The organism is Cellulophaga baltica (assembly GCF_018861125.1).
Taxonomy (GTDB): domain Bacteria; phylum Bacteroidota; class Bacteroidia; order Flavobacteriales; family Flavobacteriaceae; genus Cellulophaga; species Cellulophaga baltica_A.
The window spans coordinates 1-57671 of the sequence record NZ_JAHKQN010000004.1; the positions used below are offsets into that span (position 1 = coordinate 1).

Annotated in this window: 46 protein-coding genes, 2 tRNA genes, 1 other RNA gene and 1 pseudogene; 27 read left to right on the top strand and 23 right to left on the bottom strand. The window is 31.5% G+C overall.

Annotated elements, in window-relative coordinates; translation table 11 throughout:
- The first annotated feature begins 943 nt into the window (after positions 1-943).
- From KO500_RS00095 to KO500_RS00120, 6 genes are all read left to right on the top strand, one after another.
- A complete protein-coding gene (locus KO500_RS00095) occupies positions 944-1846 on the top strand; it encodes a hypothetical protein (RefSeq protein WP_215954460.1) in 903 nt (300 codons plus the stop codon).
- A gap of 234 nt (positions 1847-2080) precedes the next feature.
- Positions 2081-2764: a hypothetical protein gene (locus KO500_RS00100; protein ID WP_215954461.1), complete on the top strand. Its 684-nt coding sequence runs from the start codon at positions 2081-2083 to the stop codon at positions 2762-2764.
- Positions 2765-2863: 99 nt separating this feature from the next.
- Positions 2864-4222, top strand: a complete 1359-nt coding sequence (locus KO500_RS00105) for an AAA family ATPase (protein ID WP_215954462.1) — start codon at positions 2864-2866, stop codon at positions 4220-4222.
- A 4-nt stretch (positions 4223-4226) separates the two neighbouring features.
- Positions 4227-5105: a DUF4435 domain-containing protein gene (locus KO500_RS00110; RefSeq protein ID WP_215954463.1), complete on the top strand. Its 879-nt coding sequence runs from the start codon at positions 4227-4229 to the stop codon at positions 5103-5105.
- A gap of 327 nt (positions 5106-5432) precedes the next feature.
- A complete protein-coding gene (locus KO500_RS00115; protein WP_215954464.1) occupies positions 5433-6350 on the top strand; it encodes a HamA C-terminal domain-containing protein in 918 nt (305 codons plus the stop codon).
- A 3-nt stretch (positions 6351-6353) separates the two neighbouring features.
- Positions 6354-8480 carry a DEAD/DEAH box helicase gene (locus KO500_RS00120; protein WP_252732390.1) on the top strand — a complete coding sequence of 709 codons (2127 nt, stop codon included), beginning with the start codon at positions 6354-6356 and terminating at the stop codon, positions 8478-8480.
- Between the two features lie 886 nt (positions 8481-9366).
- Here the strand turns inward: KO500_RS00120 and KO500_RS00125 are convergent.
- The 5 genes from KO500_RS00125 to KO500_RS00145 form a co-directional block, all read right to left on the bottom strand.
- Positions 9367-10173, bottom strand: a complete 807-nt coding sequence (locus KO500_RS00125; RefSeq protein WP_215954465.1) for a diguanylate cyclase — start codon at positions 10171-10173, stop codon at positions 9367-9369.
- Positions 10174-10356: 183 nt separating this feature from the next.
- A complete protein-coding gene (locus tag KO500_RS00130) occupies positions 10357-11556 on the bottom strand; it encodes a site-specific integrase (RefSeq protein ID WP_215954466.1) in 1200 nt (399 codons plus the stop codon).
- A gap of 204 nt (positions 11557-11760) precedes the next feature.
- Positions 11761-11835, bottom strand: a tRNA-Pro gene (locus tag KO500_RS00135).
- Between the two features lie 23 nt (positions 11836-11858).
- Positions 11859-11947: transfer RNA gene (locus KO500_RS00140), tRNA-Ser, on the bottom strand.
- A gap of 101 nt (positions 11948-12048) precedes the next feature.
- A complete protein-coding gene (locus tag KO500_RS00145) occupies positions 12049-14100 on the bottom strand; it encodes an HD family phosphohydrolase (RefSeq protein WP_215954467.1) in 2052 nt (683 codons plus the stop codon).
- Between the two features lie 203 nt (positions 14101-14303).
- Between KO500_RS00145 and KO500_RS00150 the strand changes: the two genes are divergently transcribed.
- On the top strand, positions 14304-15479 hold the full coding sequence (locus tag KO500_RS00150; protein WP_215954468.1) for an acetyl-CoA C-acyltransferase: 1176 nt from the start codon (positions 14304-14306) through the stop codon (positions 15477-15479).
- A gap of 73 nt (positions 15480-15552) precedes the next feature.
- Here the strand turns inward: KO500_RS00150 and KO500_RS00155 are convergent, their stop codons facing one another.
- Positions 15553-16815: a tetratricopeptide repeat protein gene (locus KO500_RS00155; protein ID WP_215954469.1), complete on the bottom strand. Its 1263-nt coding sequence runs from the start codon at positions 16813-16815 to the stop codon at positions 15553-15555.
- Positions 16816-16841: 26 nt separating this feature from the next.
- A complete protein-coding gene (gyrA, locus tag KO500_RS00160; RefSeq protein WP_215954470.1) occupies positions 16842-19400 on the bottom strand; it encodes a DNA gyrase subunit A in 2559 nt (852 codons plus the stop codon).
- 256 nt (positions 19401-19656) lie between these two features.
- On the opposite strand from gyrA, the gene KO500_RS00165 reads away from it, so the two are divergent.
- Both KO500_RS00165 and KO500_RS00170 read left to right on the top strand, forming a co-directional pair.
- Positions 19657-22209, top strand: a complete 2553-nt coding sequence (locus tag KO500_RS00165) for an ATP-dependent Clp protease ATP-binding subunit (protein ID WP_215954471.1) — start codon at positions 19657-19659, stop codon at positions 22207-22209.
- Positions 22210-22519: 310 nt separating this feature from the next.
- The gene (locus KO500_RS00170) at positions 22520-22921 is read left to right on the top strand and encodes an STAS/SEC14 domain-containing protein (RefSeq protein WP_215954472.1); all 402 of its coding nucleotides are present in this window, start codon (positions 22520-22522) and stop codon (positions 22919-22921) included.
- Between the two features lie 28 nt (positions 22922-22949).
- Here the strand turns inward: KO500_RS00170 and KO500_RS00175 are convergent, their stop codons facing one another.
- Complete coding sequence (locus KO500_RS00175; protein WP_215954473.1) at positions 22950-24506, bottom strand: NAD(P)H-hydrate dehydratase; 1557 nt, start codon at positions 24504-24506, stop codon at positions 22950-22952.
- A gap of 274 nt (positions 24507-24780) precedes the next feature.
- Here KO500_RS00175 and thrA point away from each other — a divergent pair, with 274 nt between their 5' ends.
- From thrA to thrC, 3 genes are read left to right on the top strand one after another with little or no spacing between them, the layout of a single operon-like run.
- The gene (thrA, locus tag KO500_RS00180; protein WP_215954474.1) at positions 24781-27225 is read left to right on the top strand and encodes a bifunctional aspartate kinase/homoserine dehydrogenase I; all 2445 of its coding nucleotides are present in this window, start codon (positions 24781-24783) and stop codon (positions 27223-27225) included.
- 12 nt (positions 27226-27237) lie between these two features.
- Positions 27238-28164 (top strand): homoserine kinase, encoded by a 927-nt coding sequence (locus KO500_RS00185; RefSeq protein WP_215954475.1) that lies wholly within the window; start codon positions 27238-27240, stop codon positions 28162-28164.
- 13 nt (positions 28165-28177) lie between these two features.
- On the top strand, positions 28178-29479 hold the full coding sequence (gene thrC, locus KO500_RS00190) for a threonine synthase (RefSeq protein WP_215954476.1): 1302 nt from the start codon (positions 28178-28180) through the stop codon (positions 29477-29479).
- 71 nt (positions 29480-29550) lie between these two features.
- Here the strand turns inward: thrC and KO500_RS00195 are convergent, their stop codons facing one another.
- The 3 genes from KO500_RS00195 to KO500_RS00205 form a co-directional block, all read right to left on the bottom strand.
- A complete protein-coding gene (locus KO500_RS00195) occupies positions 29551-30501 on the bottom strand; it encodes a polysaccharide lyase family 7 protein (RefSeq protein ID WP_215954477.1) in 951 nt (316 codons plus the stop codon).
- 190 nt (positions 30502-30691) lie between these two features.
- A complete protein-coding gene (locus tag KO500_RS00200; RefSeq protein ID WP_215954478.1) occupies positions 30692-32578 on the bottom strand; it encodes a polysaccharide lyase family 7 protein in 1887 nt (628 codons plus the stop codon).
- Positions 32579-32948: 370 nt separating this feature from the next.
- Positions 32949-34673: a carbohydrate-binding protein gene (locus KO500_RS00205; RefSeq protein ID WP_215954479.1), complete on the bottom strand. Its 1725-nt coding sequence runs from the start codon at positions 34671-34673 to the stop codon at positions 32949-32951.
- Positions 34674-34923: 250 nt separating this feature from the next.
- Here KO500_RS00205 and gcvT point away from each other — a divergent pair, with 250 nt between their 5' ends.
- The 5 genes from gcvT (at position 34924) to KO500_RS00230 (ending at position 38836) form a co-directional block, all read left to right on the top strand.
- Positions 34924-36009 carry a glycine cleavage system aminomethyltransferase GcvT gene (gcvT, locus tag KO500_RS00210; RefSeq protein WP_215954480.1) on the top strand — a complete coding sequence of 362 codons (1086 nt, stop codon included), beginning with the start codon at positions 34924-34926 and terminating at the stop codon, positions 36007-36009.
- Positions 36009-36923, top strand: a complete 915-nt coding sequence (locus KO500_RS00215) for a glutaminase (RefSeq protein ID WP_215954481.1) — start codon at positions 36009-36011, stop codon at positions 36921-36923. Before gcvT ends, KO500_RS00215 begins: the two co-directional genes overlap by 1 nt.
- A gap of 3 nt (positions 36924-36926) precedes the next feature.
- Entirely contained in the window at positions 36927-37748 is an 822-nt protein-coding gene (locus KO500_RS00220) for a sugar nucleotide-binding protein (protein WP_215954482.1), read from the top strand.
- An 11-nt stretch (positions 37749-37759) separates the two neighbouring features.
- Positions 37760-38047: a 4a-hydroxytetrahydrobiopterin dehydratase gene (locus KO500_RS00225; protein ID WP_215954483.1), complete on the top strand. Its 288-nt coding sequence runs from the start codon at positions 37760-37762 to the stop codon at positions 38045-38047.
- A gap of 78 nt (positions 38048-38125) precedes the next feature.
- Positions 38126-38836, top strand: coding sequence for a YebC/PmpR family DNA-binding transcriptional regulator (locus tag KO500_RS00230; protein ID WP_215954484.1), 711 nt, complete (start codon positions 38126-38128; stop codon positions 38834-38836).
- Positions 38837-38929: 93 nt separating this feature from the next.
- Here KO500_RS00230 and KO500_RS00235 read toward each other — a convergent pair whose 3' ends face one another.
- The 8 genes from KO500_RS00235 to KO500_RS00270 all read right to left on the bottom strand — a co-directional run bounded on the left by KO500_RS00235 (position 38930) and on the right by KO500_RS00270 (position 45775).
- Complete coding sequence (locus tag KO500_RS00235) at positions 38930-39955, bottom strand: hypothetical protein (RefSeq protein WP_215954485.1); 1026 nt, start codon at positions 39953-39955, stop codon at positions 38930-38932.
- A 71-nt stretch (positions 39956-40026) separates the two neighbouring features.
- Positions 40027-40575: a 1-acyl-sn-glycerol-3-phosphate acyltransferase gene (locus KO500_RS00240; protein ID WP_215954486.1), complete on the bottom strand. Its 549-nt coding sequence runs from the start codon at positions 40573-40575 to the stop codon at positions 40027-40029.
- A 5-nt stretch (positions 40576-40580) separates the two neighbouring features.
- Positions 40581-41657, bottom strand: a complete 1077-nt coding sequence (locus tag KO500_RS00245; RefSeq protein WP_215954487.1) for an iron-containing alcohol dehydrogenase family protein — start codon at positions 41655-41657, stop codon at positions 40581-40583.
- 11 nt (positions 41658-41668) lie between these two features.
- Positions 41669-42292 (bottom strand): chloramphenicol acetyltransferase, encoded by a 624-nt coding sequence (locus KO500_RS00250; protein ID WP_215954488.1) that lies wholly within the window; start codon positions 42290-42292, stop codon positions 41669-41671.
- A gap of 3 nt (positions 42293-42295) precedes the next feature.
- Positions 42296-42997, bottom strand: coding sequence for an HAD family hydrolase (locus tag KO500_RS00255; RefSeq protein ID WP_215954489.1), 702 nt, complete (start codon positions 42995-42997; stop codon positions 42296-42298).
- The gene (kdsB, locus tag KO500_RS00260) at positions 42988-43716 is read right to left on the bottom strand and encodes a 3-deoxy-manno-octulosonate cytidylyltransferase (RefSeq protein ID WP_252732391.1); all 729 of its coding nucleotides are present in this window, start codon (positions 43714-43716) and stop codon (positions 42988-42990) included. Before kdsB ends, KO500_RS00255 begins: the two co-directional genes overlap by 10 nt.
- A 15-nt stretch (positions 43717-43731) precedes the next feature.
- On the bottom strand, positions 43732-44304 hold the full coding sequence (locus tag KO500_RS00265) for a DUF4126 domain-containing protein (RefSeq protein ID WP_215954490.1): 573 nt from the start codon (positions 44302-44304) through the stop codon (positions 43732-43734).
- A gap of 28 nt (positions 44305-44332) precedes the next feature.
- Entirely contained in the window at positions 44333-45775 is a 1443-nt protein-coding gene (locus tag KO500_RS00270; RefSeq protein ID WP_215954491.1) for an ATP-dependent DNA helicase, read from the bottom strand.
- 102 nt (positions 45776-45877) lie between these two features.
- Between KO500_RS00270 and KO500_RS00275 the strand changes: the two genes are divergently transcribed.
- From KO500_RS00275 to KO500_RS00290, 4 genes are all read left to right on the top strand, one after another.
- Positions 45878-46531, top strand: coding sequence for a hypothetical protein (locus KO500_RS00275; protein WP_215954492.1), 654 nt, complete (start codon positions 45878-45880; stop codon positions 46529-46531).
- A gap of 16 nt (positions 46532-46547) precedes the next feature.
- A complete protein-coding gene (locus KO500_RS00280) occupies positions 46548-47339 on the top strand; it encodes a DUF3822 family protein (RefSeq protein ID WP_252732392.1) in 792 nt (263 codons plus the stop codon).
- A complete protein-coding gene (locus tag KO500_RS00285; protein ID WP_215954494.1) occupies positions 47339-47878 on the top strand; it encodes an RsmD family RNA methyltransferase in 540 nt (179 codons plus the stop codon). Before KO500_RS00280 ends, KO500_RS00285 begins: the two co-directional genes overlap by 1 nt.
- Before the next feature lie 64 nt (positions 47879-47942).
- Positions 47943-48539 (top strand): hypothetical protein, encoded by a 597-nt coding sequence (locus KO500_RS00290; protein ID WP_215954495.1) that lies wholly within the window; start codon positions 47943-47945, stop codon positions 48537-48539.
- A gap of 18 nt (positions 48540-48557) precedes the next feature.
- Here the strand turns inward: KO500_RS00290 and KO500_RS00295 are convergent, their stop codons facing one another.
- Together KO500_RS00295 and rnpB are read right to left on the bottom strand one after the other, a co-directional pair.
- Positions 48558-49853, bottom strand: coding sequence for an aryl-sulfate sulfotransferase (locus tag KO500_RS00295; RefSeq protein WP_215954496.1), 1296 nt, complete (start codon positions 49851-49853; stop codon positions 48558-48560).
- A 33-nt stretch (positions 49854-49886) separates the two neighbouring features.
- Positions 49887-50205: RNase P RNA component class A (gene rnpB, locus KO500_RS00300), an RNA gene on the bottom strand.
- 128 nt (positions 50206-50333) lie between these two features.
- Here rnpB and KO500_RS00305 point away from each other — a divergent pair.
- From KO500_RS00305 to KO500_RS00325, 5 genes and pseudogenes are all read left to right on the top strand, one after another.
- Positions 50334-52162: pseudogene (locus tag KO500_RS00305) on the top strand (DNA polymerase III subunit gamma/tau).
- 89 nt (positions 52163-52251) lie between these two features.
- Positions 52252-52929, top strand: a complete 678-nt coding sequence (locus KO500_RS00310; RefSeq protein WP_215954497.1) for a response regulator transcription factor — start codon at positions 52252-52254, stop codon at positions 52927-52929.
- Positions 52926-54209 carry a sensor histidine kinase gene (locus KO500_RS00315; RefSeq protein ID WP_215954498.1) on the top strand — a complete coding sequence of 428 codons (1284 nt, stop codon included), beginning with the start codon at positions 52926-52928 and terminating at the stop codon, positions 54207-54209. The genes KO500_RS00310 and KO500_RS00315 overlap by 4 nt, the downstream gene beginning before the upstream one ends.
- A gap of 83 nt (positions 54210-54292) precedes the next feature.
- Complete coding sequence (locus tag KO500_RS00320; protein ID WP_215954499.1) at positions 54293-54739, top strand: PepSY-like domain-containing protein; 447 nt, start codon at positions 54293-54295, stop codon at positions 54737-54739.
- A 13-nt stretch (positions 54740-54752) separates the two neighbouring features.
- Positions 54753-55520 carry a DUF2490 domain-containing protein gene (locus KO500_RS00325; RefSeq protein WP_215954500.1) on the top strand — a complete coding sequence of 256 codons (768 nt, stop codon included), beginning with the start codon at positions 54753-54755 and terminating at the stop codon, positions 55518-55520.
- Between the two features lie 95 nt (positions 55521-55615).
- Here the strand turns inward: KO500_RS00325 and KO500_RS00330 are convergent, their stop codons facing one another.
- On the bottom strand, positions 55616-56353 hold the full coding sequence (locus KO500_RS00330; protein WP_215954501.1) for an energy transducer TonB: 738 nt from the start codon (positions 56351-56353) through the stop codon (positions 55616-55618).
- Between the two features lie 120 nt (positions 56354-56473).
- Entirely contained in the window at positions 56474-56749 is a 276-nt protein-coding gene (locus KO500_RS00335; RefSeq protein WP_215954502.1) for a winged helix-turn-helix transcriptional regulator, read from the bottom strand.
- Positions 56750-56908: 159 nt separating this feature from the next.
- On the opposite strand from KO500_RS00335, the gene KO500_RS00340 reads away from it, so the two are divergent.
- Positions 56909-57421 carry a VOC family protein gene (locus tag KO500_RS00340; protein ID WP_215954503.1) on the top strand — a complete coding sequence of 171 codons (513 nt, stop codon included), beginning with the start codon at positions 56909-56911 and terminating at the stop codon, positions 57419-57421.
- Positions 57422-57671 lie beyond the last annotated feature (250 nt).

A 57671-nucleotide genomic window follows, 5' to 3' on the forward strand; every position in this document is an offset into this window, starting at 1 on the left:
ATTTTAAATGTTTTACAACTTGTTTATATGCGGAACTTTCTTCCTTTTATACTGCCTTTTTGGTTGGCTATGCGGAAGTTTTGTTCCGTTTTGTGTTTTTTAGTCTCCACAATTTTAAGGTTGAAAATTCTTACTAATTGCAATTTAATTATGTTTTATAAATTAACAACTATTTTTTATTAGAATGTATATGATAAAAGAAAACTAATAATTTAAAAAAGGGTATAAACAAAAAAAACCTCCTGATTTCTCAGAAGGTTTTTGTCGGGGTGGCAGAATATTCTTAAACCATCCCATATTTTTAAAAATCAGTCAGTTACATTTTTTAAGTTGTTCTTAGTAACCGAATAAGTAACCTATTTGATAATGTCTATTGTTTTATTTTGATACTAAGATAATGAATTTTAAGCTTAGTGCTATCTTTTTGATCCGTGTATTAATTCTATCAATTATACACAATTGGTTAATGCTACCTGACTTTTGAAAAAGTCGTCTTTAGTAAATTCCGTGAGAATCTTATATTTAAAGCTCACACGAAATAACACTTTACACATCTAGTATTTTTATTCATAAAAGTTGTTTTTGAAAATACACTATAGGACGAGTTGCATTATAGTGCAACGCATAAATACTATTTGATAGTATAATAGTTAAGTATTTCAGCGGGATATTTTAACACTTCATAGAAATATCAACACATTACTATAAATCTTACAGAAAAGCGTAGGAAATAACCATATTTAATATTTAATTTAGGAACCGTAAAGAAAAGTACTTCCCCCCACCTTTTCATATATATTCATTATAGAATTCGATATGAAATATCTTAAATAAAACTATAAAAATAGGTGTAACAGTAATCATACGGTTATCCTGAAATAATAATGAATAACCATATACATACGTATATCCGTACGTTACCTGCAAGCTGAAAAAACCAACTATGATAAAACAACTTATTAATGACATAGCTCTAGATAAAATCAAATTATCTCAAGCTTTGACCAGAACGAAACTCATTCAAAACAAAGTAAAGAATGATACTTTAAAAAATTGGTTAAAAAAGGAATTAGAAGGTTACGAATTTGAAGATAAATTCTTGCCAAATTACCGAAGAGTTTATAGCGAAATAAATTTAATTGCACAATTTCCTGGCGGACAAGAAACAAAACTACCGATTACTCTTCCTGAAGAGGCAGAAGAACAAGATATTGAGTTTTTAAAATTTCATAAAATTCACGAATCAATTACTATAATAGAAATTCAATTAAGCGAAAATGATACTAATAAGAGCTATATAAATCTTCCTTCAAGATTAATTGATTCATTATCATTGCTTTTACCAAAAGCTTTAATAATTCAAGTTAAAATGGGTGGTGGGACTCTACAAGGTTTTCGAGAAATGAATAATATTCTTTACAATAATGTTATTGAACAGACCAAGCAAAAACTATTAGATACCTTAATAGAGCTTGACAATGAATTTCCTGATTTAGAAGATGAATATAAAATTTCTGAAGAAAATACTAATAAGCTTCAAAATATTGTCACAAATAATATTTATGGTGGTACTAATCCTATGAATATTGCTTTAGGAGAAAATGTAACTCAAAGCGGAAATACAATCAATTTAATTGAACAAAAAACGGAGGAACTAAAATCTTACGGAGTTGAAGAAGAAGAAATAATAGAATTAAAGGAAATTATAAAAAAGGATTCTAATGATAAATCAAAGCTATCCAAAAATGTTTTAGGTTGGTTAGGTAAAGTTTCTGCATCTATTTCTGCTAAAGGTTTATATGAACACATACCGCAAATTACGGAATTTGTTCAGAATCTGATATAATAAAAAAAGAAAAGCCAGCAGGTAACACCGTATAAAAAAAATAGGGCAATGAGTGCTTAACCCAAAGGACAAGACACTTTTGCGAAGTCGCCAAATTTTTAAATTTGGCTTATTGAAAAAAAAGATAATAAGAAAAATTTAAAAATTCGGCTTGTGTTTAATCGAATGGTTCGTGCATTTTTTCCGCCCTACTATTCTTATACAATTCCGTTGACAAACATTAAAAACAACCATATGAAACATTTTACATTAACAATTATCGGAATTCTATTTGCGACATTTAACTCTTACGCACAGGAAGATGTTAAAGTAGACAAAAATGAAATTGAACAAGCAAAAGAAGATGGAGAAGAAATTATCTACGAAAGACCATTTAATGCGTTTATTTCTGCGGGGATTAATGTCAGAATTGGAGAGAATTACAATGTTGCAATCTCACCGATTGACAATACTGTACAATTCGAAAAAATATCTCCCTTGAATTCAGGAGTTTCAACGGGACTTGTATGGAATCCTTTTACATTTCCATACAAGGTTTTTGACTACAAAGGTCAGGACAAAGATTGGCATTATGAATATAGAAGAAACCCTTTCGCAATAGCATTATTAATAAACGTTTTCAAGCTATCGTTTAGCGATGAGCAAGCGAATACTACTTCTCCAATTGATGTTGGGTTCGGAATAGGATATCGAAACGATAATCTTCTGATTCTATTAACAACTGAATATACTCCAATCAGACAGCCGCGACAATACTTTATAGATGGATATAAAGACAAAAACCTTCCTTTGGTATTAGCAAATTCAAGTGAGCCCGTAAGGACAATTAGTTCTGACGACAACTCCTTGTTTGTAACGAAATTATTCCCTTCAATAGGATTAAAAATTGCATACTCATTTGGAAAGAAAAAGGAATAACAATTTGCCAACAATGTGTAAAAATCATAGCCACCCTGCGGGATGGCAACGCTTCTTACACTCACCGTTAGGCACAATTAGAAAAAACAACCAACATATATGAAAATATTAAACTTTGAAGCTAAAAATGTACATAAGTTGTTGAATTATGACATTAAGCTAAATGAGAGACTTACATTTCTCATAGGAATAAATGGCTCTGGAAAAACATCAGTTTTAAAACTTATTCTGGGCTTAATATCACCTTCCTATAATTATTTAAGTAGTATAGACCACGATTTCGCAAAATTAACTTGTGCTGACGAAAATGGTAAATTAATAGAAATTTCATCCACAAAGATTAATGAACTTAAATACGAAATTGTACTGGCTAAAGAAGGAGAAGAGCCTGTTATTGGCAAATTAAACTCAAATGTTAGAAATGAAGATGAAGAATTTGATTATGAAGAATATCAGAAAAAAAGTAATAGAATACTTCAAATGTTCGACAGCCAAGATGTAGTTAAAGAGATTAAGCAATTATCAACACCACTTTTTCTCGGGCTTGATAGACGTGTTTATGAAGGACAACAAATAGACAAAATTCATAGATACTCAATCACAAGGAGAAGATATAGGAATTATCCCAAAAATGACCCATTAAATATAAGTCTTATCGATATCCAAGAGGTTATATATGATTATTTTAGACTGATTGCATCAAAGCAACCTCAAATAAACGAAGAGTTTAAAAATAAAATTTTACATCAATCTTTTGAGTTCATCCAAACAAGAGAATTTAATGTTTGGAAAGATGGTAGAGAATTAAGCGAGAAAAAAGAAAAAGCACTAGAGGCTTTTACCAATTTAAATGTTGATGGTATTACTGAAAGTGTGAATAATTTTTTTGAATTATTAAGTAAAACGCTAGACCAATTTACTGAAGTTCAAAAAAAGAGAGACGGAAAAAAAGAACTTGACCCAGACGATATTGATACTATTCAAAAATGGTTTAATAATCAACCGCAATTAAGAAAAATTGATGAATTAATTGAGTACAATCAATCTTATCAAAATGAAATAGAAAATCTTTTTGAGCCAATCGAAAAAGCAAAAAATATAATTAATAAATTTTTTAGTGAAAGTAAAAAAGAATTAATTATAGACGCTCAAGGAGAATTAAAAATAAAATTTAAGAATGACAATATTGTTAATATCTACGAACTTTCATCTGGAGAAAAACAAATTGTTACTATGCTTGGTCATTTAATATTTTTCGTTGAAAAATATAAAAAGGAATCTGGAATTTTCATTATTGATGAACCTGAAGTTTCTCTGCATTTAGCTTGGCAAGAAATATTTGTTGAAGCTATTTTAAATGCAAGTCCTAACACGCAATTTATACTAGCAACTCATTCACCTGCAATAATTGGAGATACATCGGAAGATTTGTGTAATGATTTAGCAAAATTGAACTAGACATATGTTGAAATACGGTAGTAACGCCTTAAAGGCTATGTCTAAATTATTTTCCTATAGAAATGATGTAGATATTTATACAGAAGACAAAGTCGCTGATAAGGAATTTTATAAAACACTATTTAAAAATTTATTTGGAGATACATTAATAATAAATGATGTAACACCTTTAGGCTGTAAAGCAAATGTTTTAAACCAATATGACAATCAAGACCCAAAAAGTAAAAGAAAAAAATACTTTATAGTTGACGGAGACCTTGATTTGATATTAGGAATAAATAGAAAAAATGAAAAAAATCTCATTATTCTAGATTCTTATTGCATTGAAAACTATCTATTAGAAGAAGAAGGTATAATTAACTTAATTTATTTTTCTAATGGAGAAAAGAGTAAAGAACAGCATAAGAGTAAATTAAACTTCGATAAATGGTTAGGTTATAATTCTCAAAGTTTAGTTGATTTGTTTTTGAATTTTGCAATTTTAAGAAAGTATGGAGGTGGTCCAAAACTTAAAAACGCAAATCAATTTCTAACAAAAAATGGTAAAGAAACAATTCTTGATAAAACTAAAGTTGCAGATTATTCGAAAGAAATAAAAGATGAAATAATCACTTTATTAGAAGCTAATGGCTACTCAAATATTGAGGCAAATGAATTATACGATAATGATTATAGAAATCTGAATAAAAAATGGCGATTTAATAATGATACTTTATTAAAAACAGTGTCAGGAAAAAACTATTTATTACCGCTTTTACAATTTAGAATTAATCATTGCATTGATGGGAATAAATCTCTTTTTCCGAGAAACTCATTGAAATTATATCTAGCCGACAATTCGAATTTGAATAGGCTTGAATTTTTAAAACAAAGAATTAAATAACTGTGCCTAACAATGGTAACCGTTGCATAAGTCATTATCATGAATAAATTAATTGTTTTGAATTATTATAAAAATTAAAACTCAATATAACAATTAGTTATGTTTTGTAAAAATAACCGAATAAGCATTTGTTAGAGAAATTCATAGTTGTACAACAAGCATAATGGCTATAAGTAATTGCTTGTTCTCGCCTACTTCTGAAAATCCTCGCGGATTTTCAGCTTGGTGTGTACTTGCAAAGTTAATTGCTAAACCACGCAACTACTCATAGCCGAGACCGTTATGTCTCACCTAAAAACAAACCATGTAGCCACATAAATAAAGAAAATGGATTTTAAAATACTTATAAATAATACTTTCACAGATATTAATACTGACGCTACTTTAAATCCAGTTGCAAATAAGAGCGTGATAAGTATGATAAATAATTTTGAAGCAACAGAATGGAGGTACAATCATTTTCAAAATTTCATATGGGACAATATTGCTGAAACCTCATTATCACACAGAGAAAGAGAAAGTCTTGTTAATAATCATCATTCATTATTGACCTATGCTGCAAAAAACTTAAGACTTTCTGACAAATCAGGTGACATTAGTAAAGGAAGTGAAATTGCGGAAATTGTTCTATATGCTATAATGAAACATCATTTCAATGCGTTACCCGTTGTTCCAAAAATATTTTATAAGCAAAATGCACAAGACAATGCTAAAGGTGCTGATAGCGTTCATATAATTGTCGAAAACGACACCGATTTTTCTATATGGTTTGGAGAAGCAAAATTTTATAATAGTATTGAGGATGCAAGAATTCCTGAAATAATTACATCTGTAGCAAATTCATTATTAACTGGGAAACTCAAAAAGGAAAACAGTATTGTTACGAATCTACCAGATATCGATTCCTTAATTGGTGATGAGACTTTACGAAATTCGATTAAATCAGCACTATCCCCAAGAGAATCTATCGATTTGATAAAACCCAAATTGCATATCCCAATACTACTATTACACGAATGTGAAATAACACAAAAACAAAGTGAAATTTCTGATGAATATAAAAATGAATTGATTGATTACCATAAAAACAGAGCTGAATCATTTTTCAAAAAGCAATTGAATAAAATTGGAGATATACCACACTATTCGCAAATCAAGTTTCATTTAATTTTATTTCCTGTACCACTTAAAAAAAACATTGTAGATAAGTTTGTTTCAATGGCTAACTTTTATAAAAATTATTAACCAATGGAAATATTTGATACTTGCCATATAATTAATGAATACTTAATTGGAAATAAAGAGGTTCAAGCAAGAAATGAATTGATTAAACTTTTGGATTACCACGAAAGAAACGAAATTGAATATTCTCCACTAGTTAACCATTTAATTCGTGAAACAGGTTTATATCCATATCTCAAAGCAGACACTGCTAATTGGGAGGATAGATTTGTATATGAAATATTCAAAGTTGATGTCGGCGGTAAACAAGCTACGTTACATAGAGAACAGTCATCATTATTAAAACGATTAGTTAATGGAGAAAACATTGCCGTAAGTGCTCCGACAAGCTTTGGAAAAAGCTTCGTTATAGACGCTTTTATTTCCATAAAAAATCCAGATAATGTAGTAATAATAGTACCTACAATAGCATTAACAGACGAAACACGTAGACGTTTGTACAAGAAATTTGCTCATAGTTATAAAATTATTACAACCACTGAAGTTGAGCTTGCTGATAGAAACATTTTCATTTTTCCGCAAGAAAGGGCAATGAACTACGTGAATAAAATCAACAGTATTGATATATTAATAATTGATGAATTTTATAAAGCAAGTTCTTTTTACGATAAATCAAGGTCTCCATCTCTGTTAAAAGCAATTATTAAATTAGGACTTAAATCAAAACAAAAATATTTTCTAGCTCCTAACATAACATCAATTGATGATAATGTATTCACTCAAGATATGATTTTTGAGGATAAATTAGGATTTAGTACAGTTTATCTTGAACGATTTGAGCCATACAAAGAAATTGAAGGAGACAAAATTGAAAAAGAACTTCAAAAAAGTGAAGTACTTCTAAAAATTATTGACGAAACAAAAACCAAATCACTTATTTATGCAGCATCATATCCACAAATCGACAAAGTTTCAATTCTCTTAAATGAAAACCTCTCAATTTCCGATAAACCCTTATTGATAGAATTTGCTAATTGGCTCACTAATAATTATGGAGCTAATTGGAAACTAACCAATTTAGTTAAAAGGGGTGTTGGTATTCATAACGGGCAATTACATCGTTCTATAAGTCAAATTCAAGTAAAACTATTTGAGGAACAAGAAGGATTAAGTAATATTATTTCTACTTCATCAATAATAGAAGGTGTAAATACATCTGCTGAAAACGTTATAATTTGGCGAAATCGTAAAAGTGGTGGCAACACTCTTTTAGACAGTTTTACGTATAAAAATATTATTGGCAGAGGTGGTAGAATGTTTAAGTATTTCATTGGTAAAATTTACTTGCTCGAACCACCACCACCAGAAGGAACAACACAACTTGATATTCCTTTTCCAGACACAATTTTAGGAGACTTGGACGAAAACATTTACAGTTCAAGTTTAGATAGTGAGCAAATCGCCAAAATCGTAACTTTTAAAAATGAAATGTACGATATACTTGGAAAGGAGACGTACGATAGACTTTTAAAAGAAAATATATTCCAATCTAATAATTCAGAGTTTATAAAGGAGACAGCTAGACAAATGAAATCTAATTTAGAAGATTGGAATGGACTTTCGTATCTAAATTCTAATGAACCTGAATCTTGGGGCAGACTACTATGGAAAATAATTAGTTTGCAACCAGGCGAATGGGGAGATGGACCTCATGGTATTCAACACAAAAAATTTGTAGAGTTTGTTAAAGTATTAGTTGGGAATTGGGGAAGTACAATTCCTGAACTTTTAGATGAATTGGACGAGTTTGATATTAACATTGAGCAATTTTTCAAGTTGGAAAGAACAGCTGCATTTAATCTATCTTCGTTGATTAGTGATATAAACATACTTCAAAAAGAAATAATTGATAACGGTACTGATGTTACACCTTTTGTTTCTAGGGTTTCTCACGCTTTCTTGCCATCAGTTGTTTATCAACTTGAAGAATATGGTATGCCACGAATGATTTCAAGAAAACTCCATCAGAAAGGTGTAATAAATTTTTTAGACGATAATTTGAATATTCATAACACCATTGGAGTCTTTCATAAAATTGGTAAGGAAAAAATTAAGTCTTTTGAATATTTTGACAGTTTTGATAAATATATAATAGACTATTTTTATGATGGAATTACTATTAACAACGAGTAAAAAACATAAAAGGCGAAGGCATGACATAGAACTGAGCTGAATTTGATCTTCTAAATTAAGTTTAGTTCGTTTGTATTCCTCTGTAATAACCAATGCGAAATCCATCGAAAAGTAAACGTTACAAATACCTTTATAAATTAGAAAAATAAAGTAAAGAGGAATAGCAAGAGGATAACACGCTACGCGATGTTATAATTTATTAATTACTTGATTTTAAGTAATTTAAATAAACTATTCACCTCTTTATTTTATAGTTTTGCGACAAATACCCTGTAAAGCCCCGTAAAATGGCTGTTTTTTGCGACAAATCACCGATTAAACTTCTGAAATATTTACTTATTGATTCTTTGTTTATCGGTTATACTATAGTGTCCTTACCCTATTTCCTTCCACTACGTTTCAGAAAAAAAGGTGCGTTTAAATGTCTTGAACAAAAGTCAAAAAGAATTTAAATTTCATACTGTTATTATGGGAAAAATTCATTTTTAACTTACGTTCGCTGGGTCAACTTTTTAGTTGAATTTGACCCCTCTCATTTCATTACCTAAACTCAACATCATTTTGAATCGCCTTAGCTTTTTGATTTGAAAAGAACAGAATTTGAACATAGCGGGCGCATAAAACGGATTGCCATGCACTCCTATTTATAGCCCTTTCCTATCTTCAAATCCAGAAAGAAAGCCAACTCAAAAAGGTAATGCGAAGGGCTCTGAAAGAAGTAAATCAAGTACCGAATAAAGCTTATTTCATTCGAGGTAATATCCTGCTGTTATCAAGGTTTTAAAATAAAAAAAAGGAAAATGCTCTTAGATAAAAAAAGTAAACGTATACAGTTTATTAAAAATAAATCCAACTAATATTAGTTCTAATAAATCAACCTGTTAAACTAACCTTCATTACTGCGCAAGTTATCCATAAATACAGTTAATTCTTTTGTAAATTCATCCAGGTCTAGTGCCGAGGATTGTAAATAACTCATAATCTTTTTCAATTCTTCGAAACGATACTTTTCTGGCTCATCAAGAAGATTCGATAAACCCAAAATTTTTGTAATTGGTTGTCTTACCTTATGAGAGATCATGAATATCATTTCTTCTAAACCTTCAATATGGTTTGTTAAAGATTCCTCATTTTGCGTAAGTTCAGTATAGGCTACAGTTAACTCCGATGACAATTCTTTTTTAATATTATATTGCAATCTAAGTTCATTATGAATAGCTATTAATTCTTCATCCTGCTTTTGTTTTTCATAATATTTTGTTACAAGTTTTTTGTTTGCTTGCAACAATTCATAAGCCCATTTTTGCTTTTCGTCTTTTTGAAAATCAAGTTCATTATTTACATTTAACAGCTCATTAATTCTTTTCTGTTTCTGATGATATTGAGAAGCAAGTCTTTTGTTTGCAATCAATAACTCATCAGCTCGTTTTTGTTTTTCATCTTTTTGAAAATCAATTTTTTTGTTTGCAATGATTAGCTCTTCTGTACGTTTTCTTTTTTCTTTTTTTTGTTCGGTCAGTTCTTTATTTACTATTATTAATTCCTGAACTCGTTTTTGCTTCTGATTATTTTGAATTGCATTATCATTTTTAGATAGCATTAGTTCTGCTGTCAATGATTCAATTTCTAATTTTTGCAATAATATCTCACTTTTTAACTGAAGAAAATTTTCCTTTTCTATTTCTTTATTCATAACTCAGAGGCTTGTAAAGCCAGTTTTAAATTTATAATGTGAAACAATATTAAAATTAGACTATAAAACTATATGTCCCAAATATAAACGAAAAGAAGATATTTTTATAAATACTAAAATTGTAATTGCAACTTACTTCAAATCATTAGTGTAGATTATTATAATACAAACTTTTTCTAAAGCTTAAAACAATCCTTCTAATTTCTGCATATCTTCACTTACTTTTCTTTCTATCACTTTAGCATAAATCTGTGTTGTAGAGATTTTTGAATGCCCTAATAATTTAGATACGGTTTCTATCGGTACACCATTACTTAAGGTAACTGTAGTCGCAAAAGTATGGCGTGCGATATGAAAAGTAAGGTGTTTTTTTATTCCTGTGACATCCGCTATTTCTTTTAAATAGGAATTCAGCTTTTGATTAGAGATCGTCGGAAATAATCTGTCGTTTGTATTTGGGCGACGTGGTGTTTCATATTTCTCAATAATTTGTAATGCTTTTGAAAGTAAAGGAATTTTAATGGGAATACGTGTCTTTTCCCTTTGCGAATAAATCCATTGTTTTCTATCTATTCCCAAACACAAATTATCTTTGGTTAAATTCATCACATCTCCATAGGAGAGTCCTGTATAACAGCTAAAGACAAATAAGTCCTTAATAAGTTGCAATCTGGGAACACTAAACTGTTTGTTTTCTATCGCTTCTAGTTCTTCTATGCTTAGAAATGTTCGTTCTTTTCGCTCATACTTTGCTTCAAACTTAAGGAAGGGGTCTTTGTCTATCCATTCCATCTTAAAAGCAAGACTAACCATTTTTCGTAGTCGTTCTAGATGTTTCATAACAGTATTGTTACCCATAGCTTTTTGCTGTCTTAAAAAGCGTTCAAAATCGATAATGAACTTATAGTTCAGTTCACTTAAGAACATATCGCTGGTACTATGCTTTTGCTTTAGAAAAAGAAAAATATACTTATGGGTGGTAAAATAATTCTTCTGAGTTCCCCAACGTAGTGTAGATTTCATATGCTCGTTATGGTATGTAATAATATCCGTTAGCCTATAACGGTCTTCGTTTTCTCCTAAAAAATGAGTTTTAACAAGACTCGAGGTAACGAATTTATTTTCCCTATTTAATTTTTGATAGCATTCAAAAAGTTGTGCATGGACCTGTTCTAGGTAATTATTCATCTTTTTGGTCTGGTCACTCAACCCTTTTAATCGATTCTTTTTTGAATCCCAATCCGAAATTAGAAGTTTTTGCTTTAGGGAAAGCTCTGCTCGTTTGCCATTTACAGTAATTCGGGCATACAGAGGTGCTTTTCCGTTTTGTGCATTTGCTTGCTTTAGCCAAAACAGGATACTGAAGGTGTGTAATGTTTTCATACGCTTTTGTTTTAAAATTGAACATTGAAAACAAAAGTCAAATCAAATCATTCGGTTACCTTTTTTATTCATTTTAGGACATGGTAACCGAATTGGTCACATTTTTATTCAAATCAATTCATATCATATGAATGCCCTAAAACGACAAAAACTTGATAATCATACGATTACCAAGTTTTTATTACTATCTAATACTCTAAAAAGTCGGGGTGGCAGGATTCGAACCTGCGACCTCCGCGTCCCAAACGCGGCGCGATAACCGGGCTACGCTACACCCCGAAGGTTATCTAAAAAGTAAAAAGCGGAGAGACAGGGATTCGAACCCTGGGTAAGTGTTTCCACCTACGACGATTTAGCAAACCGCTCCTTTCGGCCACTCAGGCACCTCTCCAATAATCTTTTAAGAACTTGCAATAAAATTGCGGTTGCAAATGTAATTTTTACTTAGCATTAACACAACTATTTTTTAAACTTTTTTTTACCAATTTTTTATTACTCTGGGTACTCGACTCTTAGGTGGTAAATATTAGTGAGTTTCTGCTTTAAAATCTTCTTAATTGCTTCAATTTCTTTAAATGTAATGTTCGCATTTAAAAACTGATTGGCTCTCATTTGCCCTCCAATGATTTTTTCTACAAACTCATCAATAATTTTGAAAGTTGGGTTTTTTAAACTTTTTGATGCCGCTTCAATGGAGTCGGCCATCATTAATATTGCTGTTTCTTTTGAAAATGGTGTTGGACCAGGGTATCTAAAATCTTGTTCGTCTACGTCATCATCAATTTCTTGCTGTTTTTTATAAAAATAATAAACTAACGAAGTACCGTGGTGTACTCGTATAAAATCAATCACTCTATCAGGCAAATTGTTTTTACGCGCCAATTCTATACCTCCAATTACATGATCAATTATTATTTTCGCACTATCAATTGGCGATAGTTCATCATGAGGATTTACATTGGTGATTTGATTTTCAGTAAAATACGTTGGATTGTTCATTTTACCAATATCATGATACAATGCCCCTACCCTAACCAACATTGCATTTGCACCTATTTCATTAGCCGCCGCTTCTGCCAAATTAGCAACTTGTAGTGAATGATGAAAGGTTCCGGGTGCCTTGTTTGACATTTCTTTTAAAAGCTTTGAATTGGTGTCTGAAAGCTCTAAAAGTGATACATCTGAAACTAAACCAAAAATCTTTTCATAAATATAAATTAAGGGTTGTACAAATAGCGTTATCATACCATTTAATAAGAACAAGCCAAAAGTCAACCATTGAATATTATCTAAATTGCCTTCATGAATAATATGGAATGCAAAATAAGCTACGATATAAATTAATGTTATTTGCCCTACAGATATAAATAGGTTTGCTCTTTTGTACAACTCTGACACAGTAAGTATAGTAACTATACCTGTTATTATTTGAAGAAAAATATATTCAAAACTATTAGGCACTACAAAACCTAAAATTAATACCGCTAAAACATGCACAAACAAGCCTAACCTAGCATCAAAAAAAGTTTTAAGTATTAATGGCAATATGCAAAGCGGCACTACAAATACAAAAGCTTCATTATATTTAACGACTAGTGTTGTCACAAATACCATGAACAATATATTAAAATAGATAAAGGTTACTTTGGTGTTGTTCTCATAAATATCTCTTCTATATCGTTTTAAGAAAAACAACAACATCATCAATACCAATGCTACTAAAACTGAATAGCCAAACAAGATAAAATAATAGTTGTTTGCGGTCCACAATTCCGACTCATACTCTGAGCGTAGTGAATTCAAAATTTTTAAATTTTCAGCCTCTACAACCTCACCCTTAGCAATAATAAGTTTTCCGTGATCTACAGTGCCACGTGTATATGATAATTTAGAATATTCTTCTTCTAATGCTTTTTCTGACAACTCATCATTATAAAAAACATTTGGCTCTATAATGTTTGAAAAAATACGCTGGTATTGCCCTTTATAATCTTCTAAATTTTTCTTTTTTAAATAAGCATTTAAAACTGCATTAACATTAGCAAGAGTATTCAACTTTGTTGCGTTTATTTTATACTCCTCATTGCCTTTAATTAAACTAATTGACGTCTCAGAAAATTTGTGATCATCCTCAGAAATTACACCATTTGCATACACCTTATCAAGTACCTCCTTACCAGTTCTTACTAATAATTTATACTTACTCTCATCAGTATTATCTTCTTGCTTAAAAGCATTTGAAACTTCTAACTGGTAATCTTCGTAAACTTGATCTACAATTTTACCATCAAAACTGTAATATAGTACTTGGTTTTGCTTAATAACACGTTTTTCTTCGGTTATTTCATCTGCAGATTTTTTAATTGAAAAATCAAACGGAGCATAATAATTTTCATACTGCCAAGGCTTCCCTTTTTGAAACTCATACTTAAACTTACCTCCTTTAGGAAAGAAGAAAACAATAAGTACCGTAGTAACTATATAAATGAAGTATTTATATATTGATGATTGATTTTTATAAAACTTATCTAAAAATACACTCATGTAATTTTATTTCTTAATTCAAAAATAGAAAATATAAGTTTAACAAATCATTTTACAGTACATAACCATTACCCTACTCTAAATATAGTTTTCCCTTTTACGAAAAATATAAATTATTAATGCAGATTATGTGAATTACAAAATATATAACATAGAAACGCACAATTATTTGTTATTTTAGTAGCAACTAATAATTATTAAAAATGAAAAAAGTAGTCATCGTTGCAGCCGCTAGAACACCACTTGGTAGTTTCATGGGAAGCTTATCAACCATACCAGCACCAAAACTAGGTTCTTATGCTATAAAAGGAGCTTTAGATAAAATTAAATTAGATGCTAATTTAGTGGATGAAGTTATTATGGGTAATGTTGTGCAAGCTGGTACAGGGCAAGCACCTGCTAGGCAAGCTGCTATTTATGCTGGAATACCAAACACTGTACCTTGTACTACCATAAATAAAGTATGTGCATCGGGCATGAAAGCTGTAATGCAAGCCGCGCAAGCTATTGCATTAGGTGACGCTAATATAGTTGTCGCGGGTGGTATGGAAAATATGAGTTTAATTCCGCACTACACGCACTTAAGAAACGGAACCAAATTTGGGCCAACTACATTAATTGATGGTTTACAAAAAGATGGACTTGTAGATGCTTATGACAATAACGCCATGGGGGTTTGTGCTGATGCATGTGCGACGAAGTATGAATTTAGTAGAGAAGACCAAGATAATTTTGCAATACAATCTTACAAAAGAGCTGCTGGAGCTTGGGAAAACGGAAGTTTTAAAAATGAAGTTATTCCGGTTGCTGTACCACAAAGGCGCGGAGAACCTATTATTGTTACTGAAGATGAAGAATTTAAAAATGTTAAACTTGAAAAAATACCTGCACTAAGACCTGCTTTTTCAAAAGATGGAACTGTTACTGCTGCAAATGCCTCAACAATAAATGACGGTGCCGCTGCATTAATTTTGATGAGTGAAGAAAAAGCAAAAGAACTTAATCTTACTCCTTTAGCTGCCATACTAAGTTATGCTGATGCCGCTCATGAACCAGAATGGTTTACTACAGCACCTGCAAAAGCGTTACCAAAGGCTTTAGATAAGGCTAATTTAAAAATAGATGCTATTGATTACTTTGAGTTTAACGAAGCATTCTCTGTTGTTGGCTTAGCTAATATGAAAATTTTAGGCTTAAATGATTCTAACGTAAATATAAATGGTGGCGCTGTTTCATTAGGGCATCCATTGGGTTGTTCTGGTGCTCGAATTTTAGTAACATTATTAAATGTATTGGAGCAAAAAGATGGAAAATTAGGCGCCGCAGCTATTTGTAATGGTGGTGGTGGCGCATCAGCCATAATAGTTAAAAAAGAATAACACATAAAGTGCTTAAAAAAATAAAGCCTTTGCTAACGCAAAGGCTTTATTATATATTAAAAAATGTAATTGACTATCCTTCAATTAACTTTTTTAATCTCATGAAGTTATCATTATCACCTAATGCTCCGTAGATGTTTTTTAATTGCTCCATAATCCCTTGATTACCAGGATTTGTTTTTAAAGAATCTTCTAAAATAGTTGCTCCTTGTCTGAATAAACTATCTTTCTTTTCTTTTAACTCATCATACTTAGCAATATCAGCTCTTGAATTACCTAAAGCATTCATTTCATCAATTAACTCATTACCTTCATTTACATACGTCGTAGAAAGGTTTAATTGTGCATTTACATAACCAGGGTTAATTTCTAAAGCTCTATTATAAGCTTTTCTAGCTTCTTCAATATTACCTTGCTCCATATTCACAACACCAATGTTGTAAAATAAATCTGCATTGTCAGGTTGTAAAGATGTAGCTTCAGCCATTAAAGCCTTAAACTTTTCTTTATCACCTAATTTGAAGTAAAGGTTAGCTTCATTTAAAATCAAGTTTACATCTTCAGGATCATTTGCACGAGCATCTTTGTAAGCACCTAAAGCTTTATCATCTTGACCTAATTGTGTGTATATTAAAGCAATATTCTTTACAATTTCTGCTTTTTTAGATGGTGAAACAACTTCTGCTGGATCTTTATACGTTTTAGACTTTAACATTAAATCTCTTTGGCTTTTAGACATTTCTTCAGTTTCACCTGTAGAAACATTTACAGCAGTATATTTAGTTTCAGCTCCATCATATCCTAAATCTTTCAATTCATTATAATACGTAAGCGCTTGCTCATACTCACCTCCATTAACAGCACTACTTGCTGCATAATACAAGTACACTGTATCTTTAGGGCTTAATTTGTATCCTAAATATAATTTTTCAGCAGCTACTTTGTATTTTTTGTTGCTATTATCTTCTACAGCAGAATTTACTAAATCTGCTGTCATTGCAGAAAGTTTCGTTTTAGTTTCAGCAGTATATTTTGCTTTCCCTGAAGCTTCCTCTGTAGAAATCACACTATTATATGACTCGATAGCTGTGTTAAATGCACTAGCATCACCGTCCTTTGCTAATTTAGCATATGTTTCTCCTTTTAAAAAGTAGAACTGTGCCTTTTGCTTTTCGTCAGCACTTCCCATCAGAGATGAAGCACTTTCTAAAGCTGTTTTAGCTTCAGCAACACTACCTGCCTTTAACGCTTTTTCAGCAGTTTTTAATTCCGTTTTTTGAGAAAATCCTACCATTGTGCAAGAAAATGCTGCAAGTAAAATTAATTTGTTTTTCATTTTTATTTGTTTTAAATATTTAGTGTTTATTCTTCTGTTTTCGTTTCATCAGTATCAAGAGCCGTGCCATTATCAGCTTCACCCTCTTGTTCAAGGCCTTCAATAGCTTCTAATTCTTCGTCATCCTCTTTCATTACTTTCGCTACCGCAGCAATAGAATCGTTACCCTTTAGATTAATTAATTTAACCCCTTGAGTTGCTCTACCCATTGTACGCAAGCTTTCAACAGCCATACGAATCGCAATACCTGATTTATTAATAATCATTAAATCATCTTTATCAGTAACTGATTTAATAGATACTAAACCACCTGTTTTATCAGAAATAGAAATAGTTTTCACACCTTTACCTCCTCTATTGGTAATTCTATAAACTGCTTCACCATCTTCAGGATCATCAATGTATGTACGCTTACCGTAACCGTTTTCAGATACTACAAGTACTGTTTCTTCTTGCGGATTGTTCACCGTTACCATACCAATAACCTCATCTTTATCATTTGCTAGAGTTATACCCCTAACACCTGATGCACCTCTACCCATTGGTCTTGTTTTAGCTTCTTCAAAACGAATAGCTTTACCAGATTTTAGGGCTAGCATTACTTGACTATTACCTGTAGTTAATTTCGCTTCTAAAAGCTCATCACCATCTTTAATTGTAATAGCATTAATACCGTTAGTTCTTGGTCTTGAATATTGCTCTAAAACAGTCTTTTTAACTTGACCTTTTTTAGTCGCCATAATTACATAATGACTATTGATGTACTCTTCATCTTTTAAATCTTGAGTACAAATAAATGCCATTACCTTATCGTCTTTCTCAATATTAATAAGATTTTGTATTGCTCTACCTTTTGATGTTTTACTACCTTCAGGTATTTCATACACACGCATCCAGAAACATTTTCCTTTTTGCGTAAAGAACAACATATATTGGTGGTTTGTACCTACAAATAAGTTTTCTAAGAAATCTTCATTACGTGTAGTTGATGCTTTTTGACCAACACCACCTCTATTTTGAGTTTTGTATTCCGTTAATGGTGTTCTTTTAATATAACCCGCGTGAGAAATCGTAATCACAACTTGCTCATCAGGAATCATATCTTCCATACTTAAATCGCCACCAGCAAAATTAATTTCTGAACGACGCTCATCACCATACTTAGCTTTTACCTCTAGTAATTCTTCCTTGATGATATCCATTCTACGCTCTTTACGTGCAAGAATGTCTTTTAAATCTTCTATCGTCTTTAAAATGTCTTCGTATTCTGCACGTAATTTATCTTGCTCCAGTCCTGTCAATTGACGTAATCGCATTTCAACAATTGCTTTCGCCTGAATTTCTGACAGTTTAAAACGTTCGATTAAATTATTTCGAGCTTCATCAGCATTTGCCGACGCTCTAATAATAGCAATTACTTCATCAATATTATCAGAAGCAATAATCAAACCTTCTAAGATATGTGCTCTATCTTCTGCTTTCTTTAGTTCAAATTCCGTTCTACGAACAACCACTTCATGCCTATGCTCCACAAAATGGTGAATCATATCTTTTACGTTCAGCATTTCTGGCCTACCATTAACTAGTGCTATATTATTTACACTAAATGATGATTGTAAAGCAGTATACTTATATAAAGTATTTAATACAATATTAGGTATTGCGTCTCTTTTAATAATATAAACGATACGCATACCGTTTCTATCAGACTCATCTCTAATAGTAGAAATACCTTCTATTTTCTTATCATTAATAAGGTCTGCAGTCTTTTTAATCATGTCTGCCTTATTCACTTGGTACGGTATTTCAGTAACGATAATACACTCTCTACCTTGAACCTCTTCAAAAGTAGCCTTTGCACGCATTACTACTCTACCTCTACCCGTATGAAAAGCTTCTTTTACACCATCATACCCATAAATAATACCACCAGTTGGAAAATCTGGTGCTTTAATATGAGTGATTAGTTCATCAATCTCAATATCATTATTATCAATATACGCAACAGTACCATCAACAACTTCAGTCAAGTTATGAGGTGGCATATTTGTTGCCATACCTACTGCAATACCTGATGCACCATTTACTAAAAGTGCCGGAATACGTGTTGGTAATACTTTAGGTTCTTGTAAAGAGTCATCAAAATTCAATTGATGATCAACAGTATCTTTATCTATATCTGCCAACATATCGTCAGCTATTTTTCGCATACGAGCCTCAGTATAACGCATTGCTGCAGGGCTATCACCATCAATAGATCCGAAGTTACCCTGCCCATCTACAAGCATATATCTCAAACTCCACTCTTGTGCCATACGCACCATAGCGTCATAAACAGAGGTATCACCATGAGGGTGATACTTACCTAAAACTTCACCTACAATACGCGCAGATTTTTTATGAGCACTCGTAGACCGAACTCCCAACTCGTACATTCCAAATAAAACTCTTCTATGTACTGGTTTTAAACCATCCCTAACATCTGGTAAAGCACGTGACACAATGACCGACATTGAATAATCAATGTATGCGGACTTCATTTCATCTTCAATGTTGATGGGGATTAATTTTTCTCCTTCTGCCATTTATAAAATCTTATATTATTTACTACGTTAAAAAACATGCCAATATACAGAAAATTGAGGCCTTTAACACATTTCTTTAATAGTTTATTAAACAATTTATCAACATTATCCAATCTCAATTATTAATAAATAAAACCTATTAAAATTGGATTTATAGGTTTTTTTACGTCAATTAGATAATGTTTAACGAATATAGGTACGGTATTTGTTCTAGTTTCGGATAGATTTACTATTTTTATTGTTGAAAGGAAAGTATATGGATGATAATTTTTCACCTAGAGTAAAAGATGTAATTGCTTACAGTAAAGAGGAAGCTTTAAGACTTGGTCACGATTTTATTGGTACCGAGCACTTAATGCTTGGCCTATTACGTGATGGAAGTGGTAAAGCAATAAGCATACTTGACGCTTTAGACGTGGACTTAAATCACCTGAGAAGAAAGGTTGAAATTTTAAGTCCAGCAAACCCAAGCGCTAGTCCAATGCAAAAAGACAAAAAGAATTTGCATTTAACAAGGCAAGCAGAGCGCGCATTAAAGACAACTTTTTTAGAAGCTAAACTTTTTCAAAGCTCTTCTATTAATACAGCACACCTATTGTTATGCATTCTTAGAAATGAGAATGACCCAACAACAAAACTACTTCATAAATTGAAAGTAGATTATGATGGTGTTAAAGAACAATTTAAATCTATGATTACAAGTGATGATGATTTTATAGATTCTCCAACTTCAGAATCTTTTCCAAATGACGCTAATGAAGATGCGGATGGAAAAGAAGGTACATTTGGAAGTAGCAGTGCTACACCAAAAGGAAACAAGAAATCTAAAACTCCTGTTTTAGATAATTTTGGCCGTGATTTAACCATGATGGCTGAAGAAAATAAATTAGACCCTGTTGTTGGTAGAGAAAAAGAAATTGAGAGAGTTTCTCAAATTTTAAGTAGAAGAAAGAAAAACAACCCGCTACTTATTGGTGAGCCTGGTGTTGGTAAAAGTGCCATTGCCGAAGGCTTAGCCTTGAGAATTGTAAACAAGAAAGTTTCAAGAATTCTTTACAACAAAAGAGTTGTAACTCTTGATTTAGCTTCTTTAGTTGCAGGTACAAAATACCGTGGACAATTTGAAGAACGCATGAAAGCGGTTATGAATGAACTTGAAAAGAATGATGATATTATTCTTTTTATTGATGAAATTCATACAATCGTAGGTGCTGGTGGTGCCACAGGAAGCCTTGATGCTTCTAACATGTTTAAACCTGCGTTGGCAAGAGGTGAAATACAATGCATTGGAGCCACGACTCTTGATGAATACAGACAGTATATTGAAAAAGATGGTGCATTAGAACGTCGTTTTCAAAAAGTAATTGTTGAACCTACAAGTGTAGACGAAACAATAGAAATACTAAAAAACATTAAAGGTAAATATGAAGATCACCATAATGTTATTTATACTGATGAATCACTAGAAGCTTGTGTAAAGTTAACGAACAGATATATGACTGATCGTTTTTTACCAGACAAGGCTATTGATGCTCTTGACGAAGCTGGTTCTCGTGTTCATATTGTAAATATGGACGTACCTAAGCAAATTCTAGAATTAGAAAAACAACTAGAAGAGGTTCGTGAGCACAAAAACACTGTAGTTAAAAAACAACGTTACGAAGAAGCTGCAAAGCTTAGAGATGACGAAAAGAAAATAGAAAAAGACCTTGCTAGTGCCCAAGAAAAATGGGAAGAAGAAAGCAAATTACATAGAGAAATTGTAACCGAAGATAACGTAGCCGATGTTGTATCTATGATGAGTGGTATTCCTGTAAACAGGATTGCTCAAACAGAAATCACAAAGCTTGCCGAATTACCTGAACTTATTAAAGGCAATGTTATCGGTCAAGATGACGCAGTTGCTAAAGTTGCAAAAGCTATTCAACGTAATAGAGCTGGGCTAAAAGACCCTAACAAACCAATTGGATCTTTTATTTTCTTAGGTCAAACTGGTGTTGGTAAAACACAGTTAGCCAAAGTACTTGCAAAAGAACTATTTGACTCTGAAGACGCCCTTATTCGTATTGATATGAGTGAGTATATGGAAAAATTCGCCATATCTCGTTTAGTTGGAGCACCTCCGGGATACGTTGGTTATGAAGAAGGTGGTCAATTAACTGAAAAAGTTCGTCGTAAGCCTTACGCTGTTGTTCTACTTGATGAAGTTGAAAAAGCACACCCTGATGTATTTAATATGATGCTTCAAGTGCTTGATGACGGATTCTTAACTGATAGTTTAGGACGTAAAATTGATTTTAGAAACACAATTATAATCATGACTTCTAATATTGGTGCACGCCAACTGAAGGATTTTGGTCAAGGAGTTGGTTTTGGAACTTCTGCAAAGAAATCACAAGTAGACAGCCACCAAAAAGGAGTAATTGAAAGTGCTTTAAAAAAGGCTTTTGCCCCTGAATTCTTAAACAGAATTGATGATGTGGTTGTATTTAACGCTTTGGAGAAAAAAGATATTCATAAAATTATTGATATTGAGTTACGCAAATTACTAGCTCGTATTAAAGACATAGGATATGAATTAACTTTATCTGAAAAAGCTAAAGATTATATTGCTGAAAAAGGCTTTGACAAACAATATGGAGCTAGACCTTTAAAAAGAGCTATTCAAAAATATATTGAAGATGCACTTGCTGAAGAAATAGTAAATTCAAAGCTTGAAGAAGGAGATACTATTTTCATGGATCTTGATGAAAAGAAAAATGAATTGACTATAAAAATTGATAAGGCTAAAAAAGAATCTGAAGCTTAATATCATACCATAATGAATAAAAAAGGAAGACTAATGTCTTCCTTTTTTTATTCCATAAATATTCAATCTTCTACAACTCACACATTAAAAAATACCATCTATACATTTTACTCTTTTTTTTACGCAAAAAACTCGTTACTAATTAAGATTACGACGATTAAAATGTAAGCCAAAACTCTCGCTTATAAACTTCAATCAAACAATATTCACTTCTTGAACGATATTTAGGTTTTTTATCTAATATTTTAACACAAAAAACAACTTAAGACTACTTTCGTAAACGAGACAACACTATATAAAATACCGGAGAATGAATATCGGACAATCGAAGAACAAAGTCATCGTTCAAGAGTATATTCTTGAGAGTGGCACCATACAAGTGTACAATGATTACATGGTAGGCATTTTCAACGAAGGAGCTACATTAACAATTGAAAGAGTTTATCAAATAATGGGTATTTCTGAAATACATTTCAGAAATAAAAACTTTGGATATATTAGTCTTCGAAAAAACTCTTACGCTTTAGACCCAGACATCTACAACTATATAAGAGAATTAGATAACTTAAAAGCACTTGCTATAGTTTCTGTTAAAGAAATTGACATGCATAATTTTAAAATTGAAAAGCTTTTCTACAAAAAGCAAATGAAGTTTTTTATAGAGTTTGATAATGCATTAGCTTGGGTAAAAAGAAGAGTTAAAGCTAAGTAAAAAAACTCTAACTCTTAATTTTTATACATTATTCTTGAGGTGATTGTTGCTCCTGCCCACCATTCTCTACTTGCTCTGGAACTTTAAACAAATCAACATAAGCACCACCAATACCATTTATTATGCTTGAAGCTATTAACGACTGATAACCTGTCGTTTCCACAGCTATATCTCCTGATTTTCCATGTAAATACACTCCAAAAATTGAGGCCTGTAAAGCATCATAACCTTGAGCTATTAAACTAGTAATTACACCCGTAAGCACATCACCACTACCTGCAGTTGCCATACCAGGGTTTCCTGTGGTATTTACATATCCTTTATCTTCATAAATTGTAATGGTATTAGCACCTTTAATAATTAAAACACAATCGTGCTTTTTAGAGAATGATTTTGCCTTTTTAAGCTTATCAAAATCGTCTTCCCATGCTCCAATTAATCGTTCTAATTCTTTAGGGTGTGGCGTTAGAACTGTTTTAGAAGGTAAACTTTCTAATAGCTCTTTGTTTTTAGATAGTATGTTTAACCCATCAGCATCAATTACTAAAGGTGTTTTGTTATTACTTAAAAAGTTTGCAAAAGCTGTTTTGACCTCATCCGAAGTTCCTAACCCCATTCCAATACCAATTACTTTTGGCTCAATATCAAATGATATTTCTGAAACTATTTTTTCATTTTCAGCAGTTAACACCATTATTTCAGGCAAAGCAGTTTGAAACGGGATATATCCACATTCAGGAACTAGAACAGAAACCAATCCGGCACCTGTAACTAAACATGCTTTAGAACTCAATTGAACCGAACCTATTTTACCGTAACTACCGCCAATAATTAAGGCATGACCAAAAGTACCTTTATGTGAATATTTTTCTCTAGGGATATAAATTGGCAATACTTCATTTTTACCTATAAGTTCAAAGTCAACATTCGTATTCTGAATATATTCAGGATCAATACCTATATCTAATATTTCCCATTGGTTAGCATATACCCCTGTTTGCGGTAAAAAGAAAACCAATTTAGGCGTCTGAAAAGTCAGCACATGATTTGCTTTTATCACTCCCTCTTCAATACTAGGAACACTATCCGTAAACAAACCAGAAGGCAAATCAACAGATAAAACAAAAGCTTTTGATGTATTAATGTGTTTCATTACATCTACAACCCAAGCATCAGGATTTCTATTTAAACCGATACCAAAAATAGCATCTATGATAATATCTTCAGGACTAATATCTGGTAATTCACAATCACTATTAATAAAATTAGGCCATATTTTTCTATCTTTTAAACGGTCTAGGTTTTTTAAAAAATCATCTGATCGTTTATCACTATAGTTTACAATATGAACTTCTATATTATAACCATGCTCCTGCAAATGTCTTGCAACAGCAACACCATCTCCACCATTATTACCAATACCACAGAAGATCTGAATTTTTACTGGAGCACCTTGCAATCGCATGTGCAACCAATTAAATATTTGAACCGCAACACGCTCCATTAATTCATTACTAGAAAGCTTTTGCTTTTTTATTGTAAATTCATCAGCTTTATAGATTTGTTCTGCACTAAAAATCTTCATTTATTAATAAAATTTGAAATATATTAGAATTTTCGTAAAAATTTGAGAAATCATTTGATAAAGAACTCAAAAATACTACATTTGAGCATATCTTAAAAAGATATAGAGACCCAAAATGGATAGTATATTTAATTTTTCTACAATTAACTTCGCTTGTGATACAACTATCACTATCAGCATCACAACCCCTTTGGGGTAAATTGCTATATATACTCGTCCCGTTTTTGCATATACATGCATCCCTATTTATTTTTCAAAATAACAATCTCATAAAATGAAAATTTTAAAATTTGGTGGTACTTCGGTAGCCAACGCAAAAAATATATCTTTAGTAAAAAACATAGTTGCTAATTCAAAAGCAGACAAAACAATAGTTGTTGTTTCTGCCTTAGGTGGTGTAACTGATTTACTTTTAAACACGGCACAATTAGCTTCTTCTCAAAACGAAGAATACAAATCAATTCTTAAGCAAATTGAAGACAGACATATTGCTACTATAAAAGAATTAATTCCTATTCTAGAACAAAGCACAGTATTAAGTAAAGTAAAAAGTGAATTGAACACACTTGAAACTTTAGTAGAAGGTGCTTTTTTAATTGGAGAAATTACACCTAAACTTTCAGATAAAATTGTAAGTTTCGGCGAGTTGTTATCTTCTTTTATTATTAGCGAATATTTTAAAGCTGAAAAATTAAGCTGTACTTATAAAGACAGTAGAGAAATTATAAAAACTAATAATAACCACGGCAAAGCTATTGTTGATTTTAACATTACAAACAACAACTGCAAAACGTACTTTTCTAAAGTATCAGAAAGTATAATAATCATGGGTGGTTTTATTGCATCATCAACTACTGGAAACTCTACAACATTAGGTCGTGGAGGTTCTGACTATACTGCTGCCATTGTTGCAAGTGCTGTTGATGCAGAAATTTTAGAGATTTGGACCGATGTTAGTGGTATGTATACTGCAAATCCTAAATTGGTAAAACAAGCAGTTCCAATTCCTCATATATCATATGAAGAAGCTATGGAGCTTTCACATTTTGGGGCAAAAGTTTTATACCCACCAACAATACAACCCGTACTTTCAAAAGGAATTTCAATAGTAATAAAAAATACTTTTGATTCTGAAAGTTCAGGTACTTTAATTACAAAAAACAAAAACGAAGAAGGCAAAACCATTCGTGGTATTAGCCATGTTGAAAATATAGCATTAGTATCTTTAGAAGGTTCAGGAATGGTTGGCATCCCTGGAATATCAAAACGCTTTTTTGAAGTTCTTTCTCAAGCAGGTATCAGCGTTGTACTTATTACACAAGCATCTTCTGAGCATTCAATTTGTGTAGGTATTTCAGAATATGATACTGATAAAGCGGTTGCTATAGTAAATGAAGCTTTTGAATATGAAATTTCATTAGGTAAAATCAAACCTACAATAGCTGAGAAAAACTTAGCCATTATTGCGCTTGTTGGTGATAATATGAAAAAACACCAAGGACTAAGCGGTAAAATGTTCAGTGCTCTAGGAAAAAACAATGTAAATATTAGAGCTATTGCACAAGGTGCTTCTGAGCGTAATATTTCTGCTGTAATTGTAAAAGAAGATGTAAAAAAAGCACTAAACACTTTACATGAGCAGTTTTTTGAAGAAAACGTAAAGCAACTAAACCTGTTTGTAATGGGTGTTGGTAATGTTGGTAACAAATTCTTAGATCAAATTCAGCAACAGAAAAAATTCTTAAAAGAGAATTTAAAATTGAACTTAAGAGTTATTGGAATTTCAAACTCTAGAAAAATGTTTTTTGATGAAGATGGCATCAATTTAAAAGAGTGGAAATCTCTATTAGATAATGGTGAGAAAGCTGATAAAAAATTATTTTTTGAAAAAATTCAGAAATTAAATTACAGAAATAGCATTTTTGTTGATAATACAGCTAGTGCAGAAGTTTCTGAAACATATGCTTCATATCTAAAAAACAGCATTTCTGTTGTAACGTGTAATAAAATTGCTTGTTCTTCTGAGTTTAAAAACTATCAAAAACTTAAAGAATTAGCACGCCAGTACAATGCACCTTTCTTATTTGAAACAAATGTTGGTGCCGGTTTACCTATTATAGACACCCTTAAACATTTAATTGCTTCTGGTGATAAAATATTAAAGATTCAAGCAGTACTATCAGGGAGTTTAAACTTTGTATTCAACAACTTTGATGACAAAACCACATTCCATGATGTGGTTAAACAAGCACAAGAAGAAGGCTACACAGAGCCGGATCCAAAAATAGATTTAAGTGGTATTGACGTAATGCGTAAAATATTAATTTTAGCACGTGAAAGTGGTAATAAAATTGATATTGATGAAATAGGGAATACTCCTTTTTTACCTCAAGAAAGTTTAGATACAACAAATAATGAAGACTTTTTTGCAACTTTAGTAAAACACGAAGCTGATTTTCAAAAAACATATAAAGAAGCTACTGAAAAGAATAGCAAACTTAAATATGTTGCGCAGTTTGAAAATGGTAAAGCAAGTGTAGGTTTACAAGAAATACCAAAAGGTCATGATTTTTATAATTTAGAAGGTAGTGATAATATTGTACTTTTTTATACAGAAAGGTATCCTAACCAACCTATGATTATAAAAGGGGCTGGTGCAGGAGCTGATGTTACTGCTTCAGGTATTTTTGCTGATATCATCAGAATAGGTAATTTTTAATTCAACAAAAAAATGAGTGCATACGAGATAAGAGTTTTTTGTCCTGCAACTATTGCAAATGTATCTTGCGGTTTTGATGTATTAGGTCTTGCATTAGATGCTGTTGGAGATGAAATGGTGGTTAGAAAAACTGTAGAAAAAGGTATAAAAATAACAAAACTTGAAGGCCAAAATTTACCATTAGAAACTCTACAAAATGTTGCAGGTGTTGCCGGTTTAGCATTTTTAGCTGCTTGCGATTACGAGGGTGGTTTTGAAATTGAAATTTATAAAAAAATAAAAGCTGGTAGCGGTATTGGCTCAAGCGCAGCAAGTTCAACAGGTGCCGTTTGGGCTATGAATGAGCTAATTGGAAAACCATTTTCACCTTTAGAATTAGTTAAATTTGCAATGGAAGGTGAACGCTTGGCAAGCGGGGTTCCGCATGCTGACAATGTCGCTCCTGCCCTATTTGGTGGTTTTACTTTAGTTAGAAGTTACATTCCATTAGATGTAGTGAAAATTAATACGCCAAGCGAATTATACGCTACTGTTATTCACCCACAAATTGAAGTAAAAACATCAGACTCAAGAAGAATTTTAAAAACTACAATTTCTCTTGAAGATGGTATTAAGCAATGGGGAAATGTCGGCGGATTAATTGCTGGGCTTTTTACTGAAGATTACGATTTAATATCAAGATCACTAGAAGATCATATTGTTGAACCTATCCGTTCTATACTTATACCAGGTTTTGACTCCGTAAAACAAAAAGCATTAGACAATGGGGCTTTAGGTTCTGGGATTTCAGGTTCTGGGCCATCAATTTTTGCTTTAAGTAAAGGTGAAGAAACCGCAAAAAATGTTGCTAAAGCAATGACCGAAGTATACGACAAAATTGGAATCGATTACGATATTCATGTTTCAAAAATAAACTCAGAAGGAATAAAAATAATATAGTAAATAGCTACTTATGAACTTTTACAGTCTAAATAAAAAAGCACCGAATGTAACTTTTAAAGATGCAGTCATAAAAGGTATAGCTCCTGATCGTGGCCTTTACTTTCCTGAAAGTATTACGCCTTTACCAAAAGAGTTTTTTGATAGTATAGAAAACTTAACAAATATTGAAATTGCTTTAAAAGCTATTCGTCAATTTGTTTCTGATGATATTAATGATGAAAAATTAAAAGATATACTTGAAGGCGTTTTAAGTTTTGATTTCCCCGTTATAGAAATTAACGAGAATGTTGGAACATTAGAGCTTTTTCATGGACCAACACTTGCTTTTAAAGATGTTGGTGCTGGATTTATGGCAAGATGCCTTGGTCATTTTTCTGAAGAAAACAAAAATGAAGTGACTGTTTTAGTTGCCACATCTGGTGATACTGGTGGTGCCGTAGCTAATGGCTTTTTAGATGTTGAAGGAGTGAATGTTGTTATTCTTTACCCAAGTGGTAAAGTAAGTGATATTCAAGAAAAGCAATTAACTACACTTGGTAAAAACATTACCGCATTAGAAGTTAATGGTACTTTTGATGATTGCCAAACAATGGTAAAAACAGCATTTTTAGATACTGACCTTACTGATGCTATGCAGTTAACATCAGCAAACTCAATAAATGTAGCACGTTGGTTACCACAAATGTTTTACTTTATGTTTGCTTACAAGCAAGCTAAATCAAAAGGCAAAGAAATTGTATTTTCAATACCTAGTGGTAATTTTGGAAATATTTGTGCAGGTATGATTGCGCAACAATTAGGACTTCCTGTAAAACATTTTATAGCATCAACAAATATAAATGATGTTGTACCTCGTTTTATGGATACCAAAAGTTACGACCCCAAACCATCTCATGCTACAATATCAAATGCAATGGATGTTGGAGACCCAAGTAATTTTATAAGAATCAGACATATTTTTAATGATGATTTTGATCAAATAGCAAAACATTTATCATCATACTCTTATACAGATGAGCAGACTAAAGAAGCTATGAAAAAGCTTTATAATGATTTTAATTACACTGCTGATCCGCATGGAGCCGTTGGATATTTAGGATTGCAAAAATACCAAGAAACAAACCCTGACACTTACGGTATTTTCTTAGAAACTGCACATCCAGTGAAGTTTTTAGATGTAGTTGAAGATACAATTCAAGAAAACATTGAAATTCCTGAAAAAATCATCAAACAGATGAAGAAAAAGAAAAAGTCTATTGAAATATCAACTTATGAAGAGCTTAAAAACTATTTATTAGTAGCTAAGAAATAAGACTATATTTATCTTATAAAAAAAGGGTATTCATTAAGTGAATACCCTTTTTTTTATATTGTAACTTAAGTTTAATCGTGTGTAGCATAAAAATCATAAACTACAACTTCTCCGTAATTATTCTCATCATCAGTATCATCACCTTCTCTTTCAGCATTACTTTGCGTATAATTCCCAATTTTAAAATAAGAATCTTCATATGCTAAATCCATTAAAACAGTAGATCCGTCAGCTTCTACCAAATAATCTGAAGCAGTACCTGCATCAAACTTATCTTTTAATGTACCATCTTCACTATAGTAACAATAATGCTTATCATCAATTACTTCAAATATAACCTCATGAATTGTACCTAATGTGTAGCTTGTTGAAATAGTAACATCTTCACGCAATTGACCACCATTAAAACTTAAAAACAAATGAGAACCTTCTAAACGTAACACCATTGAATCATCAATACCCGCTTCTTTATCTCCATGAATTTGCGTAGCCACTAAATCATCTTTATTAATTGGCAGGTGCGTAATAGCCTGTTTTGCATAAACTATATGAGTACCCTCGGTTGTCCAGTAAATATCACTATCACCATCTTCTGTTCTCTCTCTGAGTTCAGATCTTATATAGCTAGAATTAGGAGTTGTTCCATTATTACTTCGTATTGGAGCTTTAAAAACGATGCCATTTTTATCATCATTTACAAAAAAATATTCGTTGTTATCTTCATCACAAAGTGTTTTATCTTCTTCACCATCAGGATATGTAATTTTCCATTGATCACAATTCACCATTAAATCCGCAGGAATTAAAGCAGTACCTTCTTCCATTGATGTATCACCTTCTTCTACTTCATCATCAACTATTTCTTCATCAGTATCTGCATTTTCTTCTTCTGGCATTAAAATATCAATATCTTCATCCGCATCTGTTTCATTATTAGAACAACTTACAGTACCTAATAACATAAAAGCAAATAGGCAACTTAAATAAAAAGCTGGCCTTAATAACATATTTGTTTTTTTCATAATTTATAGCAATAAAATTTATTTGACAATAACTAAAGACTCAAATTTAGTCTTAATATTTAACGATTAATTACATTAAAAATTGTTTAATTATAACTAGCAACACCTGTAGAACGTAGTATTTCATCGAAAAAAAAGCCCTCGAAAAAATTCAAGGGCTTTAAACAAACATTTAAATTAAAAAAAATGGTTAGTCATGAGAAGTTTCTAACCTGTAAAAAGTTACTTGCTCGTAATCTGATGAGCTTGTAACTGTCTTATTGGCAGAATACAAACCTGCTTTGAAATACATGTAATCATCTTCTAAACCACTATCATTCATATCAAAAGTAGTAGAAGCAAGTGTACTTCCTGATTCATTATAGATATAAACATACATTGTATTACCTACAACTTCTATTTTATAAGAGAATACTTCACCAAGTTCAATACCATCTGACGGACTACCAGCACCTGTGTAATCACCAGCACCTGAACCAGTTTCTTCTACATAATCATCACCAAGTAAGTTTTCAAAAACTTCATCACCATCATTAGGATCATGAGCAAAATAGATTGCACCTTTACTATGACCTGGTTGTTTATGATAGTACAAACGAATTGGCTCATTATCACTTGCATGAATTTGTCCAATAATCACCCTACCTAATTGCGAGGTACTTTCAGATGTTGTTGTAACCCTGTTTACTGTTAAAGTTGCTTCCATTACACCATCAACACCACCTGCTTTAGATTGGTTACTAGAGCTAGATGAACTAAATACCCAGTTATTACCATTAATACCTTGCGTACTAATATCATCATTAGTACCACGTAACATTTCTCTTAACTCAACTCTAGAATATGTTGAATTTGTAGTTGTACCGGCTCCTTTAGGGTAATTTTTAAATACCATTCCACCATCAGAACCTGTATAAAACTGATCTTCAAGCTCAAAACCATCATTAATTTGCTCAACTGTTTTCTCTTCACCTGATGACAATGTTATTTTCCACGTTGAAAGATCAAAGTTTTCAGAAGGCGCCCAACTAGAATTTAAATCTCCAATTGCAACTTCTTCCTCTTCCTCTTCTTCCTCATCTTCAATTTCTTCTTCTAATTCAGATCCATCGATACTACCACTATACACTTGAACTTCTGCTAAAGAAAGGTTGTCTTCCCCTTTTAATTTAATACGCACTCTAGATCCAACAACACCACCAGTACTTAAAATTAAAGACGGGCTAGGTTCTTCTGTAATTGTAGATTTATATACTTGATCTCCATTTTCGTTGTAAACAAATACATCAAAATTTGTTAATCTATCTGTACAACAATCAGTTCTATTCCAAATTACAATATCTCCAATTTCATAATCATCACCTAAACGCACTTGCCACCAAGCTTCTGATTCTATATTTGTACGAGTTACACTATTATCACTACTATCATCACTCCACTCACCAGATGTATTACCATCAATAGCTAATGAAGCTGCTCCTACACCTGAAGTGTTTGTTGACGATTGTTCAGCTGTTCCACTTAAAGCAATGTTTTCAACAGTAGTTGATGCAACATCAATTGGAGTTATTGAAATCCAATTAATATTCCAACCACCACCAGTGGCTAATAATTTTAAAATACTTGAACCTTCTTCTAACTCTACCGTTTTTGAAGTAGTTACCCAACTTTGCCAACCACCAGACGCTGCTTTATTTACGTTCGATAATTTCGTATCATCTTGATAAAAATCAAATTTAGATGTTTCTGTTTTTGAAGCTACTCTAAAATCAAATTTGTAGCTTCCTGATGCAGGAACATCAATTTCATACTCTAAATAATCGCCTTCATCAATCCAACCAACATTTATACCGCCATCTGTATCTGATGTTGTTTCAGTTTTAATACCACTCATGGAATCAAAATTTTCTGCTTCTATCAAAATTTCCGAAGTTGAAGAAATAGAAGTTGATTCTGTAACTGAAAATTCTTGTAAATTTTCTTCATAAAAACTTTCATCCTCAGAACAATTGTAGGTAATTAGTGATGCTGACAATAGTAAAGCACCGTAACTAATTGATTTAATTTTTTTTTTCATTTTTTCTAATAAAATTTGAGTTAAATATTCTCTGGTCAACCAATCTGGTTTTCCAAATTTGAAAGCGCAATATTATAGCCTATGTTAAATTATTCAAAAAAAATTAATTTATTTTAGATGAAATACGTTAAAAAAGATACTATTCCTTAAATATGAGTAATCTAAATCCTACATTTATTTAATTTACTTTAAAGTAATTTTACGTTTTATAAAGATTATTTATGCATTTCATCGATAAAACACAATAATTGTAAATTTAATTTAGTGCGCTTCATCGGTAAATTTAAAGGAAATCACATTTTTACAAACAAAAAAAAGAGGTGTTCACAACTAGATGAACACCTCTTTAGTTTTGTTAAAAAATCACTAATTAATCATGATCTACAAAAAAGTCATAAACAACAACTTCTCCGTAATTATTCGAATTATCAGTATCACTACCTTCTTCATCAGCATTACTCTGCGTGTAATTACCTATTTTAAAATAAGACTGATCATAATCTAAATCCATCAACACCGAACTTCCACTATCTTGAACTAAATAAGCTGATGCATTACCACTTAAATATTTACTTCTTAAATCACCATCTTCACTGTAGTAACAATAATGCTTACCATTAATCACTTCAAAAATCACTTCATGAACTGTACCTAATGAATAGTTAGATTTAACGGTTACATCACTTCTTAATTTATTACCATTAAAACTTAAGAACATGTTTGAACCTTCCAATCTAAGTACCATTGCATCATCAATACCTGCATCTTTATCACCATGAATTTGAGTAGCTACTAAATGGTTTTTGTTGATTGGTAAGTGTGTAATTGCTTGTTTTACATAAACTACATGTGTACCATCTGTTGTCCAATAAATATCTGAACCACCATCTTCTGTTCTTTCTCTTAATTCAGACCTAACATAATCAGAATTAGGAGTAGTACCATTATTACTTCTAATTGGAGCTCTAAAAACCATTCCGTTTTTCTCATCGTTCACATAGAAATATTCATTATTAGCTTCGCCACATAATGTTTTATCTTCTTCACCATCAGGGTATGTTATTTTCCATTGATTACAATTATCCATTAAGTCAGATGGAATTGATGCATTACCTTCTGGTGTTGTTGTACCTGTACTAGTACCAAATATTTGCACTTCTGCTAAAGATAAAGGTGTTGCTGTATTTTTTTGCTTTACCCTAACTCTATCACCAGATACACCTCCTGTATTAATTGTTAAACTTGGGCTTGGGACTTGAGTATAAGTTTCTTTAAAAACTAAAGTATTACTACTATTATATATAAACACATCAAAATTGCTTAATCGACTACTACAACAAGAGTCTGTTCTATTCCAAATTACAACTTCTTCAATTGTAGTATTAGAATTTAATCGCACTTGCCACCAATCTAATTCATTAGAGTTATTTGTATGCGTTACACTACCACTACTCCATTTACCATTAGTATTACCATCAATGGCTAATTCTGCACCACCTGCAACACCTGAATAATCTGAAGATTGTTCAGCTTCACCAGCTAAGGCTAAATTTTCACTTAAGGTTACAGCTGCAACATCAACCGGAGTAATTCTAATCCAATTAATATTCCAACCACCACCGGTCGCTAATAATTTTAAAGTACTTGAGCCTGCTTCTAAATTTACAGTTTTAGAAGTAGTTACCCAAGTTTGCCAACCACCTGTTGCCGCTTTGTTTACATTAGATAGCTTTGTATTATCTTGGTAGAAATCAAATTTAGAGGTATTAGTTCTCGAAGCTACTCTAAATTCAAATTTATAACTACCTGATGCTGGTACATTAAAATCATACTCTAAATAATCTCCAGTGTCTATCCAGCCAACATTTGTACCGCCCCCAGTATCTGATGTTGATTCGGTTTTCACACCGTTCATTCCGTCATAATCTTCAGCTTGAAAAGTCAAAGCTGAAGATGTTGAGACGGTTACTTCTGCTACTGCAAATTCTTCTAAATTCTCCTCGTAAAAATTTTCCTTTTCTGTACAGCTGTACGTAAATATTGTTGCTGATATTAGCAACGCTCTTACGCACAATGGTTTAATAATTGTTTTCATTTTCATTGTAAGTTGAGTTAATATTAATTTAAAAAAACAAATTGGTTACCCAATTTGGATAACCAATAATAGAGCGTATATTGTAATATTCAAAATAAAAAGTTAAAATTTAGATGAAATGCACAATATTTTATTGAAATTTTACATTTTTTATAAAAATTAACTTGCAAACTGCTAAATATTCATCTTCAATTTTAAGTAAGCTTAGTCTAATATATTTTCAATAATTTTGAAGCTTAAAATCTGATATATGAAAAATACCGCTTTAACTCAATTACATGAACAACTAGGCGCCAAACTGGTTCCTTTTGCAGGCTATAATATGCCTGTATCTTATGAAGGTGTAAATATTGAACATGAAACGGTTAGGAATAGTGTTGGTGTTTTTGATGTTTCTCACATGGGGGAATTTTTAATAAGTGGCCCTAATTCTTTAGCTCTTATTCAAAAAGTAAGCTCTAATGATGCTACAAAATTAGAAATAGGTAAAGCTCAATATAGCTGCATGCCTAATGAAACTGGTGGTATAGTTGATGATTTAATTATCTACCAAATTAAAGAAGAACAATATTTATTAGTAGTAAACGCATCAAATATTGATAAAGACTGGAATCATATTTCAAAATACAATAAAGAATTTAATGCTGATATGCGCAATATATCAGAAGGGTATTCATTATTAGCTATTCAAGGTCCAAAAGCAGTTGATGCAATGCAATCATTAACATCAATAGATTTAGCCGCTATTAAATTTTATAATTTTAAGGTCGCTGATTTTGCAGGTATTGAAAATGTAATTATTTCAGCTACAGGTTACACAGGTTCTGGTGGATTTGAAATTTATTGTAAAAATGACGAAGTTGAACAGGTTTGGAACAAGGTCTTTGAAGCTGGAGAAAATTTTGGCATTAAACCTATAGGTTTAGCCGCTCGAGATACATTACGTTTAGAAATGGGGTATTGTTTATATGGTAACGATATTAATGATACTACTTCTCCTTTAGAAGCTGGTTTAGGCTGGGTTACTAAATTCTCTAAAGATTTTGTCAACAGTGAAAACTTAGCAAAACAAAAAGATACTGGAATTTCAAAAAAACTAATTGCTTTTGAATTAGATGAAAGAGGAATCCCTCGTCATGATTATGATATTGTAAACGAAAACGGCGAAAAAATTGGTATTGTAACTTCAGGTACTATGTCACCTTCATTGAGCAAAGGTATTGGCTTAGGTTATGTTCCTGTTGATCAAAGTAAAATAGGTTCTAAAATTTATATTCAAATTAGAAAAAAAGCTGTGCCTGCAACAGTTATTAAATTACCATTTTATAAAAGTTAATGATTGACTACACTACTATATTAAATACAATTCACAAAGAAGCTTCTACCTCAAAAAGCAAAGGTGAGATAGCTACTTACATACCTGAACTATCAAAAATTGATGTCAACAAATTTGGCATTCATTTAATTGATAAAGATAAAAATGAGTTTTCTTCTGGTGATGCACAAGAGAAATTCTCTATACAGAGTATCTCTAAGGTTTTATCATTGAGTCTCGTTTTAAGCTTAATTGGTGAGGATTTATGGAAACGTGTTGATGTAGAGCCATCTGGTGACCCTTTTAACCATTTATCACTTTTAGAACTTGAAAATGGAATTCCAAGAAATCCTTTAATTAATGCAGGAGCTATTGTAGTTGCTGATATTTTAATTTCAAAGCTAAAAAACCCGAAAGAAAATTTTTTAACTTTTATTCAAGATATTTCAGGCGATAAAAGTATTAACTTTGATGAAAAAGTTGCTCAGTCAGAAAAAGAAACTGGGTTTAATAATTATGCTGCTGCTAATCTTTTAAAGTCCTACGGCAATTTAAAAAATGATGTAGATACCGTTCTTGACTTTTATTTTCATCAGTGTTCTTTAACAATGACTTGCGCACAACTTACCAAAGTGTTTTTTATATTTATGAATCGCGGTAAGTGTTTGCAAAACAAAACCTATTTAACCACCAGCCAAGTAAAAAGAATTAACGCTATTATGTTAACCTGCGGTTTTTATGATGAAGCCGGAGAATTTGCTTTTGAGGTCGGCTTACCTGGAAAAAGTGGTGTTGGTGGTGGTATTGTAGCACTTTTACCAAATCATTTTTGTGTAGCAACATGGTCTCCTGGTTTAAACAAAAAAGGAAACTCTAAATTAGGCATGCTAGCATTGGAAAGATTAACGACAGAAACACAACAGTCAATATTTTAATATTTGGAAAAGAAAAGAATTCTTATTCTTGGAGCCAGTGGTTTCATTGGCAACGCTATATATAAAGAGTTATGTAACTACTTTAACACGTTTGGCACCTATAATGCTGCAAGAAGGTCTTTTGAGAGTAATAAACAATTTTTTAAATACAATTTAGAAGAAGATGATGTTTTTGATGTTTTAGGAGAAACTAAACCAGACATTGTTATTTCAGCCTTACGAGGAAATTTTCAAGAACAGATTATCGCTCACCAACATTTGGTAGAGTATGTTTTAAATAAAAAATGTAAATTATTTTTTATCTCTTCAGCCAATGTTTTTGATGCCTATAGCAAATACCCTTCTTATGAGTACGACAAAACATTATCAGAAAGCATTTATGGTCGGTTAAAAATAAAAATCGAGAATATGCTTTTACGTATCCCAAAAGAAAAAATGGTGATTTTAAGAGTGCCAATGGTTTTTGGCAACGGTTCACCTCGCGTAAAAGAAATGAAAACGAACATTAGTAATAATGAACCTGTTGAAGTATTCCCTAACTTAATAATGAATGTCACTAACGACACAAAACTAACACAGCAAATTCATTATCTAATTAGTAAAGATAAAAGTGGAATTTATCATTTAGGAAGTAATGATTTGGTACATCATGATGAGTTTATAAATGAAATTTTAAAACGAGTGGGTAGCTTTAACCCTTTATTCAAAAGAGTTTACACCACTAATGAAGAGCGCTATTTAGCAGTATTGCCAAAAGACAATAAATTACCAAAAAACTACCAAACCACTTACGAAGAAGTAATTGAAGAACACGTAATCGGATAAAATATAGATTTATGGAAAAGCTTGATTTAAAAAACATTGAAAAAGAATTAGAACAATTAGAAGGTTGGGAATATGTTGATGGAGCTATTGAAACATCATTTGAATTTGCCGATTTCAAAGATGCATTTTCGGTAATGACAAGAATTGCTTTTGAATGTGAAGCACAAAATCACCACCCAGAATGGACAAATGTTTACAACTCACTTCAAATTAGATTAAATACGCACGATGCTGAAGGTGTAACTGAAAAAGATTTCAAATTAGCCAAAATCATTGAGTCTATTATACAAAGTGAATAAGATTGCACCAATATTACACTTGTTCAAGTATTAAATTATATTAAATTTGTAAAACTAATTTTATAATCACTTTTAGAAATGGGAAGAGCTTTTGAGTTTAGAAAGGCACGTAAAATGAAAAGATGGTCTGCAATGTCTAAAGCGTTTACGCGTATTGGAAAAGATATTGTGATGGCAGTAAAAGAAGGTGGTCCTGACCCAGATTCAAATGCCAGACTAAGAGCTGTTATTCAAAATGCGAAATCTGTTAACATGCCTAAAGATAATGTTGAACGTGCTATAAAACGTGCGAGTGACAAAAGCTTAGGTGATTTTAAAGAAGTACTTTTTGAAGGTTATGCACCACACGGTATTGCTATTTTAGTAGAAACAGCAACTGACAATAATACTAGAACCGTAGCCAATGTGCGTAGCTACTTTAACAAATGTAATGGAAACATGGGAACTTCTGGTTCTGTAGAATTTATGTTTGACCATACGTGTAATTTTAGAATACCTGCTGAAGGTATTGACCCTGAAGAACTTGAATTAGAAATGATTGATTTTGGTGCTGAAGAGGTTTTTGCTGATGATGACGGAATTTTAATTTACGCTCCTTTTGAAAGCTTTGGTGCTATTCAAAAAGAATTAGAAACAAGAGAAATTGAAATATTATCTTCTGGTTTTGAACGTATACCACAAGTAACAAAACCTTTAAATGAAGAAGAAGCTGCTGATGTTGAAAAACTACTAGAGAAGCTTGAAGAAGATGATGATGTGCAAAATGTATATCACTCAATGCAAGAATAATTTCTATTATAATATAATATTAAAAAAGCCTGTTGATTAAATCAACAGGCTTTTTTTTAAAACACTTAAAAAAACTTACACTAAATTCTTTTATTAGTTTGAGTAGAAGTATAATGAAGAAGCACTTGCTAAAGTATTATTAATGCTTGGTGCAATATCTCCACCAGCACTAGCATTTGAGAAAGCTAATACTTTACCGCCTCCATTTGCTGCTTCTGCTATAAAAACAGTTTCAGAGTCTGCATCATATTCAGTAGCAACAGGATTACCCAAAAAAGTACTACTACCTGATACTCTTACTTGATTGTTAGCTAAAACCATAGTTTCACCATCTGCAACAGCATTAAATTTAGAATCAAAATCAGTTATAATATGAAAAGCACCATCACTATCAGAGGCAGCATCACCTACATCAGTTAAAATCATAGTTCCATTATCATATGCTAAACCATGCGTTCTCACGATACCTTCAATTGCAATTCTTTTTGATGCACTTACAACAGCATCAGTTGTATTTGTAGCTGTAAAACTAGTATATACTGCTAATTCATTAGTCTTATCAACTACAGCGTATAAATCATCACCAACAAACTCGATTCCCCACAACGCAATATCCGTAGTAATGATATTTCTTAGAGTTATAGATCCATCTGCGATTGTATACACAAATAATCTTCCATCAGCAGTTTCTGTATCACCATCAACATCTGCATTATCAGCTACAACAAGGTAATCACCATTTACTGCTATATCTCTAGGGCTCTCTACATCAGAAGAACTAGAAAAAGAAGCAGAAATTGTTGTACTAGCCAAATAGGTAGAAATTCCCGAATACACGTTTAATTGGTTTGAAGATCTTGAAGCCTGAATAATTTCATCAGAATCTTCATCATAATAAATACCTTCTGCAGCGTCTGAACTTGTAGTTAATGTTTTCACATCACCAGTATTCATATCATATATAGTAACTTTACCGTCTGAATTGTTTGAAGCAAATAATTGCGCAGTTTCAAATTCTGTATCTACAGTTGAGCTATCATCGTCATTATTATCACATGAAATTAACGTTAATGAAGTAATTGCCATGGTAAGGCCGAAGTTAAAAATTGAATTTTTCATTTTCTTTGTTTTTTATAATTTCCCATACTTACGAGACTTTTATAAACAGGGTTTTAAAAAAATGAAAAAAATTAATCTACAATGAAACTTTTTTTAGGAATCCGACCTAGCACCCCTTTAAAAAAAGACTTATACAACTTAAAATCAGCTTCTTGATCATCAGTTGTAAAATAAGGCTTAGATATTTTTATTTGTTTTTTTCCGTAGTCAAATGCGACCATTACCACTGGAACTTCAGCTTTTTTTGCTATAAAATAGAATCCTGTCTTCCATTCTGTAACTTTATCTCTTGTTCCTTCTGGGGATAATGAAAGCCTAAACTTTTCTTTAGATTTAAAAATAGCCGCAATTGCAGAAACTGTATCACTATTTTTATTTCTAATAATAGGCGCACCACCAACTTTTTTTAAATACCAACCAATAGGCCCTACAAACAAACTTTTTTTACCAATAAAATTTATTTCTTCTTGCCATATTTTACGAACTAATAATCCTAAAAAAAAATCAGAATAACTTGTATGCGACACAACAATCATAACGCATTTTTTAACATCAGGAAAATCACCTACTAGTGACCAACCCATTATTTTAAAATAAATAAATTTTGCAATTGCGTGCATCTGAACTATATCAATTTATAAAGTGATAATAATTTATCATAAGTCATAATTTCTTTCCAGTTTTCACCTAGAGCATTCTCCCAAAGTGGTGCCAACCCAAAAGAAACATTTATCATAGTTTCAAACTGTTCATCAGTTAAACCTGCACATACCCCTTTAGGCAATTTGATTTGATGTTTTTCTTGCATTTGTTTAAAAACTTTTACCCCTTCAGGATAAAATTCTTCCAAATATTGAAAAACTAAACAATTACCAATACCATGCTTTACACCTAATACATAAGCCAAACCATAACTCATTGCATGGGCAACACCTACTTGGCTATACGCAATACTCATGCCACCATGCCAAGAAGCCATCATTAATTTATCACGAGAATCTTCAGCTGAAATATTGCTTAAATACACTTCTTTACAAAGTTCTAAAGCTTTTTCACCATAGCTCTGGCTAAAAGCGTTTAAATAGGTCCCGTTTAATGACTCTATACAATGAATATAACAATCCATACCCGTATAAAACCATTGTTCTTTTGAAACCCCTATAGTTAAATTAGGATCAAGAACAACTTGATCAAAAGGTGTAAAATCGGAATTAATACCTAATTTTTTTTCAGGCCCCATTAAAACAGTAGTTCTTGAAACTTCTGCTCCTGTTCCTGATATTGTCGGGATACCAACATGGTAGATAGCAGGTTTTTTCACCAAATCCCAACCTTGATAATCTACTGAACTACCCGTATTTGTTAGCATAATTGCTACAGCTTTAGCCATATCGAGCAAAGTACCACCGCCAATACCTATAATTCCGGAAGGAAGTTCAGCAAAGGTTTCTTTTATAATAGCTACAACAGCATCAACTTGTGCCGTTTTTGGTTCTTCTTCTGAAGAAATAAATATAATTTGATCATCAAAAAGCAACGGTATTTTTGAAATCAACTCTTTTGTTTCAAAAACATCATCAATTAAATATATAAAAGGAGCTTCTGAGTTTTTGCGTTTTGGCATAAGTATTTCTCCTAGTTGAGAAAAACTATTATCACCAAAAACAACTCTTGGTACCATCGGAAAATTCCTGTACTTCATTAACTAAACTGTTATTTATAAGAATTTAAAAATTCTTGAAAATTTTCTAAAAATTGCCCTACATGATAACCATCAACTAAGGCATGATTAACACTCACAGCTACTGACATTTCTAACTTATCATTAACTTCAGTCACTTTACCAAAAGCTAACTTGGGCACTGACTCTTTTTGGCCACTAACTGGTTCTTTATGTCCTGTAAAATCTACCCAAGGCATTGCAGAGCAATAAATACAATCTAAAGTATTGGTGGGCGGAAAAAGTGTATTTGAATTTAAAATGCGTTCTTTTTCTAGTTGTACGTTTTTTATAAATGAATTTAAGTCTTCATTATAATTCACAAACGTGAAACCAAAAGTTTGATTAGGTCTTATCATTGTTGCCGATGCATGAATTACATCATATCTAACAACTTTATCATCTTCAATTCTATATTTAAAATTTTCGACGCTATTAATGGCTTGCATACATGCATGTAAATACACTCCAAAAAATGATAGTTCATTTTTTTTAGCATATTGTTTTGCAACTGTTACATCAACCTTTGAAGTTACCGCAAAATAAGGATCTGAAAATGTATTAAAAAACTCATAATGTTCTTTTCTATTCCAAGTATCAATAGCAATGACTTTCATAAATTACACTAATTTTAAAAGTTCACTCAACCTACCAATGGTTTGATAGTCTTTTCCTTTTGTATCATTATCAGTCACTGTTTCATGTTCCCAAGTGGTATGAAAAGGCACATGAATTGCTTTTGCTCCTAAATTAACAAGCGGTAAAACATCAGAACGCAAAGAGTTCCCAATCATTAAAAACTCATTAACATCAATTTCTAAATGATCTAAAAGGTTTTGATAATTAGTTTCTTTTTTATCACTTAAAACTTCAACATGATGAAAATATTCAGATAAATTGGACATTTCAACTTTACGTTCTTGATCTAACAAATCACCTTTGGTTAAAACAATCAATCTATATTTCTTTGAGAGCTCTTTTAAAACATCTTCAACATCATCTAACAATTCCACAGGGCGCGTAATCATATGTTTACCTATATTTAAAATGGCTTCCATAGTTTCATTAGAAACTTTTTTATTAGACAAGTCTAAAGCCGCTTCAATCATAGAAAGCATAAAACCTTTTACGCCATAGCCGTATAGATTTAGGTTTTTAATTTCCATTTTAAAAAGCTCTTGATCTATTTTATTTTTGGTTTCATAACCTTCTAGCAAACTAGCAAACTCTTCTTCTGCATCTCTAAAATAGGTTTCATTTACCCATAGTGTATCATCGGCATCAAAACCAATAACCTTAATATTACTATAATCTATTTCCATGCTTTCTTTGCTCTTTCTAAATCTTCAGGAGTATCAATTTCAATACCCGTCACATCGGTTTCAACCATTTTCAATTTTTTTCCATATTCTAAATATCGAATGGCTTCAATTTTCTCACTTGCTTCTAATTGTAACATTGGCAACCTTTGAAAGTCCATCAATGCACGTTTTCTAAAGGCATAAATACCTTTGTGTTTGTAATAAATACTATTAACTTCCTTAGCTCTTGGGTATGGTATTGGCGAACGAGAAAAGTATAAAGCAAAGTTATTAGTATCTACAATAACCTTTACCGTATTAGGGTTACTAATTTCATCCCAATCTGTAATTTTTACCATTAACGAAGCTAAATCAATCTCTTTTTCTGGATCTTCATCAAAAACGTTTAAAACACTTGCTAAACTTTCTTTATCCGTAAAAGGTTCATCACCTTGAACATTTACGATGATATCTACATCCATACTTTCAACAGCCTCTGCAATACGATCGCTACCACATTCGTGCTCTTTTAAACTCATAATTGCTTTACCGCCTGCATTTACAATTACATCATAAATAATTTGGCTATCGGTCACCACAAAAACATCATCAAACAAGCTAGTATTTACTGCTGCTTCATAAGTTCTCAAAATGACTGGTTTGCCCTGTAAATCTTGCATTAATTTTGCAGGAAAACGAGATGCCGCATAACGCGCGGGTATCATTGCTATTCTTTTCATTAATTCTATAAGAATTTAAATTTTTGTATTTCGAGGTCGTATTTTTCTGTAAATCCAGAATATAAATGATAAGATAATCACTACCAAAACCCCTGCTAAAACTGGTGCAAATATAGATGCTGTAGATACAACTACCGCTGTACCTGTCTCAATTGTTGAAACTATTGGATTTGCCAAACCACCCGTTGTTGTAGTTGAAGCCAAACGACTTGTTGCTGATGCTCCTTTGATTGCTGTTGCAGTACCGCCACCAGCTATAATTGCTAATGACCAAGTAACTACTGGATCTAAATTAGCTACTGTTGAAACCATTACTGCTGTACCTGCAATACCTGCAAGAGGCACTGCCAAACTGTCTAACAAATTATCAACCCAAGGAATAAAATATGCAAATATCTCTACTATTGTCGCTACACCTAAAGCAATAACTGCCGCCAAACTCCCTATCCACTCCCAACTATTATTTAAGTCCCAAAAATTAAAATAAGAAGCTAAACTAAGCGCAAAAAGTGGTAAAAAAACACGAAAACCTACCGAAGCAGCTAAACCAACCCCTAAAAAAATACTTAAAATAGTTTCTGTAGTCATGTTATTCGTTTGAGCAAACTAAAATACATTATTCTGAATCAAGAAAAAAATCATTCTTAAAACCTATTAAATACAATTTACTTTTCGCTCTTGTTAATGCAGTATACAACCAACGCATATTTTCTTTATCCATCCCATTTGGCATGTATGGTTGCTCTACAAAAACAGTATCCCACTGTCCACCTTGCGATTTATGACAGGTAATTGCGTAAGAGAATTTCACCTGTAAAGCATTGAAAAACGGATTGTTTTTTACAGCCAAAAACTTTTTATATTTTGATGTTTCGCCTTCGTAATCCTTCATTACCTCTTGGTATAATCTATTTCCGTCTTCGTATGGTAAAGATGGTGCCTCGGCAGTAATTGTATCTAATAACAAAACAGTTTCAAAAGGTGGTTGATTTGGGTAATCAACCATTTGCACTTTTACTTCGGCAAATTTAAAAGTGTATATTTCTTTTATTGAAAAAATTTCAAGCACTTCAATAATATCACCATTGGCAATAAAGCCTGCTTCAGTATTTGGCTTTAACCAGAAATAGTTATTCTTTACTACCATCATGTAGTCACCTACCGCCAAATCATGTTCTAGAAATAAAATACGTTGTCTTATATTTTCATTATATAAATTGGCTCTTTTATTAGAGCGGACTATAAAGGCTGTTTCCTCTTTTCCGTTCGTGACATAAGAATCATCAATTGCTTCTAGAATCTCATTTCCTTCAATTAAACGAACAATATCAACAAACGGAGCAACATCAAATTTAAAATCATCATAAAATTCACTTTGCAATTGCTCCCTAAGATTGGTAGCATTATATAAAATTCCAGAATCTTCTGCTTGACGCACTACTTCATTCAGCTCTAAAACCTTTACTTCTTTATTATAATTCAATGATAATCTATCTGCATCTAATGCTGGACTTAAATCTAGCCGAACTGGTGGTAATTGGGCTGTGTCACCAATTAAAATTAATTTACAACCATGACCAGCATAAACATATTGAATTAAATCATCTAACAAAGATCCATTTTCAAAAAGTTTAGAGTCTGCAGGAGTATCTGGTATCATTGAAGCTTCATCAACAATAAAAATAGTATTCCTATGTTTATTGGGCGCTAAAACAAACTGCACGCCTGATCCACCACTCTGTTTACGAGGTACGTAAATTTTTCTATGAATAGTATACGCCTGAGTTTTTGAGTAGTTTGACATTACTTTAGCCGCACGACCCGTTGGAGCCATTAAAACAGTTTTCATAACTGTGTGCCATAAACTAGACACCATTGTACCAATTATAGTAGTCTTACCAGTTCCAGCAAATCCCTTTAATAAAAAAAGACCATCTTTTTCTTTTGACAAAACAAAATCTGCCAAATCTTCAAGAGCAAGACCTTGTTTTAGTGTTGGAGTATGTGGAAATTTATCTTTTAAAATAGCGCTGAAACTAGCTGGAGTAAGGACTTTCATAGAACATCAAAGATAATAATGATTTTTAAGCACAAATACTTTTGTGATTAAAAAAAAATTGTAGATTTGTGACAACGACATAATTTAAAATAATACTATATAATGAAAACTGTTTTACAAATTGTACTTTGGATTGCTGCACTTGGATTTGGATACTTGATTTATCAATCTGTAAATGCACCAATCGAATTTGCTAAAGTTAAAGAAGAAAGATTCCAAAAAGTAATCAATTCTTTAAAAGATATTAGAAACGCACAAGATGCTTATAAACTTTCTAATGGAACATTTGCAAAAGATTTTAAAACATTAATAAACTTCATTGACAACGGTAAATATGTTATCACACAACAAAGAGATACATCTTACTTAGAATACAATGAAGATTTTGGTATTGATATGCTTACAGAAAGAAAAATTATTGATACTTTAGATTTTGTTGCTGTAAAAGATTCTTTATTTAAAAAAGATAGTCGTTACAAAACTTTGATGAATGTTCCTGGAGCTCCAAACGGAGAAAAATTCCAAATGACAGCTAAGCAAATCGAAAAAAGTGGCTACCAAGTACCAGTATACGAAGTTTTCACTCCTAAAGAAGTTGTTTTATATGATCAACCAAAAGATTTAGTTGCTAGAGAAAAAAGTCACGTAAATGTTGAAGAGGTTAATGGAGCTACAATTAAAGTTGGTTCATTAGAAGAGGTAAGTACAAATGGTAACTGGCCACCGATATATGACAGAAAAAGAGACAAACAATAGTATAAAAAGCTCAACTTTGAGCTATATAAAATTGTCCATTCAAATTAGTTTGAATGGACTTTCTTTTTGTGTTTTAGATACTATTAAAAACACAATTATCAAACAAGAAAGCTTACATTTTGATGAGGAACAAATTCCTTTTCAAGTTCAAAAAAAATTAGAAGAGCTATTAGTAAGTAATGGTATTACAAAAATGTCTTTCTCTGATATTATTGTAATCCATAACAATATGCTTTTCAGCCTTGTACCAAAAGCTTTGTTTGATAAAAATGAATTAGCAAACTATTTAAAGTACAATGCCAAAATACTTGCAAACGATCATTTAGATTTTGATGAGATTACAGCATACGACATGGTAAATGTATATGTACCATTTGTAAACATCAACAATTATATTTATGATCTTTTTGGTGAGTTTGAATACAAACATAACGGTACAATTTTAATTGAAACTTTATTGAATAACTTCAATAGTGGTAAAGAACCTATTTGCTATGTACATGTTTTAGAGAATCAGCTAGATATTACTGTTATCGCTAACAAGAAGTTATTATTTTTTAATAGCTTTAGCTTTCAAACAAAAGAAGACTTTATCTACTACATACTTTTTACCATTGAGCAGTTAAAGTTAGATACCGAAACAATTAAAGTAAGGTTATTTGGCACCATTGAAGAAGATGATGATTTATACAACATATGTTATAAATACATTAGAAACATTGATGTTTACATCCCTTCAAAACTATCAAACCATACAGAAAACAGTAGTGATAACACTATTGACTTTACCACAATAAGTGCTTTTTAATGCGAATAATATCAGGAAAATATAGAGGAAGAAGACTTGTTGCTCCAGCAAAATTACCTGTGAGACCAACAACAGATATGGCTAAAGAAGGCCTATTCAACATATTAAATAACGATTATTATTTTACCGATATATCTGTTTTAGATTTGTTTTCTGGCACAGGAAATATTGCCTTTGAATTTGGATCAAGAGGATGTACCAACCTAGTTAGTGTTGATGCTCACCAAGGTTGTGTAAAATTTATTACAGATACTGCCGAAGCTCTTGATTTACCTATTACAACTATTAAAAGTGACGTGTTTAATTATCTTGAAAAAGCATTAATTAAAGCTGATGTAATTTTTGCAGATCCACCCTACGATTTAGACATTGAAGATTTTTCTAAAATACCAGAATTAGTGTTTGAAAAAAAAATGCTTTTGGAAGATGGTGTATTGATTATAGAACATTCTAAACACACAGATTTATCATCATTACCAAATTTTACAAAACAAAGAAAATACGGTGGCAGTGTTTTTAGTTTTTTTGATGCAGTTTAATTTTTTTGACCTATAATACCAACTAAGATAATTAAGCGTTAGTTATAATAAAAATATACAACCAATGAATAACTTAAGCTTTCCTTTAAAATTCGTATTTAAAATTTCGTCATTTAGCAATGATTTTACTGCAACAGATGCCAACGGACAAACAGTTGCCTATGTAAAACAGAAAATGTTTAAACTAAAAGAAGCAATTTCTATTTACGAAGATGAAACAAAATCAAAAGTCAACTTCAAAATTAATGCTGATAAGTGGATAGATTTTTCTACCGCTTATAGTTTTACAGATGCCAACGGCAGTGAATTAGGCAAAGTTGCCAGAAAAGGATGGGCATCAATATGGAAAGCTAAATATGAATTAATTGACCAACATCAAAAATTACAATATCACATTCGTGAAGAAAACGCTTGGGTAAAAGTTATTGATAGCTTAATGGGTGAAATACCGATTTTAGGTATGTTTACCGGCTATTTATTTAATCCTTCGTATATAGTTACCGATTTAGATGGAAATAATGTTGCTCGTTTAAAAAAAGAAGCTTCTTTTTTCGGTAGAAAATTTGAAGTAAATAAATTAACCGATATAGATGTTGACGACGAACAAAGAATATTACTAGGCTTAATGATGATGATTCTTTTAGAAAGAAGAAGAGGTTAATTGTTAAAACACCTAGACTTATAAACCTAAAATAGGTAGCACTGGATTGTTATTCTCAAAAGCATAACACCTCCAGAAGCTACCTTCTTTTTTATACTTCCAAGCTATTTCTCCTGTTTCCGTTATTTCCCAAAACCCATAATCACTCTCACAAATTAATGTATTCCCATTTAACAATCTTACAGCACTAGAAACTCGCTCACTAAACATATTTGAATCTGTAAAACTCCAAACAACATTTGGCTCATTATCAGTATTCGCTATAAGATTAAAATTTTCAGGAATTTCTAATTCATACGCAGTAGACTGCTGAGCAGTTCTCCCATTATCAAAAACCATTAAATTACCTTCACCAGGAAAACCAGCTTCAATTAAATTAGGAAAATGGTTACGATCAAATATTTGCTCTCCCATTAAATTATCATAAGCTTTAGGATTCCCAAAGCGATATATCAAATCACCACCTAGATTATAAGTACCACCAACAAAGCCAGATGCTTCTTCGGTAGTTGTGCTATGATCAATAACCCAAACTTCGCTATAGTAATTAACACTTAAATAAATTATATCTTTATTTGAATCATACTCAATAGCATTAGCATGCATGATATCGCCATTTGGCTCATCATAATAATTTATATCAATCTTATTAGGGTATTCCGATATTTCAGCATAACTATCAAAACCTTCATTTAAATTCTGAATAATATGATCCCAACTTCTCCATTCCCAAACAATTTCTTTAGTAACATAGTCAACCTCTATTAATTTTTCAGGAAATAAATCATGATTAACAAATACACCTTTACTTGCTGCTAATTCTGGAGAAATTCTTTCCCAAGCCATTATTAAAAGGTTTCCGTTAGGTAAAAGTTCCACATCATGGTGCGCAAGAAAATCATCAGAATTATAAGTATACTCCCATTCAATAGAACCATTTAAGTTAATAATCTGAACAATTCCTCCATAACCACCAAAACTAAACGAAGTATTATCTGGTTTGAATATTCCTAAAACTTGTCCCGTTGGTAAAAGCTCTAAGTCATTTCCTAAATTGTTATCAAAATTCCAATTATACAATTCCTCACCGTCTTTATTAACCACATAGGCTACGTCACCTCCATTTTCAACAACAAAAACAAGACTTTCTGATATTACATCAGCATTATAAACTTCTAAATTCTCAGGGGTGTCATTTTCTTCATCCAATTCAACATCAACTAGCTCTTCATTTTCTTGATTGTTCTCTACACTAGAATCATTATCACAATTGAAAAACAATAAAATTGATAAAAACAAAAATAAATGTTTCATGGTGAGCAGATTAAATGTCAGACAGTTATAAATAAAAATAGCAGGCCATAAGCCGGATTCTGTAAACCCTAAACTAGGTTCGGGGTTTTCCTTATCATTTATCTCGACTTTTAGTTACCCAAAAGCTCTAACCGCCTACCCTTCAGCACGAGCGTGCCGCTCTTAAAGCTGATATACATGACGTTTCACCGTATAGAGTTTACCTGGTTTCACTACAGCATTATCTGTACATACTTTCTGTTGCACTAGTCCTATTCAATTAAGAATGACGGGCGTTACCCGCTATACTGCACTATGGTGTCCGGACTTTCCTCGTTTTGATTGCTCAAACCGCGATAAGGTAGCCTGCTAATAGCAAAGGTAACTCAATTGTTGATAAATAAGCTGCTAAATTTATTCAAATCGTTTATAAAACAACTTGCTATATTTATATTTGTAATACGTTGTTTTCACAACTATAATCATTTAAAAGTTTAGTATTTGGAACCATTTGTAGTATCTGCTCGAAAGTATAGACCTCAAACATTTAAGGATGTTGTTGGGCAACAAGCGATTACCAATACCCTTTTAAATGCAATAGAAAATAACCATTTAGCACAAGCTTTATTATTTTGCGGACCAAGAGGAGTTGGTAAAACTACTTGCGCTAGAATTTTAGCAAAGAAAATTAACGAAGATGGCACTCAAAACTCTGATGAAGATTACGCTTTTAATGTTTTTGAATTAGATGCCGCATCAAACAACTCCGTTGATGACATTCGTAGTTTAACAGACCAAGTACGTATACCTCCACAAGTTGGAAAATACAAGGTTTATATTATTGATGAGGTTCACATGTTATCACAAGCTGCCTTTAATGCTTTTTTAAAGACACTTGAAGAACCACCAAAACATGCAATTTTTATATTAGCTACTACCGAAAAACACAAAATTATACCAACGATTTTATCTCGTTGCCAAATTTTTGATTTTAAACGTATTACAGTCAAAGATGCTGCAGATTATTTAAAATATATTGCAGAAAATCAAGAAATTGAAGCTGAAGATGATGCGTTACATATTATTGCTCAAAAGGCAGATGGTGCTATGCGTGACGCTTTATCTATTTTCGATAGGGTTGTAAGCTTTGCAGGAAAAAACCTTACAAGAAAAGCTGTAACTGAAAACTTAAATGTTTTAGATTATGATACGTATTTTACTGCTACTGATTTAATTTTAGCACATAATATTCCTGAATTACTAGTTTTATTAAATGATACGCTTGCAAAAGGTTTTGACGGGCATCATTTTATAACTGGCCTTGCTTCACATTACCGTGATTTAATGGTATGTCAACACCAATCTACTATTGAACTTTTAGAAGTGGGTGAAGAAGCTAAGAAATTATATTTAGAACAATCTAAAAAAACAACACCTTCATTTTTAATGAAAGCAATTGACATTGCTAATGATTGTGATCTTAAATATAAAACAAGCCGAAATCAGCGACTGTTAGTTGAATTAGCACTAATGAAATTAGCCTCTATCGATTTTGATGGAGAAAAAAAAAATCTAATTCAGTAGCTAATTATATTGCTCCAGCTTCATACTACCAAAATGGAGATTTTAAGAAAACGGGTGGCAAACCTGGTGATTTATTAACCACAAAAGAGCTACCAACACCAGTAAACGAACAGTTAGATAGCACTAAAAAACCAACAAGTACACCAGAAACTGATCCTGAAACTTCAGCAGTTTCAGAAGAACCGAGTAATTATAAGTCAAATACAGCAAACACTCCTACTCCAACGAACACTGTTGTTGAAGAAAAAAAGCCTATTACTAAAATAGATATTAAAAGCCCTTCAAACAGAGTTTCAGGTTTATCACTATCAAGTTTAAAAAGAAAAAAAGAACACCAATTAAATAAAAAAGAAGTAGTAATTGATGAAAGTAAGCTTCCTAAATCTGTTTTTAGTGAAGAAGAAATGCAAAAACACTGGGCTGATTTTGTAATTCAAATTGATAATGACGGACGTAAAATATTGGCATCAAACCTAAATACAGATACTCCCAAGCTTTTAGAAAATTTTGTCTTATGGATTGAATTACCAAACGGCACTATGAAAAAAGAAATTGAACGCGAGCAGTTTGATTTGATGGAGTATTTAAGAGCAAAATTGAACAATCATTTTATCAGCTTAAAAATAACTGTAAATGAAACTACCAATACAAAATTTGCTTTCACACCTGAAGAGAAATACGAAAAACTTAGAGAAAAAAATCCTGTAATTGATCTTTTAAGACAGGAATTTGATTTGTCTTTATAAGCTTTTTGAGTCAAAACTAATTATCATAAATATATTATAAACGATTAAAATTCCCACTTCTTTCCAGAATTTTTGCACAAATTTGTATTGTGAAAATTTTAATTATAGAAGACGAACAGCAACTTCTTTATCATATAAAAGAATCGCTAGAAAAAGAGAAGTTTCTAGTGGAAACAGCTAGTGACTATCATAGTGCTTATGAGAAAATTTTTATTTATGAATATGATTGTATTTTATTAGATATCATGCTACCTAACGGTAGTGGATTAGAGCTTTTAAATGAATTAAAAAAAGCCAAAAAAAGTGAAAATATAATCATAATTTCTGCTAAAGATTCTCTTGACGACAAACTTAAAGGTTTGGAGTTAGGGGCTGATGATTACCTTACAAAACCCTTTCATTTAGCGGAACTCAATGCCCGAATAAAAGCTGTTATCCGAAGAAAAGAATTAAACGGAAAAAACACTATTGAATTTGGCAATACTACTCTAGTATTCAAAGAAAGACAATTTTTTGTAGACAATAAATTGGTTACACTTAACCGAAAGGAATTTGATATTTTAAATTACTTTATGTCTAACAAAAACCGGTTAATTACTAAAAATGCGCTTGCCGAACATGTTTGGGGAGATAATACAGACCAAGCTGATAATTTTGATTTTGTGTACTACCAAATTAAAAACTTACGTAAAAAACTAGTGAAATCTAAAGTTACTTTTGAAATAGAATCTATTTACGGGGTAGGCTACAAACTAATTTTAATATGAAATTACTCAATAAATCTATAAAACATTTATCTATTTCAATATTGGGTATTGTGACAATTTGGTCTGTATTTTTTTACGTTAATATGCTTAAAGAAATAAAAAGAAGTATTGATGAAGGTTTAGAAAACTACAAACGGATTATAATTCAAAATGCAATTAAAGACCCTAGCATTTTAAACAAACAGTATTTCGATGAAAGTTTTTTTACCATCCATAAAATTGATAAGCAACATGCAATTACCGTAACAGATAGCTACAGTGATACTATTTTATTAATGCAAGATGCTGATGATGCAGAGCCTGAACCAGAACCTGTACGAATGTTAATTACAGCATTTAAAATTGATAACCAATATTATCAATTAAAAATAGCAAACTCAATGGTAGAAGAAGATGACCTTATTAATGAGTTACTATGGGATGTTATTTGGCTCTATACCATTTTAATTATTGGTATTGTATTTATAAATAATATTGTTTTAAAAAGACTTTGGAAACCTTTTTATAACTTTCTTAATCAGCTTAAAAAATTCCATCTGGGTAAAACACAAACAATTCCTGAAACAAATACCAATATAAAAGAATTTACAGATTTACAGAAAGTAGTAAATACATTATTAGTTCATAATATAGATGTATACGAACAGCAAAAAGAATTTATAGGAAATACATCACACGAACTACAAACACCATTAGCCATTGCTACTAATAAGTTAGAATTACTTTTAGAGCAAGGAAGCTTAAAAGATAAAGAAGCCAAAAACATTACTGAAATTTACCAAGTGATTCAACGTTTGGTTCGCCTAAACAAATCATTATTATTATTAACTAAAATTGAAAACAAACAGTTTTTAGACAATCAAACAATATCAATTAATACTATAGTACAACAATCTTTACATGATTTAGAAGATATTATAACTTTTAAAAATATTACTGTAACCGTCGAGAAAATATCAGATTTAAAAATACAAATGGATGCTACACTTGCAAGTATTATGATTTCAAATTTAATTAAAAATGCCACTTTTCATAATAATGAGAATGGCACAATATCAATAACGATTAAAAATAATTCAATAAAAATAAACAATACAGGACCAGGCAGTGAGTTAGATAAAAAAGTTATTTTTAATAGATTCTACAAGTCTAATTTAAAAAAGAACAATACTGGCTTAGGTTTAACAATCACAAAGGCTATTGCCGATTTGTATGCCATAACAATAAACTATCACTATAAAAACACTTCACACTTGTTTGAGCTTATTTTTTTTAAATAAAAAAAGTTGATTGCCCAATAATTCCCAATTGTTTCCACATTCAGGTATTTCATTTGTAGCATAATTTTTAAAAAACATACAAAATGAAAAAACAAATTTTAATTATCGGAACAGTTTTAGCAATCACATTTACTAGTCAGGCACAAGACATTTCACAAAACCAAATACCATCAGTAATCATAAATAATTTTAATACTCAATACCCAAAAGCCACAGACATAGAATGGGAAGTTGATGGTAATTTATATTATGTTGATTTCGAAATTGGCTGGAATACAGATCATGAAATTTGGTATAACAATAAAGGCAAAATGGTAAAACATAAGCATGACATTGCCAAAAATAAATTACCCCAAGCTGTAAACAATAAAATTAAATCTGAATTTAACGGCTATACAGTAAGTGATTTAGAAGAAATAACAGACCACGGAAAAGTATTTTATAAAATGGAACTAGAAGCTGTATTAAAACAAGATTGGGATGTTATTGTAGGTAATAATGGAAATATTTTAAGTAAAGTAGCAGATTAATTTTATGAAGAATATGTATAAAATAGTATTTATTATTCTTTTAACCTTCATCTATTATTCAAATTGTTTCGCCCAGTTTACTCCTCCAGGACTGGGTGACACAAATGATGCTAGTTGGTTTGCTTTAGGAATAAAACAAAAACTAAATTCATCTGGCAACGTAGTTTCATCAACACATATTGGCTTAGGAAGAATTAGCAATCCTGATAACTACAATCTATTTCAAAACCCTTCTATTTATGTTTTTAATGAAGAAATATCAAATCATTTTAAAAAACATTGGAAGTATTCAGTTGCATTGAGTTACAGGTGGCAAAATCAATATAACACTAGCGCACCTTATGAATTAGATAGTGAAAACGCACGGCAAGAAATTAGAGCTTATGGACGTTTGTTTTATTTAAACAGTCTTAAAAATATAGATTATTCGTTTAGTTTTAGACCCGAAATACGCTTTTTCTATAATAGAAATTTTGATTCTTATATTGAAGACAGGCAATTTAGAACTCGTTTTCGCGGTAAAATGACTCTTAACTTAAATAATTTTAAAACTCATAAATTAATTACAACAGCAGAATTTTTACTTTCCGCTACAAGAGAGGATAATAATTGGAACAAATTTGGGTATAAAGAAGCTCGTTTTTCATTGTATTATGCTTATACTTTAGCGACATTAAATACAACTTTCAACTTTGGTTATATGAATAATTTATTAGGAAAGTCTGACTTGCAAGTCGTTCACTATTTAGCATTTGATATTGAGATTAAAAATCCTTTCTAAAACAAACAATCCACTTTCATTCACTTTTAAATAACTATTAAAAGTAGCAGGCGTAAATTTATTAATTTACGCCTGCTACTTTATAAAATTAACTCTTATTGATCGCTATATGAAGCCATTTTAAAAGTTATAGGAACCGAATATGGCATTTTCACACTAGAGCCACGTTGCATACCTGGTTTCATTCTAGGTAGTGCTGCAATAATACGACCCGCTTCTTTTTCAAGACTTATATCCGGCCCTCTAGTTTGTATGTTTGTTATGGCTCCTTTTTGATCTATTGTAAAGTAAACAAAAACTCTACCTTGTATATTTAATTCTAAAGCAGTAGCAGGATAATTAAATTCACTTTTCACATGCTCTTGAATTTTTTGTTGAAAACAAGCTTTTTTCTGATCGTTAGTTTTCATTTTTTCACAGCCAGGAAAAACAGGTACATTTTCAATCACTGCAAAAGGCACAGTAATCTCTTCTTCTACTTCAATAACCTCAATATCTTCAACTGCAATTGTTTCTTGTATTACTGTTTCTTGATTAATATCACTACTTTCTATAAAAGTCTCTTCAACTTCCGATACATCAGACACCACTTCAATAATTTCAGGTGCTAAAGGCGGTGGTGGTGGCGGTGGTGTATTTATAGCCCTTGTGATAGGTATATCTTCTTTTAGTATTTCTTGTACGTTTATTACTTGAACAACTTCGTCCACCGTAGAATATGTTTTATATTCAAATAACCTCCATACCACAAAAAGTGAAAGCGCTAGGCCTATTGCAAAATATAGGCCACTATTTCTGTTTAAATCTGCTTTTGGGTTTTTTTTGAGTTCCATAATCTGTCATTTTAATACTCTAAATTTAAACTACTTACAGAATAAAAAATATGACATATATCAGTACCAAAAACTAAAATTCATCCAGTTATTAATATAAATTTATACAAATATCATTAGTTATTGTTGACTATCTTCAAGTCCCCATTTATCTAAACCTCTTAAAATAGCTTCTAACGATTTACCACGCTTTGTCAAACCATATTCAACTTTTGGTGGCACTACAGGATATACTTTTCGGGTTAAAAGCCCGTCTTTTTCTAATTCTCTAACCGTTTGAGTAAACATCTTATTAGAAATTCCTTCAATATGTTTTTGAAGAATTCCTGAACGTAAGTTTCCATCCAATAAATGAAACATAATTAACGGCTTCCATTTTGTTCCAATTAAATTCATTGTATAATTTAAAGGGCATTTAACATCTTTCTTCAAAATAAATAAAATTTAAAACACTAATAATCATTAATTTACTCATTTAGGTAACTATAACACTTTTTAGTAAGTTATTGTTAATAAGTCAAATATAGTATAATTTTACAATCTAAATTGAAAGTCATGACAACAAAAAAGAATTACCCAAAGTCGTTCTCACATATAGGAATAACAGTCCCTGATATTCATAAAGCCGTAGAATTTTATTCTGAGGTTATGGGATGGTATGTAATTATGGAACCTTCTAAAGTAAAAAAAGAAAAAGAAACAGCTATTGGCCAAATGTGTATTGACGTTTTTGGTGATGCCTGGACAGAATTTGAAATTGCACATTTAGCAACTTCTGATGGTATTGGTATTGAATTATTTTCTTTCCCTCACGGAATTAAAGAAGCGCCAGAGTTTACCCCCTTTAACACAGGTCTTTTCCATTTTTGTATTCAAGATCCTGAAATTGAAAAATTAATTGAGAAAATAGTTTCTTTAGGTGGTAAACAAAGAATGCCAATAAGAGAATATTACCCAGAAGACAAACCATTTAAAATGTGTTATGTTGAAGATCCATTTGGTATTGTATTCGAAATTTACACACATAGTTATGAGTTAACTTACTCATCAGGTGCATACGCAAAATAAAACCTGAGAGTAGTTTTACTTGAGATTAATCTTAAAAGCAAAATAGATAAGAAAAATAGTATACTATTTTTCTTATCTATTTTGCTTTTCTTTAATTTAAAACTGAAGTATTAATAAATTTTTGAATTCTCATTAACAGCAAACAAAACCTATGAAGATCATTGAAATACTTTTTTTCTGATTTTTTAGATTGGTTAAATATTTCTAAATAAGTGAGTCTATGATAAATTTTAAAATTAGATTTATCTAT

Excerpts from the sequence above, each read along its gene's own strand:
- KO500_RS00240 (WP_215954486.1), bottom strand. The coding sequence starts at position 40,575 with ATGCACGCAATTGCAAAATTTATTTATTTTAAAATAATGGGTTGGTCA.
- kdsB (WP_252732391.1), bottom strand. The coding sequence starts at position 43,716 with ATGAAAAGAATAGCAATGATACCCGCGCGTTATGCGGCATCTCGTTTT.
- KO500_RS00165 (WP_215954471.1), top strand. The coding sequence starts at position 19,657 with ATGGATGATAATTTTTCACCTAGAGTAAAAGATGTAATTGCTTACAGT.
- KO500_RS00170 (WP_215954472.1), top strand. The coding sequence starts at position 22,520 with ATGAATATCGGACAATCGAAGAACAAAGTCATCGTTCAAGAGTATATT.
- KO500_RS00325 (WP_215954500.1), top strand. The coding sequence starts at position 54,753 with ATGTATAAAATAGTATTTATTATTCTTTTAACCTTCATCTATTATTCA.
- KO500_RS00205 (WP_215954479.1), bottom strand. The coding sequence starts at position 34,673 with ATGAAAACAATTATTAAACCATTGTGCGTAAGAGCGTTGCTAATATCA.
- KO500_RS00115 (WP_215954464.1), top strand. The coding sequence starts at position 5,433 with ATGGATTTTAAAATACTTATAAATAATACTTTCACAGATATTAATACT.
- KO500_RS00285 (WP_215954494.1), top strand. The coding sequence starts at position 47,339 with ATGCGAATAATATCAGGAAAATATAGAGGAAGAAGACTTGTTGCTCCA.
- KO500_RS00105 (WP_215954462.1), top strand. The coding sequence starts at position 2,864 with ATGAAAATATTAAACTTTGAAGCTAAAAATGTACATAAGTTGTTGAAT.
- KO500_RS00230 (WP_215954484.1), top strand. The coding sequence starts at position 38,126 with ATGGGAAGAGCTTTTGAGTTTAGAAAGGCACGTAAAATGAAAAGATGG.
- KO500_RS00125 (WP_215954465.1), bottom strand. The coding sequence starts at position 10,173 with ATGAATAAAGAAATAGAAAAGGAAAATTTTCTTCAGTTAAAAAGTGAG.
- thrC (WP_215954476.1), top strand. The coding sequence starts at position 28,178 with ATGAACTTTTACAGTCTAAATAAAAAAGCACCGAATGTAACTTTTAAA.
- KO500_RS00195 (WP_215954477.1), bottom strand. The coding sequence starts at position 30,501 with ATGAAAAAAACAAATATGTTATTAAGGCCAGCTTTTTATTTAAGTTGC.
- gyrA (WP_215954470.1), bottom strand. The coding sequence starts at position 19,400 with ATGGCAGAAGGAGAAAAATTAATCCCCATCAACATTGAAGATGAAATG.
- thrA (WP_215954474.1), top strand. The coding sequence starts at position 24,781 with ATGAAAATTTTAAAATTTGGTGGTACTTCGGTAGCCAACGCAAAAAAT.
- KO500_RS00290 (WP_215954495.1), top strand. The coding sequence starts at position 47,943 with ATGAATAACTTAAGCTTTCCTTTAAAATTCGTATTTAAAATTTCGTCA.
- KO500_RS00275 (WP_215954492.1), top strand. The coding sequence starts at position 45,878 with ATGAAAACTGTTTTACAAATTGTACTTTGGATTGCTGCACTTGGATTT.
- KO500_RS00255 (WP_215954489.1), bottom strand. The coding sequence starts at position 42,997 with ATGGAAATAGATTATAGTAATATTAAGGTTATTGGTTTTGATGCCGAT.
- KO500_RS00315 (WP_215954498.1), top strand. The coding sequence starts at position 52,926 with ATGAAATTACTCAATAAATCTATAAAACATTTATCTATTTCAATATTG.
- KO500_RS00175 (WP_215954473.1), bottom strand. The coding sequence starts at position 24,506 with ATGAAGATTTTTAGTGCAGAACAAATCTATAAAGCTGATGAATTTACA.
- KO500_RS00185 (WP_215954475.1), top strand. The coding sequence starts at position 27,238 with ATGAGTGCATACGAGATAAGAGTTTTTTGTCCTGCAACTATTGCAAAT.
- KO500_RS00330 (WP_215954501.1), bottom strand. The coding sequence starts at position 56,353 with ATGGAACTCAAAAAAAACCCAAAAGCAGATTTAAACAGAAATAGTGGC.
- KO500_RS00225 (WP_215954483.1), top strand. The coding sequence starts at position 37,760 with ATGGAAAAGCTTGATTTAAAAAACATTGAAAAAGAATTAGAACAATTA.
- KO500_RS00110 (WP_215954463.1), top strand. The coding sequence starts at position 4,227 with ATGTTGAAATACGGTAGTAACGCCTTAAAGGCTATGTCTAAATTATTT.
- KO500_RS00270 (WP_215954491.1), bottom strand. The coding sequence starts at position 45,775 with ATGAAAGTCCTTACTCCAGCTAGTTTCAGCGCTATTTTAAAAGATAAA.
- KO500_RS00095 (WP_215954460.1), top strand. The coding sequence starts at position 944 with ATGATAAAACAACTTATTAATGACATAGCTCTAGATAAAATCAAATTA.
- KO500_RS00340 (WP_215954503.1), top strand. The coding sequence starts at position 56,909 with ATGACAACAAAAAAGAATTACCCAAAGTCGTTCTCACATATAGGAATA.
- KO500_RS00320 (WP_215954499.1), top strand. The coding sequence starts at position 54,293 with ATGAAAAAACAAATTTTAATTATCGGAACAGTTTTAGCAATCACATTT.
- KO500_RS00155 (WP_215954469.1), bottom strand. The coding sequence starts at position 16,815 with ATGAAAAACAAATTAATTTTACTTGCAGCATTTTCTTGCACAATGGTA.
- gcvT (WP_215954480.1), top strand. The coding sequence starts at position 34,924 with ATGAAAAATACCGCTTTAACTCAATTACATGAACAACTAGGCGCCAAA.
- KO500_RS00100 (WP_215954461.1), top strand. The coding sequence starts at position 2,081 with ATGAAACATTTTACATTAACAATTATCGGAATTCTATTTGCGACATTT.
- KO500_RS00145 (WP_215954467.1), bottom strand. The coding sequence starts at position 14,100 with ATGAGTGTATTTTTAGATAAGTTTTATAAAAATCAATCATCAATATAT.
- KO500_RS00235 (WP_215954485.1), bottom strand. The coding sequence starts at position 39,955 with ATGAAAAATTCAATTTTTAACTTCGGCCTTACCATGGCAATTACTTCA.
- KO500_RS00130 (WP_215954466.1), bottom strand. The coding sequence starts at position 11,556 with ATGAAAACATTACACACCTTCAGTATCCTGTTTTGGCTAAAGCAAGCA.
- KO500_RS00295 (WP_215954496.1), bottom strand. The coding sequence starts at position 49,853 with ATGAAACATTTATTTTTGTTTTTATCAATTTTATTGTTTTTCAATTGT.
- KO500_RS00150 (WP_215954468.1), top strand. The coding sequence starts at position 14,304 with ATGAAAAAAGTAGTCATCGTTGCAGCCGCTAGAACACCACTTGGTAGT.
- KO500_RS00120 (WP_252732390.1), top strand. The coding sequence starts at position 6,354 with ATGGAAATATTTGATACTTGCCATATAATTAATGAATACTTAATTGGA.
- KO500_RS00335 (WP_215954502.1), bottom strand. The coding sequence starts at position 56,749 with ATGAATTTAATTGGAACAAAATGGAAGCCGTTAATTATGTTTCATTTA.
- KO500_RS00215 (WP_215954481.1), top strand. The coding sequence starts at position 36,009 with ATGATTGACTACACTACTATATTAAATACAATTCACAAAGAAGCTTCT.
- KO500_RS00250 (WP_215954488.1), bottom strand. The coding sequence starts at position 42,292 with ATGAAAGTCATTGCTATTGATACTTGGAATAGAAAAGAACATTATGAG.
- KO500_RS00245 (WP_215954487.1), bottom strand. The coding sequence starts at position 41,657 with ATGAAGTACAGGAATTTTCCGATGGTACCAAGAGTTGTTTTTGGTGAT.
- KO500_RS00200 (WP_215954478.1), bottom strand. The coding sequence starts at position 32,578 with ATGAAAAAAAAAATTAAATCAATTAGTTACGGTGCTTTACTATTGTCA.
- KO500_RS00265 (WP_215954490.1), bottom strand. The coding sequence starts at position 44,304 with ATGACTACAGAAACTATTTTAAGTATTTTTTTAGGGGTTGGTTTAGCT.